Raw genomic sequence first — 57,261 nt, 5'->3', positions numbered from 1 at the left:
GCGTGAGGCGGGCGAGCAGGGCGGCCGGCAGGTCGCGGCCCAGTCCGAACGCGCGCAGCTCGAACACCAGCAGGCCGCCGAACAGCATCGCGATGCCGACGATGTGCACGACCTCCAGCGCCGGATAGGCCCAGGGGTGCGAGACGAGTCCGCTGAACATGGATGCTCCTTCCATCGTTTCCACGGCTTTCGCGGGGTGCGGGCGAGCTTAGCCCAGGCGTAGCGCCGGCACACGGCACAATTCACCAGGACTTTTTTCGCCGGAGCTGTAACCGGCCGGCCGGATGACACGAACCACAGTAGGCAGCAGGACGAACCCGGGCGACGCGGAAGCGGCGCTGCGCGGCTTGTTCCTTCGCGGCCTCGACGGCGACGCGAAGGCCTACCGCGACTTCCTGCAGCAGCTCAGCGCGCACCTGCGCGCCTTTCTGGGCAAGCGCCTCTTTGGCTGGCCCGATGAAGTGGAAGACCTTGTCCAGGAATGCCTGCTCGCCATGCACAACCAGCGCCACACCTACCAGAGCGACCAGCCGCTGACGGCCTGGGTGCATGCCATCGCGCGCTACAAGATGATCGACCTGCTGCGTGCCAAGTCGGCCCGCGAGGACCTGCATGACCCGCTGGACGACGAGCTGGCCGTGTTCGCAGAATCCGCCGAGGAGGCTAGCGACGCGAAGCGCGACCTCGGCGGCCTGCTCGAGACCCTGCCCGAGCGCCAGCGCCTGCCCATCGTGCACGTGAAGATCGAGGGCCGCTCGGTGGCCGAGACGGCGAGCCTGACGGGCATGTCGGAGTCGGCGGTGAAGGTGGGCATCCACCGCGGGCTCAAGGCGCTGGCCGCCCGTTTCGGCAACAACTGGGGAGCCGCGGCATGAAGACCGACGACCTGGTCGCGATGCTCGCCAACGGCGAAGTGGCCGTGCCGCGCCGCCGCGCCAGCTACCGCATCTGGCTGGCCGTGCTGCTGGGGTTGCCGTTCTCGTTCGCGATCCTGTTCGCCGCGTACGGCGTGCGGCACGACATCGTGCAGGCCATGTTCTGGCCGATGTTCTGGGTCAAGGTGCTGTTTCCGCTGTGCATCGCGGCCGCCGGCTTCGTGGCTGCCGAACGGCTCGGGCGGCCGGGCGTTAAGCCCCGGCATGCCTGGATGGGCGCCGCGCTGCCCGTGCTCGGGGTGTGGCTGCTGGCGGTGATCGCCTGGTATACCTTGCCGGCCGAGGAGCGCATGCCTTCGTTGATGGGGCAGTCGTGGCGCATCTGCGCGGCGAGCATCGGGCTGATGGCGTTGCCGGTGTTCGCCGCCGCGCTGGTGGCGCTCAGGAGCATGGCACCCACGCGGCCCGCGCTGGCGGGCGCCGCGGCGGGCGCGCTGGCCGGAGGCGTCGGAGCCTCGATCTACGCGCTTCACTGCATGGAGCTGACCGCGCCCTTCCTCGCCGTCTGGTACGTGAGCGGGATCGCGGTGCCCATCCTGGTGGGAGCCTTGCTGGGGCCGCGCCTGCTGCGCTGGTAGGCGGGCGGGCCCCTTTTTGGGGCTCAGCGCTTCTTGCTGCCGAAGATCCCGCCCAGCACGCCGCGCAGGATCTCCTTGCCCACCGAGGTGCCCATGGTGCGCACCGCCGACTTGGCCATGGTCTGCACCAGTCCGTCGTGCTTGGCGCCGCGCGGGCCGGTGGTGCCGAAGAGCATGTCGTTGAGCATGCTGCCCATGCCGGAGCCCGAGGATTCGGCCGTGCCCTTGGCGCCCGGAGCCGCTGCGGCAGGCGCGTCGGGCGCGCTTTCGGCGCGGCCCTTGAGCTTCTCGTAGGCCGATTCGCGGTCCACCGATTTCTCGTAGACGCCGGCGACGAGCGAGCCCGAGATCAGCGCCTTGCGCTGGTCGGGCGTGATCGGGCCGAGCTGGCTGCCCGGCGGCAGCACGAACACGCGCTCGGTCACGCTGGGGCGACCCTTCTCGTCGAGAAAGCTCACCAGCGCCTCGCCGACCGCGAGTTCGGTGATGGCAGTCTCGATGTCGAGGCCCGGCTTCTGGCGCATGGTGCTCGCGGCGGCCTTCACGGCCTTCTGGTCGCGCGGGGTGAAGGCGCGCAGTGCGTGCTGCACGCGGTTGCCCAGCTGGGCCAGCACGGTGTCGGGAATGTCCAGCGGGTTCTGGGTGACGAAGTACACGCCGACGCCCTTGGAGCGCACCAGCCGCACCACGAGTTCGATGCGCTCCACCAGCGCCTTGGGCGCCTCGTTGAACAGCAGGTGGGCCTCGTCGAAGAAGAAGGCCAGCTTGGGCTGCTCGGGGTCGCCGACTTCGGGCAGCTGTTCGAACAGCTCCGACAGCATCCACAGCAGGAAGGTAGCGTACAGGCGCGGCGAATTCATGAGCTTGTCGGCCGCGAGGATGTTGATCACCCCCTTGCCGCCCTCGGTCTGCATGAAGTCGGAGATGTTGAGCATCGGCTCGCCGAAGAACTTCTCGCCGCCCTGGGTCTCGATCTGCAGCAGTCCGCGCTGGATGGCGCCCACGCTGGCGGCGCTGATGTTGCCGTACTGCGTGGTGAACTGGCTCGAGTTGTCGCCCACGTACTGCAGCATGGCGCGCAGGTCTTTCAGGTCGAGCAGCAGCAGGCCGTTGTCGTCGGCGATCTTGAACACCAGGTTCAGCACGCCGGCCTGGGTTTCGTTCACGTCGAGCATGCGACCCAGCAGCAGGGGGCCCATGTCGGAAACGGTGGCACGAACCGGATGGCCCTGTTCGCCGAACACGTCCCACAGCGTGACGGGGCAGGCGGAGGGCTCGGGCACCTCGATGCCGCGTTCCTTGAGCGTGGCGGCCAGCTTTGCTCCGATGGCGCCTTTCTGGCTGATGCCCGTCAGGTCGCCCTTGACGTCGGCCATGAACACCGGAACGCCGATGGATGAGAGTTTTTCGGCGATGGTCTGCAGGGTGACTGTCTTGCCGGTGCCGGTGGCGCCCGTGATGAGGCCGTGGCGGTTGGCCAGGCCGGGTAGGAGGTTGCACTCGATGGTGTCGTGCCGTGCGATCAGAAGAGGGTCGGCCATGGGGCGCTCCGGGTCGTATCGAAGCGGGTAGTCTAGGGCCTGCAAGAGAGTGAAACAGGCCGAAAGAGTGCGCAATTCCGGCGTAATTCCGCTCCGTGCGGCTTCGCAACGGTCCCCTGGGCTGCACTCCTATAATCCACGGCCCGCACGGTGGTTCAGGAATAAGTTTTAGGAGGTTTTTTTGTCATCGACTGCCCAGCCCCCCATTCCCGCCAACGGCGATGCCTCCGAACAGTCGCCGATCGAAAAAGAGCTGGCCGTGCTGCTCGTGAACGCGCTCAATCTCGAAGTGGCTCCCGAGGACATCGTGCCGACCGAGCCGCTCTACGGCGAAGGACTCGGCCTCGACTCGATCGACATCCTCGAAGTCGCGCTCGAAGTCTCGCGCCGCTACGGTTTCCAGCTGCGTTCGGACGACGAACGCAACCAGCAGATCTTCCAGTCGCTGCGCACGCTCGCGGCCCACGTCGCGCAGCATCGCGTCGCTACCTGATCCCATGTCCCGATGGCGAATAGCGCTCCTGCTGGTGGTGGGTGTCGCATATGCCGGCCTCTCCCACTGGATGACGCTGTTCCATGCGACGCAGCCATGGGCGGTGGTCGTGCTGCTCGGTCCGCTCTGGCTCGCCGCCATGGGCCTGGCCGGCAGCTGGTTCGGCCGCTGGGGCGTTGCCATTGCCGCGGCTGCGGGCATCGGCGGCTTCTCGCTCGTCTTCCTGGGTGAGGCGGGCGATCCCAACCGGCTGTACGTGATGCAGCACGTGGCCATCAACGCCGCGTTGTGCGGCTGGTTCGGCTCCACGCTGCGCGGCAAGGGCCTGCCGCTGATCACGCAGTTCGCGCAGCGCGTGCATCCGCTGCGCGGCCACATGCTGTCCTACACCACGCAGCTCACGCGCATCTGGACAGGTTTCTTCGCGGTGATGGTGGTGGCCTCGATCATCATCTACCTGACTCGGCCGTTCTCCGACTGGTCGCTGTTCGCCAATGTGCTGTCGCCCGTGATGGTGACGCTGCTTTTCGTGGGCGAACACCTGGTGCGCTACCGGCTGCATCCCGAATTCGAACGTACGCGCCTCGTGGACGCGGTGCGCGCGTTCTATGGCACGTCGTCGGTTGACACCAGCCCCGGCGGCCAATGACACAGGCGCCGCCCGCGTGACGACAGACGACATCCGCTTCCTCCCGCTGCTCGCGAACCGCGACCTCGACGCCCCTCTCGCATGGCGCGCCGGCGAGCCGGTGAGCACGCGCCAGTTCCTGGCCGACGTGGCCCGCTTCGCTCCCACGCTGCCGGCCGAGGGCGCCGCCGTCAATCTCTGCGTCGACCGCTATGCCTTCGCGGTGAGCCTCGGCGCGGCGCTGGTGCGCGGCCACGCCAGCATGCTGCCGCCCGATGCGCGACCCGATACGCTCGCGCGCCTGCTCGAATCCAGCGGTTCGCCTCTCTTCGCGCTGACCGACGATCCGAAGCTGCAGACCCCCGGCATGCAGCGCATCGCGGTCGACGGCCTCGCAGGCCCGGCGGGCCCGACGGAAGATCCGGCTGCGGCCGTGCCCGCCGTCGACGGCGCCATGCACGCGGCCAGCCTGCTGACCTCCGGCTCCACCGGCGTGCCGCAGCCACACGCCAAGACCTGGCGCACGCTGGTGGGCGACGTGGAAGTGGCCGTCAAGCGCCTGTGCCGTGTGCTGGAGCGCCCCACGCTCGAAGGCCTGACGCTGGTTGCCACGGTACCGGTGCAGCACAGCTACGGGCTCGAATCGTCGGTGCTGCTCGCAATGCTGGGCGGTGCGGCCTTCGAGAGCGGCCGGCCGTTCTTCCCGGCGGATGTCGCGAAGACGCTGGCCTCGGTGCCGCGCCCGCGCGCGCTGGTGACCACGCCGTTCCACCTCAAGACGCTGCTGCTCTCGGGCATCGAGCTGCCGCCGGTCGACCTGATTCTTTCGGCCACCGCGCCGCTGTCGCCACAGCTCGCGCAGCAGGCCGAGCAGGCTATGGGCGGCGTGCTGCTCGAGATCTACGGCAGCACCGAGTCGGGCCAGGTCGCCACGCGCCGCACCACCGACAACGAGATCTGGGAAACCTTCGGCGAAGTCTGCGTGCATGCCGAGCCCTCGGCCGACGGCGGCCCCGAGCGCTTCATCTTCAGCGGCGATTTCATTCCCGAGCCCACGCCGATGGCCGACGTGCTCGAGCTCTTGGACGAGCGGCGTTTCCGCCTTTTCGGCCGCGCCAACGACCTGATCCACGTGGCGGGCCGGCGCAGTTCGCTGGCGCACCTGAACTTTCATCTCAACAGCATTCCCGGCGTGGACGACGGTGCCTTCTGGCTGCCCGATGAGGTGGCCGACGGCGTCGTGCGGCCGGTGGCCTTCGTGGTTGCGCCGACGCTCTCGGCCGGCGAGATCATCGCGGCCCTGCGGCAGCGGCTCGAGGCCGTGTTCGTGCCGCGTCGCGTGGTGCAGGTGAAGGCCTTTCCGCGCGAAGGCACGGGCAAGCTCACCGTGCGGGCGCTGCGCGAATTTGCGCTGGCGCAGCTGGCGGAAGACGACACGCCGGTGCAGATGGCGCACGAGGTGCCTGCCGACCACCCGGCGTTTGCCGGCCACTTCCCGGGCCAGCCCCTGCTGCCGGGCGCGCTGGTGCTGGCCGAGGTGATGGAGGCCATTCGCCGCGTGCCGGCGCTGGCGGCGCGGCTGGGCGACCACCCCACGCTCGCTGCCGCCAAGTTCCTGGCGCCCGTGCGGCCCGGCGCGGTGCTTTCCATCGAGCTGAATCCGGAAGCCGGAGCAGCCCGCGGCGTGCGGTTCGACGTTCGCTGCGACGGCGTCGTGGCTGTCACCGGCCGCTGGACGGGCATGCAAGAGTCGGCGTGATGAAGCACACCGAAGTGGAGACGCGCGCCGTGAACGAAGCGGACCGCACCGCACAGGCCGCGCCGAAGGGCGAGAGCGGCGCCTGGGCGCATGCGCCCGAGCGCAGCAACATGCTCGCGCTGCGCTTCATCGTCATGATGGCGCTGGTGTGCGGGCGCCACGTCACGCGCCTGCTGCTGCCGCCGATCGCGCTGTATTTCCTGCTGTTCGCGCCGGCGCAGCGCCGGCACATCAAGCGCTATCTGTTCCGCGCCATCGGACCGCGCGCCGGCTGGGTCGACGGTTTCCGGCTGCTGCATGCCTTCGCGTCGACCGTGCTCGACCGCGTGTATTTCCTGCGCGGACGCATGGATCTCTTCAAGGTGAAGATCGAGGGCAACGAGCCGCTCGACGTCGAGCTGGCGAACGGGCGGGGCGCCTTCCTGCTCGGCGCCCACGTTGGCAGCTTCGAGGCGCTGGGTGCCTGCAAGCAGCAGACGCACCAGCGCCACATGCGCCTCGCGATGCTGATGTATCCGGACAACGCACGGCGCATCACGGGCATCCTCAATGCCATCGCGGTGCCCGGGCTGCGGCCCCATGTCATCGCGTTGGGCCGGCCGCACTCGATGCTCGAGCTGCGCGACTGGCTCGACAGCGGCGGCATGGGCGGCATGCTGGCCGACCGCACGCTGCCGGGCAGCGAGGACCAGCCCGCGCATCAGCGCGGCAACAACATCGTGCTGCCGTTCCTCGGACAGCCCGCCGTCTTCAACGACGGCCCCTTCCGCCTGGCCGCGCTGCTGCGCCGCAAGGTGTTCTTCATGGCAGGTCTCTACGGCGGAGGCGCGCGCTACGATGTCCGGTTCGATCCGCTGGCCGACTTCGGCGAGCGGGCCGCCAGCTCCGAGGAGCGCGAGCAGCGCATCCGGGCGGCTGTCGAAGCCTACGTGGCGCGCCTGGAGGCGATGTGCCGCGCGTACCCCTACAACTGGTTCAATTTCCATGATTTCTGGCTCGAAGATGCGGCTTGACCGGCTTTGCAGGGCATTCGTGCTCGCGCTGGCCTTCTGCGCCGTGCCGGCCTGGGCGGCGTTCGACCTGCCCGAGCTGATGACGCTGCTGGCCAAGCAGAAGAGCGGCGAGGCCCGCTTCACCGAACAACGCTTCGTGCACGGCCTCGAAGGCCCGCTCGACGCCAGCGGCACGCTGAGCTTCGACGCGCCCGACAAGCTGGTGCGCCGCACGCTTTCGCCGCGCATCGAGACCATGGCGGTCGAGGGCAACACGCTGACGCTGTCGCGCGGCGGCCGCAACCGCACGCTGGCGCTCGACAGCATGCCCGAGCTGCTCGGCCTGGTCGAAGCCATGCGCGGCACGCTGACGGGCGACGGCGCCACGCTGCAGCGCTATTTCCGCAGCACCGTGTCGGGCTCCGCCGCCAAGTGGACGCTCGACCTCACGCCGCTGGACAGCCGCCTCGCCGCGCAGGTGCGCAGCATGCGCATCAGCGGCCGGGCGGGCGACGTGCTGGGGCTCGAGATGGAGTTCGTCGGCGGCGACCGCTCGGTCATGAACATCACGCCGGGTGCAGCCGCACCCGCACCCGCACCCGCGCCGGCCGGCACGCCCGGACGCACCACGCCGTGACGCAACTGCAGCAGGCGGGCGGCCCGCCGGGCTGGCGGCGCAGGGCGGTCGTGCTGCTGGCGTGGCTGCTGGTGCTGCTGTGCGGCGTGGTGGTCATCGCGCGCACGCAGATCGGCGCCGACCTCTCTGCCTTCCTGCCCAAGAGCCCCGACGTGCGCCAGCGCGTGCTGATCGAGCAGCTGCAAAGCGGCGTCGCCTCGCGCACGCTGATGCTGGGCATCGAAGGCGGCAGCACGGAGCAACGGGCCGCCGTGTCGCGCGCGGTGGCAAAGGAAATGCGCCAGAGCAAGCTCTTCGAGCTGGTGCAGAACGGCGACGTCAGCGACTGGAGCGACAGCGGAACCTGGGTGTTCGAGCACCGCTACCAGCTCTCGCCCGGGGTGAATCCGGGGCATTTCACCGTCGAGGGCCTGCGCGACGCCATCAACGAAACCCTGTCGATGCTGGGCACGCCGGCCGGCAACGTGATCAAGCCTTTCCTCGACCGCGACCCCACCGGCGAAACCCAGCGCATCGCCATGGAGCTGGTGCCTGCCAGCTCGCCGCGCAGCGAGGATGGCGTGTGGATGTCGCGCACCGCGCCGCGCGCGCTGATGATCGCCACCACGCGCGCCGCCGGCAGCGACCTCGACGCGCAGGCCGTTGCCATCGCGCGCGTGCATGCCGCCTACGAGGCCGCTGTGCGCGACATGGGGGCGGAAGCGCCCAAGCTTCTGCTGAGCGGCCCGCCGGTGTTCTCGGTGATGAGCCGCGACAAGATCAAGACCGAGGCGATCCACCTCGCGGTGGTGGGCGGCATCGTCATGGGCGGTTTGCTGCTGCTGGCTTTCGCCTCGCCGCGCGCGCTGGTCATCGCCTTCCTGCCGGTGGCTACGGGCGTGGTGATCGGCACCGCGAGCGTGAGCCTGGTGTTCGGCTCGGTGCACGGGCTCACGCTGGGCTTCGGCAGCACGCTGATCGGGGAGACGGTGGACTACGCCATCTACTACCTCATTCAAGCGCGGCAGGTGGGGGCGGGCGCGGTGGCCGGCACCGGCTGGCAGCGCTGGCGCGACCTGAACTGGCCCACGGTGCGGCTCGGGCTGCTGACCTCGGTATGCGGCTTCGCGGCGCTGGTGTTCTCGGGCTTCCCGGGACTGGCGCAGCTGGGCGTCTTTTCCATCGCCGGCCTGGTCTCGGCCGCGCTGGCCACGCGCTACGTGCTGCCGGTGCTGGCTCCCGATGGCGCCACTGGCATGGGCATGCGCCGGTACATGGCGCAACTGGCGGGCGCGCTGGTGCGCGGCCTGCCGCGTCTGCGCTGGCCGCTGGCGGCGCTGGGCGTGGCCGCACTGGCGCTGGTGCTGTGGCAGGGCGGCCACCTGTGGCGTGCCGACCTCGGCGCGATGAGCCCGGTGCCCAAGGCCTCCCAGCAACTCGACGAAATGCTGCGCAACGACATCGGCGCGAGCGATGGCGGCGTGCTGGTGGTCGCCTATGGTGACGACGAGCAGGCCGCGCTGCGCCACACCGAGGCGGCAGCGGCGCGGCTGGACGCGCTGGTCGACAGCGGCGAACTGGTCGGCTACGAGACCGTCACGCGCGTGCTGCCGAGCTTGGAAGTGCAGGCGGCGCGCATCGCAGGCCTGCCCGATGCAGAAACCCTGCGCGCCAACCTGGCCGAGGCGACCAAGGGCCTGCCGCTGCCAGCTTCGCGACTCGGCCCGTTCCTGGCTGACGTCGAGGCCGCGCGCAAGCTGCCGCCGGTGCAGCGTGCCGAACTGGCCGACGGGCCGCTCGGCCCCATCCTGAACACGCTGATGTACGAGCGTCCCGGTGGCGGCTGGGGCACGCTGGTGGTGCTGCACCCCGGCGCGAAGTTCGACCAGGGCCGCCTCGAGGCGGCGCTGGCGGGGTTGCCCGAGGTGCAGGTGGTCGACGTCGGGCGAGAGCTCGCGAGCCTTTATCAGCGCTATCTGCACGAAGCCTTCGTGCAGGTGCTGCTCGGCGCGCTGGCCGTCGTGGTGCTGCTCGGCATCTACCTGCGCTCGTGGCGCCGGCTGCTGGCCGTGTGCCAGCCGCTGCTGTTCGCGGTGGTGCTCACGCTGGGCGGCATGGCCGTGCTGCAGGCGGCGCTCGGCATCCTGCACCTGGTGGGGCTGCTGTTGATCGTGGCGGTTGGGTCGAACTACGCGCTCTTCTTCGACCAGTTGCGCACCACCGGCAGGGCCGACGAGGACACGCTGGCGTCGCTGATGCTGGCCAACCTGACGACCGTGGTGTCCTTCGGGCTGATCGCGATTTCGGACATTCCGGCGCTGTCTTCCATCGGCCGGGTGGTCGCTCCGGGGGCGCTGCTGGCGCTGCTGCTGTCGGCGGCATTCGCGCGCAGCGTGGGGCCTTCGCGGCCCGCGCGCGGCTGATCGGGGGAAAATCCGGCCTCATGTCTTCCGCTCCCGCGCCCACCGAATCCTGGCCATGGCCGCCGGCCATCCGCGCCAGCGCCGCATGGCACGTTGCCGCCATCGGCGCGGGCTTGCTGGTGCCGGGCGCGTTGCCGTGGGCCGTTGGCGCGATCGTGCTGAACCATGCGCTGATCACCGGTGCCGGTCTCACGCCGCGCAGCAGCCTGCTGGGGCCCAACGTCACGCGGCTGCCCGAGGCCGCTGCCGCGCGTCGCGAAGTGGCGATCACCATCGACGACGGCCCGGAGCCCGAAGTCACGCCGCGCGTGCTCGACCTGCTCGACGCGCACGGCCAGCGCGCCACTTTCTTCTGCATCGCCGAGCGCGTCTTGGCCCAGCCCGCGCTGGCGCGCGAGATCGTCGCGCGTGGCCACAGCATCCAGAACCACACGGCGCGGCACCGGCACAACTTCTCCTTTCTCGGGCCGCGCGGTTTCGCCGCCGAGATCGCGCGGGCGCAGGACATCCTGAGCGACGTCACCGGCCAGCGCCCGACCTGTTTTCGCGCTCCGGCGGGGCTGCGCAACCCGTTCCTCGAGCCCGTGCTGCACCGCCTGGGCCTCTCGCTCGTGAGCTGGACGCGGCGCGGATTCGACACCCGCGAAGGCGACGCCGCCAAGGTGATGGCGCGCCTGAGCCGCAACCTGCAGGCGCGCGACATCCTGTTGCTGCACGACGGCAACGCCGCGCGCACCGCCGCGGGTCAACCTGTTTTGCTGGAGGTATTGCCCTTGTTGCTCGAACGTCTGCGCGCCGATGGATTGCGCTCCGTGACCTTGCCGGAAGGAATGAAGCCATGAGCGCGGTGATGTCGCCCTCGTCGTCGACCGAGACCGCATGGCGCGAGCTGCACGAGGCAGCCACCATCCCCTACAAGAAGGGCGGCAGCTTCGCCTGGCACTTCGCGCGCGGCAAGCTCGGGCGCGATCCGGTGTTCCGGGGGCTGCTCGAACGCGGCCTGATCGGCGCGCAGCATCGCCGCGTGGTCGACATCGGCTGCGGCCAGGGCCTCTTCGCCAGCCTGCTGGCCTCGATGAGCGCGATGCAGAAGCAGGGCCGCTGGCCGTCGTCGTGGCTCGCCACGCCCGAAGGCGCCGACTACACCGGCATCGAGCTCATGCCCAAGGACGTGGCGCGCGCGGAGGCTTCCATCGGCCACCTGCAGCCGGCTCCCAGGCTGGTCTGCGCCGACATGTGCACGGCCGCGTTGCCTGACTGCGATCTCGTCGTGATCCTCGACGTGCTGCACTACGTCGACCTCGAGGCGCAGGAAGGCGTGCTGCGGCGTGTGCGCGACGCACTGCGCAACGGCGGCAACCCGCAGGCGCGGCTGCTGCTGCGCGTGGGCGATGCCTCGAGCCGGCGCGGCTTCGCGATCAGCCAGTGGGTCGACCGCACGGTCACGCGCATCCGCGGCCACAAGGTCTCGCCGACCTGGGGCCGGCCACTGGCCGAATGGACGGCGCTGTTGCAGCGACTCGGCTTCCGAGTGCAGAGCATCCCGATGAGCGAGGGCACCCCCTTCGCCAACGTGCTGCTGGTGGCCGACCTGGAGCCGGCCGCTTGACCGCGCCGCAGACGCTCGACCGCGCGGGCATCGCCCGGCGCATCCCGCACAGCGGCAGCATGTGCCTGCTGGAGCGGCTCGAAGGCTGGGACGCCGACACCATCCGCTGCACCACCACCACCCATGCGCAGGCCGACAACCCGCTGCGCACCGAAAGCGGCCTGCTGGCGCCGAATGCCATCGAATACGCCGCGCAGGCGATGGCGCTGCACGGCGGCCTGCTGGCGGAAGAGGGCAGCGCTCCTTCGGCCGGTTTCCTCGCGAGCGCGCGCAACGTGAAGCTGGCGGTGGCGCGCCTGGACGACGTGCCCGGCGACATGCAAGTCGCGGCCCGGCGCCTGTCGGGCGACGACCGGCAGATCCTCTATGAATTCACGGTGAAGGCCGACGACGGCCGCATGCTGGCCGAAGGCCGTGCCGTGGTGGTCCTGAACACCCCGCTGGCAACAGCAGCAGAAAGCACGGCAACGCCATGAGTCTCGAAGGAAAACGCGCACTGATCACCGGCGCCAGCGGCGCGCTCGGCGCCGCCATGGCCGAACGCCTGGCGCGCGACGGCGCGACGGTGCTGCTGCATGCCAATTCGCGTCCCGAGGCGGTCGAGCAGCTGGCGGCGTCGATCACGGCCGCGGGCGGCAAGGCCGAATGCCATGTGTTCGACCTGTGCAGCGACGAGGCCGCCGCGGCGGCATGCGCGCGCATCCTCGAAGGCGGGCCGGTGCAGATCCTCGTCAACAACGCGGGCGTGCACGACGACGCCGTGCTGCCCGGCATGCGTGCCGAGCAGTGGCACAAGGTGATCGACGTGTCGCTCAACGGCTTCTTTCGCGTCACGCAGCCTCTGCTGCTGCCGATGATGCGCACGCGGTGGGGACGCGTCCTGAACATCTCGTCGGTGGCCGCGATCGCAGGCAACCGGGGGCAGGTCAACTACGCCGCGGCCAAGGGCGCATTGAACAGCGCGACCAAGGCGCTGTCGCTCGAAGTGGCCTCGCGAGGCGTGACGGTGAATGCGATCGCGCCGGGGATCATCTCGTCGCCCATGGCGGATGCAGTGTTCGACCCCGCTGTCATCAACCAGATGGTGCCGGTGAAGCGGGCCGGTACGCCGCAGGAGGTGGCCGCGCTGGCTTCGTTCCTCGCGAGCGAGGAAGCCGGCTACATCACGGGGCAGGTGATCTCGATCAACGGCGGGATGATCTGATCGGTTTTCGGGCGCGGTGCCGGATGGCACCCGAAGCTGGCTACTGCGGCTTGATCTCTCCGGTCTGCTTCCACTTGGCGATCCGCGTCATGTGGTATTGGAGGTAGAGCATGCTGAAGAAGAAGGTCATGACCCCGGAGAGCTTCAGCCCGATCGATTCGACATTGTTGTAGTGGTCGATCATCGAGCGCCTCATCGAGTAGTACCCGCAAAAGAAGAGCACGTACGACAGGACCTGAAGCAGGAGATCAAGCCCCGGGGCGTTCGAAAGGACCGAGGCGGCTTCCAGCACGCTCCCGACGATAGCCAGAGCCACGGAGCCGATCAGGTACAGGGTGGCATTGGATTGAGGGTCGATGCTGCGGCGCACCCACATGGACTGGAAGAACTGCCAGACAACGGCAAAGATGCCGAAGGTCAGTACCGTGAACAATAGGACCAGCGCCCAATGCAGTTTGGGTGGCAGATCCTGCTGCGGCACCACGGTCTGCTGTCCGTAGGAGGACGGCGGCGCGGCGTAGCCCGGCACGGGGGATACCTGTTGCGGCGGCAAGGGAGGCGGCGAGACCACGGGGGGCGCACCAGGCTGCGTCGCCCGCTCGCCGAACATCTGCAGGGCCGTCTGCCATTCGGCCATTCCGTTGCGCCAGACCAGGTCCGTCACGGCGATGTTGCCTCGGGCGTAGAGTGCCCTGGCCTCGCTCTCTTCGTAGGGGCCGAAGGCTTGGCCGTTTCGGTTGACGTGGATGTCCAAGGCGAATCTCCCTCTTTCTGTTTCTTGGGGACGTCGGGCCAGGTCGAGTGCGCCCAGCCTCGACCGACCGGATGAAGGCTCAAAGGGGCAGCGTATCGAAGGCCGCGTAGGCCGTAGCCAGCCACGACTTCACGCGTTGGCGCTCCAGCAGGCCCAGCGCATGCGGCCCGTCGCGGTCGTTCACGGCCTTCCAGAAGCTGGTGTTCTGCGCGTCGATCTTGCGCATGCTCGCGTCGTGCAGGCGGGGCAGGGCGATAACGCGGGCGCCGTTGGCCGTGGCCTTCGCGAGCGACTGCGAACCCAGCAGCATGCCGAAGTCGCTGCCGCGTCCGTAGTTCTGCACCACGATGTAGTTGGGCCGGTTGCCGAAGGTGTCGATCAGCGTGCCGAGCAGGTCGGTCGAGTCCTTGCCGTCGTCCAGCACGTGCCAGAAGTTGACGGTGACGCCGATCTCGGCGAACACGTCGAACAGGTCGGATTCCTTGATCCAGCGCGCCAGCGGCGCCAGCGTCTGCGCCGCGAGGTCGACGATCACGCTCTGCTGCGGATTGGTCTCGAAGCCATTGACGACCGTGTCCAGCCCTTCGAAGCTGTCGACCACCACCGGCGAGGCGAAGCCTTCGTAGAAGCGGGTGAACGAACTGTGCGAGCGGTCGGTGTCGAAGCCCGTGAAGGGCCGGCTGTGGTCGATGAAGTACTGCGCCAGCACGCGCGCGGTGACCGACTTGCCTACACCGCCTTTTTCGCCGCCGATGAAATTGATGGAGCTCATGAGTTGCTGCAGCCTCGAATGGGTTGAGGAGAGGGGGAGGGCGGGATCATTCTAGGGGGCCGTCTTGCGCAGGCTCACTTGGGAACCAGCGTGAAAAGCGGCATGACCACGCCCATCACCCAGTTCTGCCCGAAGTCGAGCGCCGCCCGGCGGTATTTCTCGTCGGCCTGGGCGGCCAGCAGGTCGAGCCGTGCCACCACCTTCGAGAGTTCGCGGTCGGCCACGAGGTTGCGGCCGCGGTCGCTGATCTCGGTGGCCAGCAGCAGCGGCTGGCCGTCGGGGCCGGTCTTGGAGGTGATGAGCCACAGCGAGATCTCGAAGTTGCGCGCGGCACGGTAGCTGTTCTCGGCGTTGACGCCGTCGAGCATGGTCTGGTCCCAGGTATCGCCGTTGGCCTGCTTGAGCATGGTGGCCCAGCCGTACACCAGCGCCGCCACCCGGTCGCCCTGGTAGCCCTGCGGGGTGCTGTCGAAGGCCATGCGGATGGCGTCGATGCCGCTCGCGCCTTTCAGCTCGGGCAGGGGCGGGCCCTTGAGCACCGCGTCCCAGGAACGCTGGATGGCTTCGTCCATGCTGGCCGCAGACTTTCGCCACTCGCGCGGGTTGCGCTTGTAGAGCGTGCTCTGCACGCGGCGCACCGACTGCAGGTTGTCCCGCAGCGACAGGTTGGCGATGCGGTTGGCGCCGGACTGCAGCCATTCCTGGTTGGTGTAGGGCTCGGCGCGCTGGGTGTCGCGCATCGACGAACAGCCTGCGGTGACCAGCAGGGCGGCCATGCCCGCCAGGAGGCAGGCCCATCGTGCGGCGAGGGGTGAAACCAGGGAATCGTGCATGCCCTGACGTTATCATCCACGGCTGGGGCGGCGGCCTGCTGCAAGCTGCGGGCCCGTGCAATTTTCCTTACAAATCAATACCTTGGCGGTACAGCCAAGGCAGGCCGACAAGTCGTGCGTCTTAATTCCATCAAGCTATCGGGCTTCAAGTCGTTCGCCGAACCCACCAACTTCATGCTGCCGGGCCAACTGGTGGGCGTTGTCGGGCCCAACGGTTGCGGCAAGTCGAACATCATGGATGCCGTGCGCTGGGTGCTCGGCGAGTCGCGCGCCTCGGAGCTTCGCGGCGAATCGATGCAGGACGTGATCTTCAACGGCACGACCACCCGCAAGCAGGCCAGCCGTTCGAGCGTTGAACTGGTGTTCGACAACGCCGACCACCGGGCCGGCGGCCAATGGAACCAGTTCGGCGAAATCGCGGTGCGCCGCGTGCTCACCCGCGACGGCACCAGCAGCTACTACATCAACAACCAGCCTGTGCGTCGCCGCGACGTGCAGGACGTGTTCCTGGGCACCGGCCTCGGCCCTCGCGCTTACGCCATCATCGGCCAGGGCACGATCAGCCGGATCATCGAATCCAAGCCCGAGGAACTGCGCCTCTTCCTCGAGGAGGCCGCGGGTGTTTCCAAGTACAAGGAACGCCGCCGCGAGACCGAGAACCGCCTGGGCGACACGCGCGAGAACCTCACGCGGGTCGAGGACATCCTTCGCGAACTCAACGCCAACCTCGAAAAGCTCGAGAAGCAGGCCGAGGTGGCCGCGCGCTACAACGCCCTGCAGGGCGACGCCACGAAGAAGCAGCACCAGCTGTGGTTCCTGAAGCGCGGCGAGAGCAACGCCGACCAGGCGAAGATCAAGGCCGATTCGGAGCGCGCCATCAACGACCTCGAATCGCGCACGGCCGACCTGCGCCACATCGAGGCCGAGCTCGAAACCGTGCGCCAGGCGCACTACGGAGCGGGCGACCAGGTCAACCAGGCACAGGGCAAGCTCTACGAGGCCAGCGCCGAAGTCGGCCGGCTCGAGGGCGAGATCCGCTTCGTGGTCGAAGGCCGCCAGCGTGTCGAGCAGCGCCTCGTCCAACTGCGCGAGCAGATGGGCCAATGGGGCCGCCGCCGCGAAGAGGCCGAAGCCGAGATCGAGACCCTGGCCGGCGCGGGCGTGGATGCGGAAGAGCAGGCCATCATGCTGGCCGCCCAGCTCGAGGAGCACGACGCGCGCATGCCCGATCTCGAGGAGGCGGTGCAGCGTGCGCAGGACGAGGCCAATGCCCAGCGCACGACCGTGTCGCAGGTGCAGCAGCAGATCCAGGTGCTGGCCGCTGACCAGCGCAACATCGAGGAACAGAGCCGCCAGCTCACCATGCGCAGCGAACGCCTGCGCGCCGACCAGAACGCCCTGGCCGCGCCCGACGAAGCCCGCCTGCTCGAGATGCAGGAGCAGCACGCGATGGCGCAGGAGGCCGCGAGCGAATCCGACGCGCGCCTGCAGGAGCTGCAGGAGGCCGTGCCCCAGCTCGACGACGACCGCCGCGCGAAGCAGCTGGCCGTCAACACCGAGGGTGCGCGTCATGCCGAGTTCTCGGCCCGCCTCGAAGCGCTGCGCGCGCTGCAGGAAAAGGTCAAGACCGACGGCAAGTTGGCTCCCTGGCTCGCCAAGCACGGCCTCGACGGCCTGCAGGGCCTGTGGAGCCGCATCCACATCGAGCAGGGCTGGGAAAACGCCCTCGAGGCCGCGCTGCGCGAGCGCCTGGGCGCGCTCGAAGTCAGCCGGCTGGAGATGGTGCGCGCCTTCGGCAACGATGCGCCGCCCGCCAAGCTGGCCTTCTACAGCCCGCCGGCCGCCGGCGCGCCCGAAGGCTCGGCCGCGCTGCCGCGCCTGTCGAGCCTGCTGCGGCTGAACGACGCGGGGCAGCAGGCTCTGCTGAACGACTGGCTGCACGGCTGCTACACCGCCACGAGCTTCGAGGAGGCGCTGGCCCAGCGCGGCTCGCTGCAGCCCGGCGAGGTCATCTACGTGCAGAGCGGCCATGCCGTGTCCGCGCACAGCGTCAACTTCTACGCGCCCGATTCCGAGCAGGCCGGCCTGCTGGCCCGCCAGCAGGAAATGGAAAACCTGGAGCGCCAACTGCGCGCCCAGACGCTCATCACCGAAGAAGCGCGCACCGCGCTGGTTCGTGCCGAAGCTGCCTATGCGGATGCGGCTTCGCGCCTCGTCACCGCCCGGCGCGAAGCCGCCGAGACCCAGTCGCGCGCGCACGAACTGCAGGTCGAGACCCTGCGCATGACGCAGCTCGCCGAGCAGACCCGTGCCCGCAGCCAGCAGCTGGCCGCCGACCTCGGCGAAGTCGACGCCCAGCTCGAGGAACTGCAGGAGAGGCGCATCGCCGCCGAAGGCCGCTTCGAGGAACTCGACATGCAGCTGGCCGACAGCCAGGAGCGCCACGCCGAACTCGACGAGCGCGTGATCGAGGCCGGTCGCGCGCTGGCCGCGAGCCGCGAGCAGCACCGCAGCCTCGAACGCCAGGCGCAGGAAGCGACTTTCTCGCAGCGCACGCTCGAAGCGCGCCGCGCCGAACTCAACCGCTCCATCGAAACCTCGGCCCAGCAGACCGTGGCGCTGACCGACGAAGACGAGCGCGCGCGCGCCGAGCTGAGCCGCCTGTCCGACGCTGCCGCGCAGGCCGGCCTGCAGGACGCGCTGTCGCTCAAGCTCGAGCGCGAGGCTGCGCTGGGCTCGGCCCGCAGCCAGTACGACGACCTCACGCTCAAGCTGCGCGCCAGCGACGAGCGCCGCCTGCAGCTCGAGCGCGAGCTCGACCCGCTGCGCCAGCGCATCACCGAATTCCAGCTCAAGGAGCAGGCCGCGCGCCTGGGTGTCGAGCAATACCAGCAGCTGCTGGACGATGCCGGCGCCGACCTCGAGGCCGTCGAGCAGTCGATCGAGAACGACAAGGTGAAGCTCACCGGGCTGCAGAGCGAAATCGACCGCCTCAACCGCGAGGTGGTCGCCCTCGGCGCGGTGAACCTTGCCGCGCTGGACGAACTCGCCATCGCGAGCGAGCGCAAGACCTTCCTCGACGCCCAGTCGGCCGACCTGAACGAAGCCATCGGCACGCTGGAAGATGCCATCCGCAAGATCGACGCCGAGACGCGCGACCTGCTCGGCGGCACCTTCAAGATCGTCAACGAGCACTTCAGCCGGATGTTCCCGGAGCTGTTCGGCGGCGGCAATGCCAAGCTCATGATGACCGGCGACGAGATCCTCGACTCCGGCGTGCAGGTGATGGCGCAGCCCCCGGGCAAGAAGAACCAGACCATCCACCTGCTGTCGGGCGGCGAGAAGGCGCTCACGGCCATCGCGCTCGTGTTCGCCATCTTCCAGCTGAACCCGGCGCCTTTCTGTTTGCTCGACGAAGTTGACGCGCCGCTGGACGACGCCAACACCGAGCGCTATGCCAAACTCGTCTCCGCCATGAGCCGCGAAACCCAGTTCCTCTTCATCAGCCACAACAAGATCGCCATGGAAATGGCCGAACAGCTGATCGGCGTGACGATGCAGGAGCAGGGCGTGTCGCGCATCGTGGCGGTCGACATGGAGTCGGCGGTCTCGATGGTCGAAGCCGCATAAGCCGGGCGGCAACGATCCATGAGCAATCTCACACTCGCCCTGGCAATCTTCGGCGGTCTCGTTCTTGCGGCCGTCGTCGGCTACGAGGCCATGATGTCGCGCCGCAATGCACCGCGGCAACCCGACGCGGTCGACGTTGCGCTCGACGAAGCCGAACGCGCATTGGCCGCGGGCGGCGACGACGTGGAGCCGGTGCTCCATGCCGATCCGAACAAGGTGCAGGGCTCCGACCGGCACGAGCCGCTCTTCGACCCCGACCTCCCGGCGCCCAGCGGCGTGCCCGTGCCCACGGCCGAGCGCCGCGGCGGGCTGGATCCGCTGATCGACGTGATCGCGCCAATCTCGCTCGACGGCCTGGCCTCGGGCGACGCCGCCATCGCTGCCATGCCCTCGACGCGCCGTGCCGGCAGCAAGCCGGTGGCCATCGAGGGCCTGAACGAACACACGGGCCAGTGGGAGTCTCCCGTGCCGGGGCAGCGCTACAGCGCTTTCCAGGTCGGCGTGCAGCTGGCCAACCGCACGGGTGCGCTCAACGAGATCGAGTACTCCGAGTTCGTGGTCAAGGCCCAGGCCTTTGCCGACGCGGTCAACGGTGCTCCCGAATTCCCCGAGATGCTCGACGAAGTGGCCCGCGCCCGCGAACTCGACCAGTTCGCCAGCGCGCACGATGCGCAGCTGAGCTTCGTGCTGCGCGCGCTGCATGCGGCCTGGAGCCCGGGCTACGTGCAGCAGAACGCCGCGCGGCTCGGCTTCGTGGCCGGCATCATCCCGGGGCGCATGGTCCTGCCGACCAGCGAAGCCGGCCTGCCGCCGGTGCTCGGGCTGGCCTTCGACACGCAGGCCGCACTGGCCGACGATCCGGCCCAGTCGGCCATCCGCGAACTAAGCCTGAGCCTGGATGTGCCGCAGGTCGATCGCGCGGAGGAGCCCTTCCGCCGCATGCGCGAAGCCGCGGCCACGCTGGCGCGCGAGATGGACGGCGTGGTCACCGACAGCGACGGCCAGCTGCTGCGCGACGGGACGATGGACGCCATCGGCGCCGACCTCGAACAGCTCTACGACACGCTCGACGGGCGCGACCTTGCCGCGGGCTCCCCGCTGGCTCGGCGGCTCTTCAGCTGACAACTCCGATTCTTCTTCGGGAGACACCCATGACGACGCGCGACGAAGCCGCACGCGAAGCCGCCGCACTGAGCGAACAGCTCCACAGGCACGCCCATCTCTACTACGTGCTCGACACGCCCGAGCTGCCGGACGCCGAGTACGACAAGCTGTTCCAGCGCCTGCAGGCCATCGAGAACGAGTTTCCCGAGCTGCGCACTGCCGACTCGCCCACGCAGCGCGTGGGCGGCAAGGTGCTCGACGGCTTCGTCAAGGTGCGCCACAAGGTGCCGATGCTGTCGATCCGCACCGAGACCGACATCACGCCCGGCGGTGCGAGCGCCTTCGATGCGCGCGTGCGCCGGGAGCTCGGCCTGGCTGAGGACGGACCGCAGGTCAGCTACGTCTGCGAGCTGAAGTTCGACGGCCTGGCCATGAACCTGCGCTACGAGAACGGCGTGCTCGTGCAGGCTGCCACGCGCGGCGACGGCGAAGTGGGCGAGGAAGTCACACAGAACATCCGCACGGTGCGCGAGATTCCGTTGAGGCTCAACGGCAAGGCGCCGCCCGTGGTCGAGGTGCGCGGCGAGGTCTACATGAAGCGCGCCGATTTCGACGCGCTCAACGAGCGCCAGCGCCAGAAGATCGCGGACGGGCAGAAGAACGAGAAGGTGTTCGTCAATCCGCGCAACGCGGCGGCCGGCGCGGTGCGCCAGCTAGATCCGGCGATTGCAGCGGCGCGGCCGCTGAGCTTCTTTGCCTACGGGCTGGGCGAGGTCACGCCGATGGCCGAGGGCGGGCCCGACTGGCCCACGCAGTTCGACTGGCTGCAGCAGTTCCACGAATGGGGATTTCCGGTGGCCACGCAGACGGCCCGGGCGACCGGCGCTATCGAACTCATAGCATTTCACGAGAACATCGGCCGCCAGCGCGATGCCTTGCCCTACGACATCGACGGCGTGGTCTACAAGGTCGACAGCATCGAGCTGCAACGGCAGCTGGGCTTCGTCTCGCGCGAGCCGCGCTGGGCCGTGGCGCACAAGTACCCGGCGCAGGAGCAGCTGACCGAGGTGGTCGGCATCGAGATCCAGGTCGGCCGCACCGGCAAACTCACGCCCGTGGCCAAGCTGGCGCCGGTGTTTGTCGGCGGCGTGACGGTGACCAACGCCACGCTGCACAACGAGGATGAGGCGCGCCGCAAGGACGTTCGCGTTGGCGACACGGTGATCGTGCGCCGCGCGGGGGACGTGATTCCCGAGGTGGTCGGCGTGGCGCCGGACAGCCTGGCAAAGCCCGAGGACCAACGAGGCGAGATCTTCACCATGCCGCATAAGTGCCCCGTGTGCGGCTCTGAGGCCGTGCGGGAGGAAGGTGAAGTCGACTACCGCTGCACCGGCGGCCTGTTCTGCGCGGCGCAGCGCAAGGAGGCCATCCTCCACTTCGCGGCACGACGCGCCGTGGATGTCGACGGCCTTGGCGACAAGCTGGTCGAGCAGCTCGTCGACTCGAACCTGATCCGCACCTTGCCCGATCTGTACAAGCTGGGCTTCACCACGCTGGCGGGGCTGGATCGCATGGCGGAGAAGTCGGCGAAGAACCTCGTCGACGCGCTGGAAGCCTCGAAGAAGACCACGCTGCCGCGCTTCCTGTTCGGCCTGGGTATCCGTCACGTGGGCGAGAGCACCGCGAAAGACCTGGCCAAGCACTTCGGCAAGCTGGACTCGATCATGGACGCGACCGAGGAGCAGCTGCTCGAGGTGAACGACGTCGGCCCGGTGGTGGCTCAGAGCCTGCGCACCTTCTTCGACCAGCCGCACAACCGCGAGGTGGTCGAGCAACTGCGCGCCTGCGGCCTGACCTGGGAAGAGGGCGAGCCGGCGGCCAGGGCACCGAAGCCGCTGGCGGGCCTGACCTTCGTCATCACCGGTACCCTTCCTACGCTGAGCCGCGATGAAGCGAAGGATAAATTGGAGGCGGCCGGCGCGAAGGTATCCGGCTCGGTCAGCAAGAAGACCCATTACCTCGTGGCCGGCGAAGAGGCCGGGAGCAAGCTCGACAAGGCGCGGGAAAACGGCGTCGAGATCATCGACGAGGCGCGTATGCTGGAGATCCTCGCCAACGGCGTTCCGGCGGCCTGAACGGGGCGCAGTCGGCAAAAGCGGCAGCCGGGCCTCTTTACCGGCCGTTACGCGACTTCATCGGAGCGCAGTCAACAGGGTCTAAAACCTGGCGTTGAAAGCTAACTGAAGGCCACAAGGAGAGTCCCTCATGAAAAAAATTCGAGTTCTCGGTGCCTGTGCGGCAGTAGGCGGCGTCGTGCTGCTGAGCGGCTGCGTGGGCGTACCTGCCGATCCCTACTATGGCGGGGGCTATTCGTCGGGGCCTTACTACAGCGAGCCGGCGCCGGTGGTCGTGCCCGCGCCGGTCTACATCAACGGTGGCGGTTACTACGAGCGGCGTCCGCGCTACTACGACAGGCCCTACTACGACCGTCCGGCTTATCCAACCCGCCCGCCGGTCTGGGGTGGCGGTGGCCGGCCGGTAGCTCCGCCGGTGGTGGTGCCGTCCCGTCCGCCCATCGCGGGTGGCGGCCCTGGCTCCATCCCGGCACCGCCGCGGGGCAATGCCCGACTGTGGACTTCGCCCGACTCCAAGACGCAGACCCCTCCCTGATTCCCTTCGGGAGTGGAGCCTTGAGGCCATCGCGATAATCCCGCCATGGCCATCCGCGAAATCCTGAAAATGGGCGACCCACGGCTGCTGCGCATCGCGCAGCCGGTCGCCGCCTTCGACACCGACGAACTGCACCTGCTGGTGCGCGACATGTTCGAGACCATGCATGCGGTCAATGGCGCCGGCCTTGCCGCGCCGCAGATCGGCGTCGACCAGCAACTGGTGATCTTCGGCACCGATGTCGTGAACCCCCGCTATCCAGACGCGCCGCCGGTGCCGCGCACCGTGCTGCTGAACCCCGTCATCACGCCGCTGAACGACGAGGAAGAGGAGGGGTGGGAAGGCTGCCTGTCGGTGCCGGGCCTGCGTGGCGTGGTGCCGCGCTTCGCCAACATCCGCTATACCGGCTTCGATCCGTATGGCGACCCGATCGACCGGGTCGCCACCGGCTTCCATGCACGCGTGGTGCAGCATGAGGTCGACCATCTCCTGGGCAAGCTCTACCCGATGAGAGTGCGCGATTTCTCGCGCTTCGGCTACACCGAGGTCCTGTTCCCGGGCCTCGATGCGGCCGACGACGACTGAGCCCGGTCAGTTGTACTTGCTGCTGAGCGAGAAGCGGCCGCCGCCCATGAAGGCGAGGCCCAGCGCCGCGAACAGGAACATGCCCTGCAGTTCCAGCGCCCAGCCGCCTTGCTTGCCGAGAGCGCCCAGTTCCTTCGTGTGGACCAGGGCGATGGCCACCAGCATGTTGATGGCCACGATCCACGCGGCAGGGCGCGTGTACAGCCCGATGATCAGCAGCACGGGCGCCACCACTTCCCCGATGTAGACCAGGTAGGCCAGCGCTCCCGGCAGCCCATGCTGGGCCAGCATGCCCGAGATGAAGCCGACGCCGCCTTGCAGCTTGGCGATGCCATGCAGCAGGATCAGCACGCCAAGCGAAACGCGCAGGATGAACTTGCCGGTGTCGTCGGATTTGACCATTGTGTGGATTCCCATTGAGTGGTTATTGAGGGCCGTATGGTAGTGAACCCGGGGCGCATCGATCCAGCCTGTACGCGCATATCGCGGCGCATATGCATCCAACCCGGAGTTCTTTGGCAGAGTCAGGCGTCGGCCCGTACACTGCCTTTTGCTTACCGTTGTTGAGGAGAACACCAATGATGAACAAAACCTTCCGGCCGGCGTTGCTCGCGGGCGCCTGCCTCGCCGCCCTGGCCTTTGCCGCCCCAGCCTTCGCCGGCAAGACCCTCGATGCGGTCAAGCAGCGCGGCACCGTCAAGTGCGGCGTGACCAACGGCGTGGCCGGCTTTTCGGCACCCGATACGCAGGGCAACTGGTCCGGCCTCGACGTCGACACCTGCCGCGCCATCGCGGCGGCCGTGCTCGGCGACGGCAAGAAGGTCGACTTCGTTCCGCTCAATTCGCAGCAGCGCTTCTCGGCCCTGCAGGCCGGCGAGATCGACATCCTCGCGCGCAACACGACCTGGACGCTCACGCGCGATGCCTCGCTGGGCTTCAACTTCACCACCATCACCTACTACGACGGCCAGGGCTTCCTGGTGCCCAAGAAGCTCAAGGTGACGAGCGCCAAGCAGCTCAAGAACGCCACCATCTGCACGCAGTCGGGCACCACCAACGAGAAGAACGTGTCGGACTACTTCCGCGCCCAGGGCATTCCCGTGAAGACGGTGGTGTTCGAGAGCTTCGAGGCCTCGTTCAAGGCCTTCTTCTCGGGTCGCTGCCAGGCCTTCACGACCGACGCCTCGGCGCTGGCCGGCCTGCGCAACAAGGAAGCCTCGAACCCCGACGACTACATCATCCTGCCCGAGCTGATTTCCAAGGAGCCGCTGGCGCCCCTGGTGCGCCGCGGCGACGACGAGTGGTTCGCCATTGCCAAGTGGGTGCCCAACGCGCTCATCGAGGCCGAGGAGTTCGGTGTCACGCAGGCCAACGCCGACGAGCTCAAGGCCGGCAGCAGGGACCCGGCGCAGCAGCGCCTGCTCGGTACCGGTGAAGACCTCGGCAAGCTGCTGGGCCTCGACAAGGACTGGTCGTTCCGCGCCATCAAGGCCGTGGGCAACTACGGCGAGATCTTCGAGCGCAACGTCGGGCCGAAGTCGGTGCTCAAGCTGCCGCGCGGCTCCAACAACCTCTGGAGCAAGGGCGGCCTGATCTACGCACCCCCGGTTCGATGAACGGCAGGACCTCGCGCCGCGGGGTCTGGCTGGCATGGGCCGTCCAGGCCCTGCTGGTGCTGGCTGTCGTGGCCGGCGCGGTCTGGGTGGTGCACCACGCGCTCGAGGGGCTGCGCGCGCGCGGCGTCCGCTCGGGTTTCGACTTTCTCACCGAGCCCGCCGGCTTCTCGATCAGCGAAGGCTGGCTCGATTTCGACGCCAGCCAGCCGTTCTGGCGAGCCTTTCTCGCGGGGCTGATCAACACGGTGCGCGCGGCGGTGCCGGCTGCCATCTTCTCGGTGGTGCTGGGCACGCTGATCGGCATCGGCCGGCTCGCGCCGCACGTGCTGCTGCGCGGCATCTGCACCGCGTACGTCGAGCTGGTACGCAACGTGCCGCTGCTGGTGCAACTGCTGATGCTGGCCTTCGCGATGGCCAACCTGCTGCCCGACCCGACCGAGCCGGTGCGGCTGCTTCCGGGCGTGTGGCTCAGCAAGGGCGGGCTCAGCGTGCCGTGGCCCATGATGGGCGAGGGCGGCCTGCACTTCGAGCTTCCCGAGCGCGGTGACTTCGGCGTGAGCGGCGGCGCTTCGCTGAGCCCGGAGTACGTGGCCATCGTGGCGGGCCTGAGCCTCTACTCGGCCGCCTTCGTGGCGGAGATCGTGCGCGCGGGCATCCTGTCGGTGCCGCAGGGACAGGTGCTGGCGGGGCAGGCGCTGGGCCTGTCGCCGGTGCAGCAGTTGCGCATCGTCGTGCTGCCGCAGGCGCTGCGGGTGATCGTGCCGTCGCTCACCAACCAGCTGCTGAGCCTTACCAAGAATTCGTCGCTGGCGGTGGCCGTGGGCTATCCGGAGCTGGTGTCGGTGGCCAACACCACCATCGGGACGAACGGGCGCGCCTTCGAGTGCATCGCGATCATCATGGCGGTCTACCTGCTGCTGTCGCTGGTGATCTCCTTCGGCATGAACCACTACAACGCGCGCGTCGCATTGCGGGGCTGGCGATGAGGGGCGCGGTGCGAGGGCAGCCTGTTGAATGGCGCCGCGAACTTTGGGGCTCCCCGCTGCGTTCGCTGGCCACGGTGCTGCTGCTGGTGCTGTTCGTGTGGATCGGGTTCCACGTCGTCGAGTGGGGCATCGTGCACGCGGTGTTCCGACCCGATGCCGAGGCCTGCAGGGCCGTCCAGCATGGCGCGTGCTGGGGCGTGGTGGCGGAGAAATGGCGGCCGATGCTCTTCGGACGCTTCCCGTACGAGGAACAGTGGCGTCCGGCCGTCGCGGTCGTGGTGCTGTCCGCCGTCACGATGCTCAGCGCCTGGCCGCGCAGCTGGCGCTGGTGGCTGGTGCCGCTGTGGATCGTCGCTCTGCTGCTTTTCGTGCTGCTGATGCGTGGAGGCGTCCTGGGCCTGAGCCATGTGCCCACGGGGCGCTGGGGCGGCCTGCCGTTGACCATCGGGCTCGCTGTGGTGGGGCTGGCTCTGGCCTTTCCGCTGGCCCTGCTGCTGGCGCTGGGGCGCCGGTCGGACTGGCCCGTGGTGCGCACGCTGAGCGCGAGCTACATCGAGCTGGTGCGCGGCGTGCCGCTGATCTCGGTGCTGTTCATGGCCTCGTTCCTGCTGCCGCTGCTGTGGCCTGCCGGCTGGCAGCCCGACGTGCTGGTGCGGGTGCTCGCGGGCCTGGCGCTGTTCGTGGCGGCCTACCTTGCGGAAATCATCCGCGGTGGCCTGCAGGCCGTGCCGCGCGGCCAGACCGAAGTGGCCATGGCGCTGGGCTTCGGGCGCTGGCCGGTGCAGCGCGACATCGTGCTGCCGCAGGCGCTGCGCCTCGTCGTGCCCGCGCTCACGAACAACGTGGTGGGCACGCTGAAGGACACCTCGCTGGTCACGGTGGTCGGCCTGTTCGAGCTGACCGGCGCGCTGGGACTGGCTCTGGGCGGCGACCCGACGTGGCGGCCGTTCTACCTCGAGGGCTATCTCTTCGTGGCCGCGGTGTACTGGGTGCTGTGCTTCGGGCTCTCGCGCTACAGCGTGTGGCTCGAAAAACGGCTTTCGGCGGCGCCCTGAGCCGGTCGCTGCCCGGCTCCTGTACACTCCGGGCCTTCATGTCGCGCCACAACCTCCACCCCGCATCCAACGCAGCCCTGATGGCTCGCATGATGCCGCCTGCCTCCGCGCAGGCGATGGTTGTTGCTCGAATGATTACCACCATTACCACCGCGGCCACCTGAGCACGCGCAGGTGGCCGTTCCGGCAGCCACCTGGTGTATCGCTCTCTCCCCGAACGAATGAACCCAGCTCTGGCAGCTGGGTTTTGTTTTTTCGTCAGGAGATGTCCATGTACCGCGATCCCGTTGAATCCCTAGAGCCCTTGCACCACCGTCCGGCGGCCATTCGTACCTTGCGCGTGGGGATGATCGGCATCGGCACCGTGGGCTCGGGCACCTTCCGCGTGCTGGCGCGCAACCGGGCCGACATCGCGGCGCGGGCCGGCCGGTCGATCGAGCTCGTGATCGTCGCCGCGCGCAACCTGCAGCGGGCCGCCGGCATCGTGGGAGAGGGCGTCGCGCTCACGGCCGACGCGATGCAGGTCGCCACCCATCCCGACGTCGACGTGGTGGTCGAGGTGGCCGGCGGCACCGGCCCGGCGCGCGACTGGGTGCTGGCCGCCATCGCGCACGGCAAGCACGTGGTCACGGCCAACAAGGCCTTGCTGGCGGTGCATGGCGCCGAGATCTTCGCGGCCGCGCGCGAAAAGGGCGTGATCGTGGCCTACGAGGGCGCGGTGGCCGTGAGCATCCCCATCATCAAGGCGCTGCGCGAGGGCCTCGCGGCCAACCGCATCGAATGGGTGGCCGGCATCATCAACGGCACTACCAACTTCATCCTGAGCAAGATGCGCGACGAGGGCCTGGACTTCGCCGCCGCACTCGCGCAGGCGCAGGCGCTGGGCTATGCCGAGGCCGACCCGACCTTCGACATCGAGGGCATCGACGCCACCCACAAGCTGACCCTGCTCGCGGCTAACGCCTTCGGCATGCCGCTGCGTTTCGCCGACGCGCAGGTGGAAGGCATCACCGCGCTGCAGGGCGTGGACGTGGCCTGCGCCGAGCAGCTTGGCTATCGCATCAAGCTGCTTGGCGTGGCGCGCCGGCAGGCGGCGGGGGTCGAGCTGCGCGTGCAGCCCGTGCTAGTACCCGCCACGCACCTGATGGCCCAGGTTAACGGTTCGATGAACGCCGTCATGGTCAAGAGCGACGCGGCCGGACTCACGATGTACTACGGCGCGGGTGCCGGCTCGGAGCAGACAGCCTCCGCCGTGATCGCCGACCTGGTCGATGTGGCGCGGCTCGACGGCGTGCATGCCGCGCAGCACGTACCGCATCTCGGCGTCCATGCCCATGCGACGAATGCACTTGCCGTGGTGCCGCGCGCCGCCGTCCACACATCGCACTACCTGCGCGTGCCGGTGCAAGCGGTGGGGCAGATCCAGGCAGTTGCGGCTTGTCTCGCGGAGCGGAAAGTCCCTGTGCGCCAGGTCGCGTTGGCGGCCGAACGGCCCGGCGCGGGCCCGCAGGTGCTGGTGCTGACGGGGCCGGTGGAGCAGGGCGCGCTCGACCTCGCCGTGCACGCGCTGCAGGCGCGCGCCGAAGTGGCGGGCGCGGTCGCGACGCTGCGCGTGGAGTCGCTGGAAGGCTGAGCCGGGCGTCAGGACTTCCGGCGTGGGCTCAGTTCGGCATAGCCGGTGAGCGGGTCGTGCTCGCGCGCGAAGCGCCAGCCGGGAAGCTCTGCGACGAGTATCTCGGCGGTGGTGCGCACGACGCATCCCGGCGCCGCATGCCCGCCGAAGACCCGGCCCTCGGCGTCCGACACGCCGATGTGCAGGTGCGAGCCGTCCGGAGACAGGCTGCCCGCGAGCGTGAGGATTTCCAGGTCGCCCTCGATGCGTGCCGGTGTCTCGGCGCCCGCGAACCGGATGCTCGCCCCGCGCAGGCTGCCGATGCCGGAAACCACGAAGGCCGCCTCCACGCCGCCTTGCTTCAGCGCCGCATCGAGCGACGCGCGCAGGTCGTCGCCCGGATTCAGCCGCAGCACCAGCGTCCGCATTCGGCCTCAGTTCCCCGAAAGCGCCCCGTCGACCACGTGCTGCGCCTCCTCGAGGATGCGCGCGAGGTGGTCCTTGCCCTTGAAGCTCTCGCCGTAGATCTTGTAGATGTTCTCCGTGCCCGAGGGCCGCGCGGCGAACCAGCCGTTCGCGGTCACGACCTTCACGCCGCCGATGGCCGCGCCGTTGCCCGGCGCATGGCTCAGCACCTCGACGATCCTGTCGCCCGCCAGCTCGGTTGAGCGGATCTGCTGCGGCGAGAGGCTCGACAGCCGCTTCTTCTGCTCGACCGTGGCCGGCGCGTCCACCCGGTCGGACACCGGCTTGCCCAGCGCCTGCGTCAGCTCGGCGTAGCGCTCGCCCGGGTCTCGTCCGGTGCGCGCGGCGATCTCGGCCGAGAGCAGGGCGGGCACCATGCCGTCCTTGTCGGTGGTCCAGACCGAGCCGTCCTTGCGCAGGAAGGTCGCGCCCGCGCTTTCCTCGCCGCCGAAGGCCAGCGAGGCATCGACCAGCCCGTCGACGAACCACTTGAAGCCCACCGGCACCTCGTGCAGCCTGCGCCCGAGCCGGTTGGCGACGCGGTCGATCATCTGGCTGCTGACCACCGTCTTGCCGATGGCCGCCTGGGCGGGCCACTGCGGGCGGTGCGTGTAGAGGTAGTCGATCATCACCGCAAGGTAGCTGTTGGGCTGCATCAGCCCGGTGCTGCCGGAGACGATGCCGTGGCGGTCGTGGTCGGTGTCGCAGGCGAAGGCGATGCCGAAGCGGTTCTTCAGCTCGATCAGCTTGTGCATGGCGTCGGGCGACGACGGGTCCATGCGGATGCGGCCGTCCCAGTCGAGCGACATGAAGCGGAAGGTCGGGTCGACCTCGCGGCTCAGCACGTTCAGGCGCTTGAGCTTGTAGCGCTCGGCGATCGCGGGCCAATAGCGCACGCCGGCGCCGCCCAGCGGATCGACGCCGAGGTCGAGGTTCACGTCGCGGATCGCGTCCATGTCGAGGACCTGGGCCAGGTCTTCTACATAGGTGTTCAGGTAGTCGTGCCGGTGCGTGGTCGATGCGCGCAGCGCCTGTGCGAGCGGCATGCGCTTCACGCCTTCGAGGCCGTTCGCCAGCATCGTGTTGGCCGCGGCCTCGACGGCCGAGGTGATGTCGGTGCCCGCAGGTCCGCCGTTGGGCGGGTTGTACTTGAAGCCGCCGCTCTCGGGCGGGTTGTGCGAGGGCGTGATGACGATGCCGTCGGCAAGGCCCGTCGTGCGGCCGCGGTTGTAGACCAGGATGGCGTGCGACACGGCCGGCGTCGGCGTGTACTCGTCGTCCTTCGAGATCATCAGCTCGACGCCGTTGGCGGCGAGCACCTCGACCGCGCTGCCGAAGGCCGGCGTCGACAGCGCGTGCGTGTCGATGCCCAGGAAGAGCGGCCCGTCGATGCCTTTCTGCCTGCGGTAGTCGCAGATGGCCTGGCTGATCGCCAGCACGTGCCATTCGTTGAAGGCGTCGTCGAAGGAGGAGCCGCGGTGCCCCGAGGTGCCGAAGGCCACGCGCTGCGATGGCATCGACGGGTCGGGCCGCCCGGTGTAGTAGGCCGAGACGAGGCGCGGCACGTCGACCAGCAGTTCGATGGGGGCGGGTTGGCCCGCGAGAGGATTGGTTGCCTGGCTCATGTCGATGGGAAGTCGAAGTTGATGAGATCTGCGATGCGCTCGACGGTGATGTCGGCGGGGGCGTAGTCCGCAATGGCCTGCGCGTCGAGCGCATAGTGCCCTTGCCGCACGAAGACCGTTGTAAGACGCGGTCCCCAGATGACCTTCATGGCCGACAGGATGCGCAGCTTGTCGTCGACCATCACGTAGTGCCGGGCCGGGTGGAGCTGCTCGACGACGTCGAGCATCTGCTCCTTGTGCACGTAGATCAGCACGCGGCCTTCGGTGGCGTCCCCGAGGCCCGAGCGCTGCACCTTGCGCGGCTGGAAGACCGCGTCGCCGTCCGAAAGGATCACCGTGGGCCCCTGCCGGCGCAGGTGCTTCAGCGCTTCGAGCGCGCCGGGGTAGAGCCTGTCGGCGAACGGATAGTCGAGAAGAAAGTTCGACATCTGCAGCAGCCGCGGGTCGCTCATGCCCAGGCGGCTTTCCCCGGCGCGGAAGCGCTGCAGGGCGCCGAGGTAGTCGACGTAGCCGAGCTGGTCGCGCAGTTGCTCGAAGGCAACCCAGTAGCGACTGGCGCTTTCCGCGCCGAAGGACTCCTCGAGGCGGGCGCGAAGGTCGGCGATGACGCGGTCGTTATCGAGCAGCGTGTTGTCGACGTCGATCAGGAAAACGGTGGCAGGAGGTTGTGTCATGGTTTCGGGGCCCACGGGCCTGGACTGCACGCCGCGTCCAGCATACGCCCCGGATGCGACGCCAATCGGAGCCCGCGTGAATTAGTTGATGCTTCGAGCCTCGCTGGCTTAATCTGTGCCACAGGACCGTCCCCGGAGTTGAATAAGCTTCCGCCCAGCTTGGATCAGCTTGAAGAAGGAGCAAGAAAGATGCGCATCACGAACGGTCGATACCGGCCTGGCCTGTCGGCAGTGGCTTCGAGCCTGTGCTTGAGCCTGGTGCTGGCCGGCTGCCAGACACCCCCGGCCGACCGGCCTCTGTCACCGGAAGTCCCCGAGCCCCCGAGCTTCGTCACGCCTCCCGAGGCCTGCCAGGCGGCATCCGTGCGCTTCGCCCTGGGCTTGCGCATCAGCCAGCAATTGCTCGAGGAAATGCGGCAGCGCGCCGGTGCCCGGATGGCCCGCACCGTGCTGGCCACCGAGACTGCCGACCCGGCGCAGGACATGATGCGGCTGAATGTGCAGGTCGAGCCCACCGGCCGCGTGGTCGGTGCGTATTGCGGCTAGGACCGCCCGATGCCGCCCGGTGTTGCCCTTCTTGCCGAGAGTGTTGTGATGTTCACACATCGGCTGTAACAAATTTTCGCAACAACACGCGGAACAGTTCGAATTGGGAGAACAATAGTCCGCGACTTCCGGAGCCCCAGTCTTTTGTCGAACCAGCAACCTCCAGTCTCGTTGCCGTCGTACTACGACGGATCGGCCCGTCTCCCGCCGGACGAGGTGCTGCGCCCGTTGATGGCCGACTGGGCACGCGCGGGCAAGCGCCTGGCTGCCATCTGCTACATCGACGTCGACCACTTCGCCGAGTTGAACGAGCGTCTGGGCATGGTCGCGGGCAATGCCGCCCTCGAGGAGGTTGCCCAGCGCATCAAGGCCGAGTTGCCGCGGGAGAGCGTGATGGCCCGGGTGGGCGGCGACGAGTTCGCGGCCCTGTTCGCCGGCCTTGGCGCCTCGCAGTGCGCCCAGGTGCTCGAACGCATCCAGACCTCGCTGGCCGACCCCTGGATCTGGCGCGACCAGACCGCCAGCATCGACGCCAGCATCGGCGCCATGCTGCTCGACAGCAACGGCCCGCCCCCCGAGACCGCGCTGCGCCAGGCGCAGCACGCGGCTTTCTTCGCCAAGCGCGCAGCCGACGGCAAGGTGCACTATTTCGACGCTCCCAGGGCTCGCGCCGACGAGCAGGTGGTCCGCGAACGCCAGCGCATCCAGGAAGGCCTGCTGCAGGGCGAGTTCTTCCTGGTCTACCAGCCCAAGGTCGACATGCGGCGCGGCGTGGTGGTGGGCGTCGAGGCTCTCATCCGCTGGCAGCATCCCGAGCGCGGCCTGCTGCCGCCCGCGCAGTTCGTGCCGCTGATCGAGGACGACCAGCTGGTGGAGCAGGTCGGCGACTGGGCCATCGCCACGGCGCTGTGGCAGGCGCACCAGTGGCGCCTTGCGGGCCTGCACATCTCGGTGAGTGTGAACGTGGCGCCGCGCCACATGATGCGCTGGGACTTCGTCGAGCGGCTCGCCAGGCACCTGGCGCAGTTTCCGAAGCAGGGCGAGGGGATGCTGGAGCTCGAGATCCTCGAGACCACGGCGATCAGCCAGTTCGCAAACGTCGCGCTCTTCGTGGAGGCCTGCAAGATGCTGGGCGTGGGCGTCACCATCGACGACTTCGGCACCGGGTATTCGTCGCTCACCTACCTGCGTCAGCTGCCGGTGTCGACCGTGAAGATCGACCAGTCCTTCGTGCGCGGCATGCTCGACAACAGCCAGGACCGGGCCATCGTGCAGGGCATCATCGCGCTGCTCCATGCGCTGGGGCTCACGGCGGTGGCCGAGGGCGTCGAAACCACGAAGCAGGGCGAGGCGCTGCTCGCCCTGGGCTGCACGCTGGCGCAGGGCTTCGGCATCGCGAGGCCGATGGCGGCCAAGGATGTCGCGCAGTGGGTGGCGCAGTACGAGCAGGCGCCGCTGTGGGGGCGCGACGCGGCTGCGCTGCCCGCCGGCTGAAGGCGCCGGCCAGGTTCAGCCTGACAGGGTTCAGCCCGACAGGAGCGCGCCGGTGTCGTGGATCATGTTTCGACGGTTGTGCTTGACCGCGTACATGGCGGTATCCGCCTGCCGCAGGGCCTCCTCGGCCGAGGTGGTGCGAGGGTCGACGGCCACCACGCCGACGCTGGCGCCCTTGTAGTCGATCGTCATGTTCTTGAGCCGCAGCTCGCCTTTGGTGTTTTCCGCCAGCCGGTCGGCCAAAGCCATGGCGCCGGTGCGCGGCGATTCACCGAGGCCGGGGCCCAGGCCGATCACGACGAACTCGTCGGAGCCGAAGCGCGCCAGCATGTCGCTCGCGCGTACGCAAGCCGCCAGCTGCTTCGCCATGGCCGCCAGGAATTCGTCGCCGACTCCGTGGCCGTACGCGTCGTTGATCTTCTTGAAGTCGTCCATGTCGATGAAGCCGACCAGCACGCTCTGGGCGCTGCGCGCGCCCTGGGCGAGCATGCGCTGCAGCGCGTCGACGAGGGCGCGGCGGTTCGGCAGGCCGGTGAGGACGTCGGTCGCTGCATTGGTCGAGAGTTCGATGCCGGCCTTGTCGAGCTTGGCGATCATCTGCTCCCGCTCGACCTGCTGGCCGATCAGCCTGGCGAACAGGCGCAGTACCGGCTCGGCGATGGCCGGCAGCGGAACCTGCCGCGCGCTGGCGACGCACAGCGCGCCATGGAGGCCGCCGTCGTCGAGCCTGACCGGCGCGCTCGCGCAGGACTGGATGCCCAGCTCGCGGGCGGCATCGGCGTCGCCCCAGCAGCCGCCGGCATCGTCGGCGTAGATGCGGTTTTCTTCCAGCGCGTGGCGGCACAGCGTGTCGGCCCAGGGCACATAGGCCCCTTCGGGAATGGCGAGCTCGCCCGTGTTGTGGGCGAAGAGGATGTGCTGGCGGGCCTTGTCGGGCTCGATGATCGTGAGGTAGGCCGATTCGAGGCCGGTTGCCGCCTCGAGCATTTCGAGCATCGGGCGGGCGAGGTCTTCCAGCGTCTTGGCAGAGGAGACCGATTCGGATAGCTGTTCGATCAGGAATTCCATGGCCGACATTCTGAGGGCTCCCGGGGTTTCAGGATGCCAGTGCTTCCATCAATTCCGTTTCGATGGCCAGCTGCGTCTTCTGGCCCTGGAGCTCGGGGCCGCTGATCAGGAAGGTGTCTTCCACCCGCTCGCCCAGCGTCGTGACCTTGGCGAGCTGCAGGTTCAGGTGATGACGTGCCAGCACCCGGGCCACCGAATACAGCAGGCCGGCGCGGTCGCTGGCCGAGATGTTGAGCAGCCAGCGCTGCGCCTTGTCGTCGGGCAGCAGGCTGATGCGCGGCTTGATCGGGAAGCTGCGCACCCGGCGCGACACCCGCCCCATGCTGGGCGGGGGCAGGGCGCCGGCCTCGGTGAGCGTCTGTGCCAGGCCCGACTCGACCATGCTGATCAGGTCGCGGTAGTGGTCCGGCAGGAAGGTAGTGACGACCTGGAAGGTGTCGAGCGCATAGCCGTTGCTCGTGGTGTGAACCTTGGCGTCCAGGATGCTGAAGGAGGCCTGGTCGAAGTAGCCGCAGATGCGCGCGAACAGGTCGGGCTGGTCGGGCGTGTAGACCACCACCTGCAGGCCTTCGCCCACCGGCGACAGGTGCGCGCGCACGATGGGCGGCGCCTTCGGGTCGACGGGCACGTTGGGCGGCGGCACGAAGCGCGCGAGCTGCTTGGCGTGCCAGGCGATCTCGGAGGCGTCGTGGCGCATGAAGTAGCCCACGTCGAGCGTGTCCCACAGGGCCTTGTGCGCCTCGAAGCGCTGGGCGTGCAGGGCGAGCTGAACCAGCGCTTCGCGCTTGCGCGACTCGACCTCGGCGTCCGGGTCGGGCATGCGGCCGCCCAGCGCGCGCAGGGTGTAGCGGTACAGGTCCTCGAGCAGCTTGCCTTTCCAGGCGTTCCACACGCGCGGGGAGGTGCCGCGGATGTCGGCCACGGTCAGCAGGTAGAGCGCGGTCAGGTAGCGCTCGTTGCCCACGCGCTTGGCGAAGGCGCCGATGACTTCGGGATCGCTCAGGTCCTGCTTCTGGGCGACCTGGCTCATCACCAGGTGCTCGGCCACGAGGAACTCGATCAGCTTCGCGTCTTCGCGGGCGATGCCGTGCTGCTTGCAGAAGCGCTGCACGTCGCGCGCGCCCAGCGTGGAGTGGTCGCCGCCGCGGCCCTTGGCGATGTCGTGGAAGAGGGCCGCCACGTACAGGATCCAGGGCTTGTCCCAGCCGGCCGCCAGCTGCGAGCAGAACGGGTACTCGTGCGCATGCTCGGCGATGAAGAAGCGCCGCACGTTGCGCAGCACCATCAGGATGTGCTGGTCCACCGTGTAGACGTGGAACAGGTCGTGCTGCATCTGCCCCACGATGCTGCGGAACACGCGCAGGTAGCGCCCCAGCACCGAGGTCTGGTTCATCAGCCGGAAGGCATGCGTGATGCCGTAGGGCTGCTGGACGATCCGCATGAAGGTCTGGTGGTTGACCGGGTCGTTGCGGAACTTGCTGTCCATCACGTGGCGCGCGTTGTAGAGCGCGCGCAGCGTGCGTGCCGACAGGCCCTTCACGCCGATGGTCTTCTGGTACAGCAGGAAGGTCTCGAGCACCGCGTGCGGCTCGCGCTCGTAGAGGTCGTCGCTGGCGATCTCGATCAGGCCGGCGCGCTCGTAGAAGCGCTCGTTGATGGGCGTGTGCTGTTCGTCGCTGGGCTGCAGGCGCTCGGAAATGTTGAGCAGCAGGATCTGGTTGAGCTGCGACACCGCCTTGGCGGCCCAGTAGTAGCGCCGCATCAGCGCTTCGCTCGACTTGCGCTGCGACTCGCTCTCGTAGCCGAAGCTGGCCGCCACGGCGGTCTGCAGGTCGAACACCAGGCGGTCCTCGCGCCGGTTGGCGATCACGTGCAGCCGGGCGCGAATGAGCGAGAGCAACGCCTCGTTGCGCTTGATCTGCTGCGCCTCGAAGGAGGTGGCCAGGCCGTTCTTGGCGAGATCGTCCCAGCGGCTGCCGTAGCCGGCGGCCTTGGTCATCCAGAGGATGGTCTGCAGGTCGCGCAGGCCGCCGGGCGATTCCTTGCAGTTGGGCTCGAGCGCGTAGGGAGTGTTGTCGAACTTCTGGTGGCGGTGCCGCATTTCCTGCGACTTGGCCACGAAAAAGGCCTGCGGATCGATGGCCCGCGAGAAGCGGCGGCGGAAGGCGGTGAAGAGCTTCTTGTCGCCAGCGATCAGGCGCGCCTCGAGCAGCGAGGTCTGGACGGTGACGTCCTTCTCGGCCTCGGCCAGGCATTCGTCCACCGTGCGCACGCTGGATCCGATCTCGAGGCCGGCGTCCCAGCAGTGGCCGATGAAGGCCTCGATGCGGGCCGGCTCGATGCCACCGGCCTCGCCCTCGGGCGGCAGCAGCAGCAGCACGTCGACGTCGGAATACGGGAACAGCTCGCCGCGCCCGAAGCCGCCCACGGCTGCCAGCGTGAGCGAGTCGCCGAAGCCGGCTTCGCGCCACAGGGTGCACAGCGTTTCGTCGGCCAGCGCCGAGAGCTGGCGCAGCACCGTGTGCACGCTGCGGGTGGGAGCGCGCGCGAAGCGCAGGGTGTCGAACAGGGCGAGCTTCTTCGCGCGATAGGCTTCGCGCAGCGTCGCCACGTCGATGTTGGCTGCTTCGATCACGGGCGGGGAACGCGTTGCCGCGTCAGGTCTTGGTGGCGGTGACGAAGGAAGGCAGCGGAGGGCTGCCTGCCGACAGGGTCAGCACCTCGTAGCCGGTCTCGGTGACGAGCACCGTGTGCTCCCACTGGGCCGACAGCGAGTGGTCGCGCGTGACGATGGTCCAGCCGTCGTACTGGCCGCCCTTGAAGTCTTCCTTCACGTCGCGCTTGCCGGCGTTGATCATCGGCTCGATGGTGAAGATCATGCCGGGCTTGAGTTCTTCCATGGTGCCCGGGCGGCCGTAGTGCAGCACCTGGGGCTCTTCGTGGAAGCGCTGGCCCACGCCGTGGCCGCAGAACTCGCGCACCACCGAGAAGCCCTGGCCCTCGGCGAACTTCTGGATCGCGTGGCCCACGTCGCCCAGGTGGGCACCGGGTCGCACCTGGAGGATGCCGTGCCACATGGCCTCGAAGGTGATGTTGCACAGGCGCTTGGCGGCGATGGACGCGTCGCCGATCACGTACATGCGGCTGTTGTCGCCGAACCAGCCGTCCTTGATGACGGTGACGTCGACGTTCATGATGTCGCCCTTCTTCAGGGGCTTGTCGTTCGGGATGCCGTGGCACACCACGTGGTTCACCGAGGTGCACAGCGACTTCGGGAACGGGACGCTGCTCGCGCCCATGTAGCCCACCGTGGCGGAGGTGGTGCCCTGCTTGACCATGTACTCGGCTGCGAGCCGGTCGACGTCGTTGGTCGTGATGCCGGGCTTGATCAGGGGCGTGAGGTAGTCCAGCACCTCGGAGGCCAGGCGGCAGGCGACCCGCATGGCTTCGATGCCTGCAGCGTCTTTGTAGTTAATGCTCATCCCGGAATTATCCCATCGGCAGGATGAACCTGCCCCCAACGCGGAACACTTCGTGCCCCGCTGCCCCTCAAGGGGGACGACCGCCTCGGGGCGTCCCGGCGATGGCCTAAAATCACGGGCTAACGCGGATGATCCCAGTCAGCGGTCATCAGCCTCAATTTCTTGATTCCCAACGCGGCCCCCGAGGCCCCACCGACCGTGACGCAGCCCGCACATCAAGCCCTTCCTGTCGTAACCATGTTCGAGGGCGGCAGCGCGCTCAGCGACTTCCGCGCACGGCAGCTTCTGCCGAAACTGCAGGCCATCGAGCCGCGCATCGAGGGCATTTCGGCCCGTTTCGTGCATCTGGTGGTGACCGACTCGGCGCTCGACCAGGCGGGCCATGAGCGCTTCGCCGCACTCCTGACCTACGGCGAGCCCTTCGAGGCGCCGGCCAAGGCGGGCACCACCGTGGTGGTCACGCCGCGCCTGGGCACCGTTTCGCCCTGGGCCTCCAAGGCCACCGACATTGCCCACAACTGCGGCCTGGCGCTGCGCCGCGTCGAGCGCGTTACCCAGTACCACCTGAAGCTCAAGGCGCCGCTGATCGGCAAGGCTCCCGTGCTCGAGGGCGACGCCCTGGCCGCCGCGGCCGGCCCGCTGCACGACCGCATGACCGAATCGGTGCTGGCCACCGTCGAGCAGGCGGCCAGCCTGTTCAGCGAGCTGCCGGCCCAGCCGATGGCGCAGGTCGACGTGCAGGGCGGCGGTCGCGCCGCGCTGGTGGCGGCCAACACCGGCTTCGGCCTGGCGCTGGCCGAGGACGAGATCGACTACCTGGTCGACGCCTTCACCCGCCTGGGCCGCAACCCCAGCGACGTCGAACTCATGATGTTCGCGCAGGCCAACAGCGAGCACTGCCGCCACAAGATCTTCAACGCCGACTTCACCATCGACGGCGAGGCCCAGCCGCAGAGCCTGTTCTCGATGATCCGCAACACCGAGAAGCAGAACCCGCAGCACACGGTCATCGCGTATGCCGACAACGCCTCGGTGATGGAGGGCACGACCATCGAGCGCTTCATTCCGGTCAACGGCTCGCAGAGCTATCAAAAAGATAGCGCCCTGAGTCACGTGCTGATGAAGGTCGAGACGCACAACCACCCGACCGCCATCTCGCCTTTCCCCGGCGCCTCGACGGGCGCGGGCGGCGAGATCCGCGACGAAGGCGCCACGGGCCGCGGCTCGAAGCCCAAGGCCGGCCTGACCGGTTTCACCGTCTCGAAGCTGTGGCCGGAAGAGGGCAGCTACGGCAAGCCCGAGCACATCGCCAGCCCGCTGCAGATCATGACCGAGGGCCCGCTGGGCGGCGCCGCGTTCAACAACGAATTCGGCCGTCCCAACCTGCTGGGCTACTTCCGCGAGTACGAGCAGACGGTGGCGAGCGATGTCGACACCGTGCAGCGCGGCTACCACAAGCCCATCATGATCGCGGGCGGCCTCGGCAGCATCGACGCGGCGCAGACCAAGAAGATCCGCTTTCCCACCGGCTCCCTGCTGATCCAGCTCGGCGGCCCCGGCATGCGCATCGGCATGGGCGGCAGCGCAGCCAGCTCCATGGCCACCGGCGCCAACGCCGCCGAGCTCGACTTCGACTCCGTCCAGCGCGGCAACCCCGAGATCGAGCGCCGCGCGCAGGAGGTCATCAACCACTGCTGGCAGCAGGGCGACGCCAACCCGATCCTCGCGATCCACGACGTGGGCGCGGGCGGCCTGAGCAACGCATTCCCCGAGCTGACCAACGACGCCGGCCGCGGCGCGCGTTTCGACCTGCGCTCGGTGCCGCTCGAAGAGTCGGGCATGGCGCCGAAGGAAATCTGGTGCAACGAGAGCCAGGAGCGCTACGTGCTGGCCATCGCGCCCGAATCGCTCGAGCAGTTCAAGGCCTTCTGCGAACGCGAGCGCTGCCCGTTCTCGGTGGTCGGCGTAGCCACCGAAGAGCGCCAGCTGCTGGTGGCCGATGAAGGCGCCGAAGTGCAGCCCGTCGACATGCCGATGGACGTGCTCCTCGGCAAGCCGCCGAAGATGCACCGCGACGTGAAGACCGTGGCGCGCAGCTTCAAGCCGCTCGACCTCACCGGCGTCGACCTGCAGAAGGCCGCCATCGACGTGCTCGCGAACCCCACCGTGGCTTCCAAGCGCTTCCTCGTCACCATCGGCGACCGCACCGTGGGCGGACTGAGCCACCGCGACCAGATGGTCGGCCCCTGGCAGGTGCCCGTGGCCGATTGCGCCGTGACGCTGGCCGACTTCAAGGGCTTCGCCGGCGAGGCCATGAGCATGGGCGAGCGCACGCCGCTGGCCGCGCTCGACGCGCCGGCCTCGGGCCGCATGGCGGTGGCCGAGGCCATCACCAACCTGCTGGCCGCGCCCATCGAACTCTCTCGCGTCAAGCTGTCGGCCAACTGGATGGCGGCCTGTGGCGAGGCCGGCGAAGACGCCGCGCTGTACGAGACCGTCAAGGCCGTGGGCCTGGAGCTTTGCCCGGCGCTGGGCGTGTCGATCCCGGTCGGCAAGGATTCCCTGTCGATGCGCACCCAGTGGAAGGACGGTGCCGAGGCGAAGAAAGTCACCTCGCCCGTGAGCCTGATCGTCAGCGCCTTCGCCACGCTGCCCGACGTGCGCGGCACGCTCACGCCGCAGCTCGACGCCGAAGAGGCCGACACCACGCTGGTGCTGATCGACCTGGGCCAGGGCAAGCACCGCATGGCCGGCAGCATCCTGGCGCAGACGCTCAACCAGAGCGGCGACACCGTACCCGACCTCGACGACCCGGCGCAGCTCGTCGCGTTGGTCAATGCCGTGAACGCCCTGCGCGCTGACGGCAAGATCCTCGCGATGCATGACCGCAGCGACGGCGGCCTGTTCGCCACCGCCTGCGAGATGGCCTTCGCGGGCCACGTCGGCGTGGCGCTGAACGTCGACATGCTCGTCACCGAAGGCGACGGCATCTCCGACAGCCGAATGGAAACCGGTGACGCCAAGAACTGGGCGCAGCAGGTCAGCGCGCGCCGCGAAGAACTCACGCTCAAGGCGCTCTTCAACGAAGAGCTGGGCATGGTGCTGCAGGTGCGCACCGCCGAGCGCAACGACGTCATGCAGGTGCTGCGCGCCCACGGCCTCAGCACGCACAGCCACTTCGTCGGAAAGACGCGTCCCGCCAGCTCGCAGATGGATGCGGGCAAGGGCAAGATCGAAGTCTGGCGCGATGCCAAGGCCGTGTTCAGCGCGAGCCTGCACGACCTGCAGCAGGTGTGGGACTCGGTCAGCTGGAAGATCGCCCGCGAGCGCGACAACCCGGCCTGCGCCGATGCCGAACACGCGGCAGCCGGCGATCCGGCCGATCCGGGCATGCACGTGTTCCTGCCGAATCCCCAGCCGGCCGCACCGGCCATCCTGCAGTCGCGCCCCAAGGTCGCGATCCTGCGCGAGCAGGGCGTCAACTCGCACGTCGAGATGGCCTATGCCTTCACCGATGCCGGCTTCGAGGCCTTCGACGTTCACATGACCGACCTGCAGTCGGGCAGGGCGGACCTCGCCAGCTTCAAGGGCGTGGTTGCCTGCGGCGGCTTCAGCTATGGCGACACGCTGGGCGCCGGCATCGGATGGGCGCGCAGCATCACCTTCAACCCGAAGCTGGCAGAGCAGTTCAAGACCTTCTTCGGCCGCGCCGACACCTTCGGCCTGGGCGTGTGCAACGGCTGCCAGATGTTCGCCGAGCTGGCCGAAATCATTCCGGGCGCCGAAGCCTGGCCGCGCTTCACCACCAACCAGAGCGAGCGCTTCGAGGCGCGCCTGTCGATGGTCGAGGTGCTCGAATCGCCCAGCATCTTCTTCGCGGGCATGGCGGGCAGCCGCCTGCCGATCGCGGTGGCGCACGGCGAGGGCTACGCCAACTTCAAGCACCGCGGCGACGCGGCCAAGGCCATCGGCGCGATGCGCTTCGTGGACAACCACGGCAAGCCGACCGAGCAGTACCCGTTCAACCCCAACGGCAGCGCGGGCGGCCTGACTTCGGTGACCACGCCCGACGGCCGCTTCACGGCGGTGATGCCGCACCCCGAGCGCGTGTTCCGCAACATCCAGATGAGCTGGACCTCGGGCGACCGCAGCGAGCTGAGCCCCTGGATGCAGATCTGGCGCAACGCCCGTCGCTGGGTGGGCTGAAGGACGCCCCGCTTCGATCGTCCGCGAAGCCGGCAAGGCCTGGCGGACACGAACGGACGGCAATAAAAAAAGCGGCCTCGAGGGCCGCTTTCTTTTTGCTCGGATCGATTACTCGACCTTGGCCTTCGCGCGCAGGTCTTCCTGGTACTTCTGCAGGCGCTGCTGCTGCAGCTGTTGCGTGATCTGCGGCTTCACTTCTTCCAGCTTCGGCAGTTGAGCCTGGCGGATGTCGTCGACGCGGATGATGTGCCAGCCGAACTGGCTCTTCACCGGAGCGGGGGTGGTCTCGCCCTTCTTGAGCTTGATCATGGCTTCCGAGAACTCGGGCACGAAGCTCGCGGGGTTGGCCCAGTCGAGGTCGCCGCCGTTGGCGCCCGAACCCGGGTCCTTGCTCTGCTTCTTGGCGATGTCCTCGAACTTGGCGCCCTTCTTCAGGTCGGCCATGATCTTCTTGGCCTGGTCTTCGGTTTCGACCAGGATGTGGCGGGCCTTGTATTCCTTGCCGCCGTTGGCCGCGACGAACTTGTCGTATTCGGCCTTCACGTCGGCGTCCGCGACCGGGTTGGTCTTGCGGTAGTTCTCGAACAGCGCGCGGATCAGGATGGCCTGGCGGGCGAGTTCGAGCTGGTTCTTGTAGTCGTCGGTGGCGTCCAGGCCCTGCTTCTGGGCTTCCTGCATGAACACTTCGCGCGCCACGATTTCCTCGCGCAACTGGCCTTGCATTTCAGGCGTCACCGGACGGCCCGCGGCAGCCAGTTGCTGGGCCAGAACGTCCATGCGGGCCTTGGGCACCGGCTTGCCGTTCACGATGGCTGCGTTCTGCGCCAGGGCCGCCATGGGGATGGCACCGAGCAGCGCTGCGGCCGCGACGGCCTGCAAGATTTGTTTTTTCATGGAATGAATGGTCGAGCTGGGAAGTGAATGCGCGTGTAGGAGTTGCGCGGTAATGAAAGCAGGGGATTGGGGAAGAAGGGGCAACGGCCGACGCGGGCGTGGCGTGCGAGCAATGCGTTGGACGACTGACTCAGAGCACCTCGATGGCGATGGCGTGCAGACCCTGTGCGATGAAAACGTGGAGGGCATCATACACAAGCCGATGCCGCGCCACGCGGGGCTTCCCCTCGAACAGCGGGGAGGCGATGCGGACGCGGAAATGGGTGCCGCGGCCTTCCGCGTTGGCGCCCGCATGGCCCGCGTGGGCCGCGCTTTCGTCGATGACTTCGAGCGCCGTCGGCGCGAGCGCCTTGCGCAGCGCGGCCTCCAGGGCTGCCGTGGTGGGGAGCTGTGCGGTGTCCGTGGTCATGCGGTCGGCTTGTCCTCGTTCTTCAGGTGCGGCGCGATGTACAGGCCCTGCGCCACCAGGAAGACGATGGGGAACACGTAGCCCCAGAGCTTGAAGTTGACCCAGGCCTCGGTCGTGAAGTACGCCGCCACGTAGGCGTTGATGGCGGCCATGAACAGGCAGTAGCCGATCCACGCCACGTTGAGCCTGCCCCAGATGCGGTCGGGCAGCTCGAGCTGCGAACCCAGCAGCATCTTCAGGAAGTTCTTCTTCAGCGCCCAGAGCGCCACGGCCAGCGCGACCGCCATTGCGCCGTAAAGCACCGTCGGCTTCCACTTGATGAAGCGATCATCGTGCAGCGCCAGCGTGAGCGTGCCGAACAGCAGGATCAGCACCAGCGTGGCCTTCTGCATGGCCTGCAGCTTGCGCTCGGTGGCGTAGATGACGGCCATCTGCACCACCGTGGCGGCCATCAGCACGCCCGTGGCGGTGTAGATGTCGCCCAGCTTGTAGGCAATGAAGAAAAGCAGGATCGGGAAGAAGTCGAGGAGCAGTTTCATTGAGCTCTTAGTTTGCTGGCTGGCTTGCTTATTTCTTCTGGAAGTCGAGCGACGCCGAGTTCATGCAGTAGCGCAGGCCGGTTTCGGTGGGGCCGTCGGGGAACACGTGGCCCAGGTGGGCGCCGCAGTTCGCGCAGACGTTCTCGGTGCGCACCATGCCGTGCGAGCGGTCGATGATGTTGCGGATCGCGCCCGGCACCGCTTCCTGCGAGAAGCTGGGCCAGCCGCAGCCGGCGTCGAACTTGGTCGCCGACTCGAACAGCTTGGCGCCGCAGCAGATGCAATGGTAGGTGCCGTCATCCCAGTGCGCCTCGTACTTGCCGGTGAAGGGGCGCTCGGTGGCCGCGTGGCGAGTCACCTCGAAGGCCGCGGGCTCGGCGCCTTTTTCGGCGAGCAGGGCTTTCCATTCGGCGTCGGTTTTCTGTACGGGAGTGGTCATGATGAGCAGCTGATTTCGATCGTGGAAGCCCAGTCGGGCGGGAAGCCGGCGTATGCGTCGGCACCGGGATGTTCTTCAAATGGGGTCTGGAGCACTGCCAGCAAGGTTGCCACACCCGAGTGGTCCTTTTGCTGACTCGCTTCGATGGCTTGCTGTCCCAGGTGGTTCCGCAGCACGAACTTCGGGTTGGTGCGGCGCATCAGTTCGGCGGCCAGGGCCCGGTCGGTGGAGGCATGGCGCTCCGAAAAAGATAGCATCCAGGCGTCGAAGCCTTCGCGGTCGAGGAACAGGTCGCGCACCGGCTCCACGTTGCCGTCGGCCACGAAGCCGGAGAGCCGGCGCCAGAAGATCGTGTAGTCGACCTTGCCCGCGGCCAGCAGCTTGAGCACGCCCTCGATCAGCGGCCGGTCGCCTTCGGCTGCCTCGGCCAGCCCCAGCTTGGCGCGCATGCGGCCCTCGAACTCGTTCGGGAACACCGTCTTGTACGACTCCAGCGCGGCCACCGCGACCTCCTGGTCGCCGATCAGCGGCAGCAGCGCCTGCGCGAGGCAGAACAGGTTCCAGTAGGCCACGTTGGGCTGCTGGTTGAAGGCGTAGCGCCCGTTGGTATCGCTGTGGTTGCAGATGTGGCGCGGGTCGAAGCCGTCGAGGAACTGGAACGGGCCGTAGTCGATGGTGAGCCCGAGGATGCTCATGTTGTCGGTGTTCATCACGCCGTGGCAGAAGCCCACGGCCTGCCACTGGGCGAGCAGGGCGGCGGTGCGCTCGCTCACGGCTTCCAGGAAGGCGGCGTAGGCATTGCCGCCGAAGCGCTCCGTGGTACGGCAGGCCGGGTAGTAGCGGTCGATGACGTAGTCGGCCAGCGCACGAAGCTCGTCTTCGCGCTGGTTGGCTGCGAAGTGCTCGAAATGGCCGAAGCGCACGAAGCTGGGCGCCACGCGGGTGACGACGGCGGCGCTTTCCACCTCCTCGCGGTAGATCTGAGCGTCGGAGCCGGTCACGCACAGAGCGCGCGTGGTCGGGATGCCAAGGCCGTGCATGGCTTCGCTGCACAGGAATTCGCGAATGCTGGAGCGCAGCACCGCGCGGCCGTCGCCGCCGCGCGAGTAGGGCGTGCGCCCCGCGCCCTTCAGCTGCACCTCGAGCCCGCCTTCGGTCTCGCCGAGCATGATGGCGCGCCCGTCACCGAGCTGGCCAGCCCACACGCCGAACTGGTGGCCGCTGTAGACCGTGGCGAAGGGGCTGGTGCCGGCAATGGGCAGGCTGCCGGTCAGGGCCGCCAGCGTGGCCTGCGACGAATGCCAATCGGACGGCAGGCCCAGATCTCGGGCGACAGCTTCGCTGCGGCCCACCCAGTACGGATCGGGCAGCGGCGTCGGCCGCAAGTCGGTGAGAAAGGCCGGTCCCAGGGCGTGGAAACCAGGCTTCCAGCGCAGTCCCAGGTCCGCGACCCCGGTGTCTTCAGCAAGCAAGCTCATGCCCGGATTGTCCGGCACGGCGCGTAACCCCTGGCCGGGCGGGCCATCGGGGCCCCGGAGGGGTCAGGCCGCGAGGGCGGCGGGCGCGTCCCAGATGCGCGCCCGGTACTGCGCCGGCGGTACGCCGAACCAGCGCTTGCAGGCACGGAAGAAGTTGCTCGTGTCCACGAAGCCCAGCATGTCGGCCACATCGGTCAACGTGTGGCGGTCTTCGGCCAGGTATTGCTTCGCCAGCTCGCGGCGGGTGCGGTCGAGCAGCGACTGGAACGACACCGACTCTTCCTGCAGCCGCCGCTGCAGCGTGCGCTCGGCCAGTCCGAGGCCCGAGGCGACGTCCTGCCGGCGCGGCTCGCCGTACTGGAGCCGGCGCGCGATCTCGGCGCACACCAGCGTGCTGGTGGTGGTCTGGCCCAGCAGGTTCAGCTGGTCGTCCAGCAGGTGCTCCTGCATCTCGCCGAGCACTTCGTGGAAGGTGGGCAGCGGCGTCGCCATGTCGGCGGCCGACAGCAGCAGGCGGTTGGCTTCGGCGTTGAATCGCACATCGCAGCCGAATGCCTCGCGATGCAGCCGGTCGTCGGCCGGCGCAGGGTAGATGAACTCCATGGCCAGCGGCTGCAGGTCGCGGCGCGTGAGCCACTGGCATTGCATGAGCACGGTCAGCAGGGCGTATTCGACGCGCTGGCGGGGAATGGGCAGGCTGCCGCCGGTGTGCCGCATCACCATCCAGCAGCCGCGTGGATCGGGCTGCAGCGAAAAGGCCGTCGCGTCCGAGATCACGGCCATGTAGCGGGTCAGCCGCACGAGCGCCGATTCGAGGCTGGAGCTGCACGACATCGCATGTCCCACCGTGCCCAGCTTGCTGTGGGTGGAGGCCAGGTCGCGGTGCAGGCCCAGCGTGGGCCGGCCGGCACGGGCCACGGCGAGCTGCCAGAGCACCGTGATCTCGTCGACGGGGATGCGCGTGTTCTGCCGGTGCAACGAATCCGGGTCGAAGCCGGCGTCCCGCAGCAGCGAGGGCACGTCCAGCCCCTCGGCCTCGAACATCGACAGGACGCCTTCGAGCCATGCGGCCGAACTGGTGCGCAGCTCCGGCTGCGGCATGCAGCCCGCCCGGCGCTGGGTGCCGCGCTGGCGCAGCGGCATGGAGGCTCCTGAAGTCATTCGTTTGGCTTTGTTGCGATAGCGATGAAAACGGTGCCGGTTTCTAGAATTTTTTTGCGTGTTCGGCGGCCCGGAGTATGGGTGCCGCGCGCCAGGCCAGGAATTCCGATTAACCCGGTGTGGAGACAAAAAACATGAAGACTGAGACAACCGCGCGCAACCAGGCTGCGGCAGCAGTAAAGAAGACCGCAACGGCCAGGGCCGTGGCCCTGGTGATGGCCACGGCCGCCCTGGCGGCACTTTCGGCCTGCGGGGGCGGCTCGTCCGGTTCGTCCGGCTTCGCCTTCCTGCCTAGCGCGCCGCCGCCCGCACCGGCTCCCTCGCCGACACCGCCCGCCGCCGACGGCCCGATGGTCCGCCAGACCACTGCCGGCAAGGTCGAGGGCGTGGACGACAGCGCCAAGTCGGGCACCTGGTTCTGGAAGGGGATTCCGTTCGCCAAGCCGCCGGTCGGCGAGCTGCGCTGGCGCGCGCCGGCGACGCCCGAGCCCTGGAGCGGCATCCGCCAGGCCACGAAGTTCGGCAACGCCTGCCTGCAGATCGGCCGGATCTTCAGCCCCGGCGCCAACAACACCTATGACGAGACCATCGGCACCATGCTGGGCAAGCCGAGCGGCAGCGAGGACTGCCTGTTCGTCAACATCTGGCGCCCGGCCACGGCGGACAAGAACCTGCCGGTGCTGCTCTTCATCCATGGCGGCAGCAACATCTCGGGCTACACCGCCGATCCGCTGTACGACGGCGCCGCGCTGGCCAAGGCCGCCAACGCGGTGGTCATCACCGCCAGCTACCGCCTGGGCATCCTGGGCTTCCTGAACGTGCCGCAGCTGCGCTCGGGCGGCACCGAGGGCGACGACTCGGGCAACTTCGCGCTCCTCGACAACATGGCGGCGCTGCGCTTCATCCGCGACAACGTGGCCAACTTCGGCGGCGACCCGGGCAACGTCACGCTCTCGGGCGAGTCGGCCGGCGCCACCAACCTGTTGTCGGTGATGACCTCGCCGATGGCCAAGGGCCTGTTCCACAAGGCCTTCGAGATGAGCGGCGGCATCTCGCTCGCGAGCAACCTGCCGCCGGGCACGCTGCCTTCGCTGTCGCCGGCCTCGGCCTCGCTGGCGCAAGGCGAGGGCATCCTCGAGAAGCTGCTCGTCGCCGACGGCACCGCCGCCGACGCGACGGCGGCCAAGGCCTATATCGCCGGCCGTACGCCGGCGCAGATTGCCGAATACCTGCGCGCGCAGGACGGCGGCAAGATGCTGACCACGGTGGTCGCCGCCGGCCTCGGCTCGGTCGGGCCCATTCCCGACGGCACGGTGATCCCGACCGACCCCATCGGCGCCATCGCTGCCGACCAGTACGTGAAGGTGCCGATGCTCTCCGGCAACACGCGCGACGAGGGCAAGCTCTTCGCGTCGCTGCTGGGCACCATCGGCTTTCCGAAGCCGGGCTGGATCGTCACCGACGCCCAGCGCTTCTCGATGATGTTCAACTTCGACCCCGATGCAGCGCCCACGCTCACGGTGAACGACATCATCGACCCGTTCTACCTTCCGGTAGACAAGCCCGGCACCGGCTACAACGCGGCCACTGCGCTCATCACGAAGGGCCTGTTCGAGGCCAACCGCGACAACCTGCTCAACACGATGAAGACGCGCCAGTCGAACGTCTGGCACTACCGCCTCGACTGGGCCCAGGAAGCCTCGCCGTGGAACGACGTGTACGGCGCGGCGCACGCCTTCGACCTGCCTTTCGTGTTCGGCAATTTCGGCCCGTCGGTGCTGTCGAACGCGATGCGCGGCAAGGCCAACGAGAAGGGGCGGCTGGCGCTGTCGAACGCAGTCATGGCCAGCGTGGGTGCATTCATGCGCACGGGCGACCCGAACACCGCCGAGCTGGGCGCGACCTGGGCGCCGTGGCCTTCGCAACTGCTGCTCGACGCCACGCCCACGGCCACCAAGATCACCGTGGCGCCCTGACGTTCGCGTACCGCTTTGCCCCGAAGCGCGCGTGGGCAGCGCATGACATCAATCAAAACGATAACGGAGACGGATCAATGAGGACTTTCAGAGATTTCCCACGATGGCGTATTGCCGCGTCGCTGCTTGCCACGGCAGCGGGCATCGCCGCGTGCGGCGGCGGCTCGTCGGGCGGCGGCTTCACCTTTTTCCCGCCGGCCGCCGAAACGCCGCCGGCACAGCCGCCGGCCACGCCCGAGACGGGCGTGGTCCGCAAGTGGGGCTACATCACGCTGCCCGACGGCAACAGGATGCGCTACTCGCTGCTGCTGCCCGACGGCGGCAAGGGCACCTATCCGCTGCTGGTCGAGTACGACGGCTACAGCTCGGGCTCGGCCCCGAACATCGGCCAGCTCTGGGTGACGGAGGGCTATGCAGTCATGGGGCTGAACGTGCCGGGCACGGGTTGCTCCAGCGGCGAAGACCAGGTCTTCGATGCCAGCACCGGCGCGGCTGGCGCCTTCGCCATCGAATGGGCCGGCAAGCAGCCGTGGTCGAACGGCAGGATCGGCATGGTCGGCTACTCGTACTCGGGCTACAACCAGCTCTGGGTGGCCGCGCACCGGCCCAAGGGCCTGCTGGCGATCACGCCCAGCAAGAACGTGACCGACCCGTACCGCGACGTGGGCTACCCGGGCGGCATCAAGAACATCGGCTTTCCCTCGCAGTGGTGGGGTGGCTTTCCGGCCACCTGGAACCGCGCGGCGGCGCTGGCCGCCAGGCTCGACGGCGATACCGAGTGCGCGAAGACCGTGGCCGACAACATCGAGAAGATCAAGCGGCCCGATCTCGACCTGACCAAGTGGCTCGAGAACCCCTATGCCGACGGCCTCTACGTGAAGCGCAGCGCGTTCTACGAGACCGGCAAGATCGACATTCCCGCGCTGGGCACCCAGTCGTGGCAGGACGAGCAGATCGGCCCGCGCTCGGGCTACTACGAGGACACCATGTCGCCCGACAGGATGTGGCTCGTCAGCTCCAACGGCGACCACCACACCAACGTCACCTCCGACTACATCGACGGCACCCTGAAGCGCTTCCTCGCCCATTTCGTGAAGGGCGAGGACAACGGCTTCGAGAAGGAGCCGCGCGTGCGCCTGCTGCAGGAGATGCAGCAGACCGACCAGAAGGCGGTGAACGGCGCCGCGAAGCTGAAGCAGACGGCCGTGGCCGAGTTCGACCGCCTGCCGGTCAAGGTCAAGCCGATGCGCCTGTGGATGCAGCCAGGCGGCGTGCTCGGCGACGCGAAGCCAAGCTCCGGCGCGGCCTCGTCCGACTACAGGTATCCGGCAAAGAGCCCGGTGGTGAACAACCCGGCCGCCGAAGGCTGGCAGGCAGTGGCCGATGCCGAGAAGGACGGCCAGCTAACCTTCACGACCGCTGCATTGCCCGAGGACCTGAGCTTCTATGGAGAAGGCTCGGCCGACCTGTACCTGAGCGCCACCGCCGACAACACCGACTTGCAGGTCACGGTGTCCGAAGTGCGGCCCGACGGCAAGGAGATGTTCGTGCAGCGCGGATGGCTGCGTGCCTCCAAGCGCGCGCTCGACGACAGCCGCTCCACCGAACTGCGTCCCTTCGGCGACTTCACGCAACCGAAGGAGGCGGCGCTGCTGCCGGGGCAACCCAACCTGGTGCGCATCGAGATCCAGAAGTTCGCCCACGTCTTTCGCGCCGGCTCCAGCATCCGCGTGACGGTGGACTCGCCCTCGCAGACCGGCTTCTGGCTGTTCGGCAACGACAAGACGCCTTCGACCAACACGCTGTGGCATGAGGCCGCCAATGCTTCGAGCATCGTGCTGGGCTATGTGCCGTACCCGCATGCAGCCGCGCTGCCGGACTGCGGCAAGACGCTGCGTCAGCCGTGCCGCACCAACGTGGTGACGGTGCCGGCGGGCACCGGTCCGAGGGCTCCCACTTGAGCCGCTTCGTTCAATCGTGCAGTGCGGGTTTGTGTCATTGTGGAAGTGGCCGAAGCTTGCGTGAATCCGTTGTCCGCAAGTTTTCATGAAGTCATTTCACATAGGAGTCCGTAGATGCTGGGTTTGATGCAAGACCAACCGCTTCTGATCTCGTCGCTGATCGAGTTCGCCGAGCGCCACAACGGCGACGGCGAGATCGTCTCGCGTCGTGTCGAAGGCGATATCCACCGCTGCACCTGGCGCGACATCGCATCGCGCGCCAAGCAGGTGGCCAACGCGCTGGACGGCGAGCAATTGCTGTTCAGCGACCGCATCGCCACCCTGGCCTGGAACGGCTATCGCCACCTCGAGCTCTACTACGGCGTGAGCGGCAGCGGCCGCGTGCTGCACACCATCAACCCGCGCCTGCACCCCGACCAGATCGCGTGGATCGCCAACCACGCCGAAGACCAGATCCTGTGCTTCGACCTCACGTTCCTGCCGCTGGTGCAGGCCGTGCATGCGCGTTGTCCCACGATCCGGAAATGGGTTGCACTGTGTGACGCCGACAAGCTCCCCGCCGACAGCGGCGTGCCCAACCTCGTGAGCTACGAGAGCTGGATGGGTTCGCAGCCCGCCGAGTACGAATGGCCCAGCTTCGACGAGAACTCGGCCTCGAGCATGTGCTACACGAGCGGCACCACGGGCAACCCCAAGGCCGCGCTCTACAGCCACCGCTCGACGCTGCTGCACGCGTACGCAGCAGCGCTGCCCGACGTGATGCACCTGTCGGCGCGCGACTCGGTGCTGCCGGTGGTGCCGATGTTCCACGTCAACGCGTGGGGCATTCCGTATTCGGCCGCGCTGGTGGGCTGCAAGCTGGTGTTCCCCGGCCCGGCGCTCGACGGCAAGTCGGTGTACGACCTGATCGAGGCCGAGGGCGTGACCTTCGCCGCAGGCGTGCCCACAGTGTGGCAGATGCTGCTGGGCCACATGCAGGCGGGCGGCCTGAAGTTCAGCAAGCTCAACCGCACGGTGATCGGCGGCTCGGCCTGCCCGCCGGCCATGATCAAGGCGTTCCAGGACCTCTACAACGTCGAGGTGCTGCACGCCTGGGGCATGACCGAGATGAGCCCGCTGGGCACGCTGTGCACGCTCAAGAACAAGCACCTGTCGCTGCCGGCCGACGCGCAGCTGCAGATCCGCATGAAGCAGGGCCGGGCCATCTTCGGCGTCGACATGAAGATCATCGACGGCGACGGCAAGGAGCTGCCGTGGGACGGCAAGGCCTACGGCGACCTGCTGGTCAAGGGGCCGTGGATCGTCAAGGAATACTTCAAGGGCGAGGGCGGCGACCCGCTCATTCCCGACGAGCGCAACCGCGGCTGGTTCCCCACCGGCGACGTGGCCACCATCGACGCCGAGGGCTACCTGCAGATCACCGACCGCAGCAAGGACGTGATCAAGTCCGGCGGCGAGTGGATCAGCTCCATCGACATCGAGAACATCGCCGTCGCGCATCCGGCCGTGGCCATGGCCGCGTGCATCGGCGTGTTCCATCCGAAGTGGGACGAGCGGCCGATCATCGCGGTCGTGAAGAAGCCCAATGCCGAGGTCACGCGCGAGGAGCTGCTGAAGTTCTACGAGGGCAAGACCGCCAAGTGGCAGATCCCGGACGACGTGGTGTTCGTCGAGGCCATCCCGATCGGCGCCACCGGAAAGATCCTCAAGACCAAGCTGCGAGAGCTACTTAAAGACTACAAGCTGCCCGGCCTCTGAAACAACGAGCAAAGCCCACCCGCACTGTCGCGCACGCGATAGGAAAGCCGCCCCGGCGGCCTTCCTTCCGGGCAATCCCTGTGCGGCGAAGAAAAGGGCGCTTGTACGCTGGCAGTCCGCCTTTCACACTGGAGACTCTTCATGCAATTTGCTATCAAGTCAGTAGCTGCCTGTGCAATGTTGGTGGGCGCCACCGCCGCATTCGCCCAAAAGGGCGAGACCGTCAAGATCGCCTGGCTCGACCCGCTGTCGGGCCTGATGGCTGCGGTGGGCACCAACCAGCTGAAGACCACGCAATTCCTTGCTGAAGAGTTCAACAAGAAGAACCAGTCGGGCGTGAAGTTCGAGATCATCGCGCTCGACAACAAGCTCAGCCCGCAGGAGACCACGGCGGCCCTGCGTTCCGCGCAGGACCAGGGCGCGCGCTACATCATGCAGGGCAACGGCTCCGGCCCAGCGCTCGCGATCATCGACGCCGTCGAGAAGAACAACGCGCGCAATCCGGGCAAGGAGCTGCTGTACATGAACTACGCGGCGGTCGACCCCGACCTGACCAACAGCAAGTGCAGCTACTGGCACTTCCGGGTCGACGCCGACACCTCCATGAAGATGGAGGCGCTGACCACCTGGATGAAGGACCAGCCCGACATCAAGAAGGTCTACATCCTCGGCCAGAACTACGCCCACGGCGTGCAGGTGTCGAAGTTCGCGAAGGAAGACCTGAAGGTCAAGCGCCCCGATATCCAGATCGTGGGCGACGACCTGCATCCGCTCGCGCAGGTGCGCGATTTCTCTCCCTACATCGCCAAGATCAAGGCCTCGGGCGCCGACACCGTGATCACCGGCAACTGGGGCTCCGACCTGTCGCTGCTCATCAAGGCCGCCAACGACTCGGGCCTGAACGTCAAGTTCCTCACCTACTACGCGCCTGGCGCCGGCACGCCGACGGCCATGGGCGCCACCTCGGAGGGCAAGGTCTACACCGTGGCCTATGCCCACTACAACATGGGTGGCGAGATCCAGCAGCTGCTCGCGGGCTACAAGAAGCGCATGAACGACGACCTCACGCAGTCGTCGATCTATCACGTGTTCGCGCTGCTCGACGCGGCCTTCGCCAAGACCAAGTCGACCGACCCTGTGAAGGTGGCCGCCGCGCTGGAGGGCATGAAGATCAAGAGCTTCAACGGCGAGGTCGAGGTGCGCAAGGCCGACCACCAGTTGCAGCAGGGTCTCTACATCTCGCGCTGGGAGAAGGCCAGCGCCAAGTACCCGTATGACGCGGAGAACACCGGCTACACGAACGTTCCCGTGAAGTACTTCGAATCGTACGTGGCGAGCACGCCCACGTCGTGCCGGATGAAGCGCCCCTAGGCGTCTTTGTGAACGCGTTTCCTACCCGGTGGTAGCAGCAGCCTACCGACGGGTAGCAAATTGGAGAAACGCGGTGTCGCATGCGCGATAGAAACGGGCCTTTGCGGCACCCCTCTTACGGGCATTCCCTGAGGGGAGGGGCTGCAAACGCTTGTACTCTCGTGCGGCGTTTTTGATTCGGTTTGACCAGGAGATATAGATTGAAGTTCGCTCTGAAAATCGCCGCAGCAGCCGTCATCGCTGCCACCGCCACCGGTGCCTTTGCCCAGAAGGGTGAAACCGTCAAGATCGCCTGGCTCGACCCGCTGTCGGGCCTCATGGCCGCGGTCGGGACGAACCAGCTCAAGACCTTCCAGTTCTTCGCAGAAGAGTTCAACAAGAAGAACGCGGCGGGCGTGAAGTTCGAGATCATCGGCATCGACAACAAGTTGAGCCCGCAGGAGACCACCAGCGCGCTGCGCTCGGCCCTCGACCAGGGCGCGCGCTACATCGTGCAGGGCAACGGCTCCGGCCCCGCGCTCGCCATCATCGACGCGCTCGAGAAGAACAACGCGCGCAATCCGGGCAAGGAAGCGCTGTACCTGAACTACGCCGCCGTCGACCCCGACCTGACCAACAGCAAGTGCAGCTACTGGCAGTACCGCTTCGACGCCGACACGTCGATGAAGATGGAAGCGCTGACCACCTACATGAAGGACCAGCCGGACATCAAGAAGGTCTACCTGCTCAACCAGAACTACGCGCACGGCCAGCAGGTCTCGAAGTTCGCCAAGGAGAACCTCAAGACCAAGCGCCCCGACGTGCAGATCGTCGGCGACGACCTGCATCCGCTGGCCCAGGTGCGCGACTTCGCGCCGTACGTGGCCAAGATCAAGGCATCGGGCGCGGACACCGTCATCACCGGCAACTGGGGCTCCGACCTCGCGCTGCTCATCAAGTCGGCCAACGACTCGGGCCTGAACGTCAAGTTCTACACCTACTACGCTGTGACCACCGGCACGCCGACCGCCATGGGCGCGGCGTCCGACGGCAAGGTCTACCAGGTCGGCTATGCCCACTACAACATGGGCGGCGACATGCAGAAGTACGCCGAGGACTTCAAGAAGAAGTTCAACGACGACCTCTACACCACCGACGTCTACACCGTGTTCCAGGCGCTGACCGAAGCCTTCGTGAAGACCAAGTCGACCGACCCCGTCAAGGTGGCGGCTGCCATGGAAGGCATGAAGTTCAAGAGCTTCAACGGCGAGATCGAACTGCGCAAGACCGACCACCAGGCACAGCAGGGCCTGTACATCGCCAAGTGGGAGAAGGCCAGCGCCAAGTACCCGTACAGCCCGGAGAACACCGGCTACACGCTGGCCCCGGTGAAGTACTACGACGCCTACGTGGCGAGCACGCCCACCTCCTGCCAGATGAAGCGGCCTGGCGGCGCCTCCTGATCGCAGCCTGATCGCCATCCGACAGGTCGAGGCCCGACTTCAACACTCGGGCCTTTTTCTTTTTCCACCTGACACGAAAGACCGATGAACGTCGAATTCTTCGTCATCTCGCTGCTCAACGGCGTGAGCTACGGCTTGCTGTTGTTCATGCTGAGTTCCGGCCTCACGCTGATCTTCAGCATGATGGGCGTGCTCAACTTCGCGCATGCCAGCTTCTACATGCTGGGCGCCTATTTCGCCTACACGCTGTCCGGCATCGTGGGCTTCTGGCCGGCGCTGTTCATCGCGCCGGTGCTGGTGTTCGCACTGGGCGCCGCCTTCGAGCGCTACTGCCTGCGCCGGGTCCACAAGTTCGGCCATGTGCCCGAGCTGCTGGTGACCTTCGGTCTCTCGTACCTGATCCTCGAAGTCGTGCAGCTGGTGTGGGGCCGCTCCACGGTGCCGTACGGCCTTCCGTCGGCGCTGCAGGGGCCGCTCTTCTCGCTCTACGGCACGCAGTTCCCGAAGTCGCGCTCCTTCATCATGCTGGTGGCGGTGCTGATGCTGCTGTCGGTGTGGCTGCTGCTCACGCGCACGCGCATCGGCCTGGTCATCCAGGCGGCGCTGAAGCACCCCGAGATGGTCGAGGCGCTGGGCCACAACGTGCCGCGCGTCTTCATGCTGGTGTTCGGCGGCGGTGCCGCGCTGGCGGGTCTCGCCGGCGTGGTCGGCGGCAACACCTATGTCACCGAACCGGCGATGGCGGCCTCCGTCGGCTCCATCATCTTCGTGGTGGTGGTGGTCGGCGGCATGGGCTCGCTGGCCGGCGCCTTCCTGGCCTCGCTGATCATCGGCATCGTGCAGACCTTCGCGGTGGCCATGGACCAGTCGCTGGCCACCGGCCTGCAGGCTTTCGGCGTGGCGGTGACCGACCAGACCTTCGGCTACGAGCTGCTCAAGCTGACCATCTCGCAGGTCGCCCCGATCCTTCCGTACCTCTTCCTGGTGCTGATCCTCATCTTCAGGCCCAAGGGTCTTCTCGGAACGCGGGAGGACTGATGCCATGAACACCGCAACGACAACCGCTTCGACGACCTCCACGCCCGTTCGCTACTACCGGTTCAAGCCGCTGAACATCGGCCGCATCCTGATCTGGTCCTTCTTCGCGCTGCTGCTGATCGTGGCGCCGATGATCTTCACCAGCAGCCTGGCGCTGACCATGCTGTCGCAGATCGGCTACCTCATCATCATCTGCCTGAGCTACAACATGTTGCTGGGGCAGGGCGGCATGCTCAGCTTCGGGCACGCGGTGTACGTGGGCCTGGGCTCGTTCATCGCCATCCATGCGATGAACCTGGCCAGCGCCGGCAAGCTGCCGGTTCCGCTGGTGCTGATTCCGCTCGTGGGCGGCCTGGGCGGCATGTTCTTCGCCTTCGTGTTCGGCTACGTGTCGACCAAGAAGTCGGGCACCACCTTCGCGATGATCACGCTGGGCCTGGGCGAGCTGGTGGCCGCGATGTCGCTGATGTTCCCGAGCTTCTTCGGCGGCGAGGGCGGCATCACCACCAACCGCGTGTACGGCGCCTCTTTCTTCGGGCTCAACTTCGGTCCGCAGAACCAGGTGTATTACCTGATCGCCGTCTACTGCTTCATCTGCACCGGCCTGATGTTCGCCTTCACCGGCACGCCGCTCGGGCGCATGCTCAATGCGGTGCGCGACAACCCGGAGCGCGTGGAGTTCATCGGCTACAACACGCAGCGCGTGCGCTACTACGCCTTCATCATCGCGGGCTTCTTCGCGGGCATCGGCGGCGGCCTGGCGGCCATCAACTTCGAGATCGTGAATGCGGCCGACAGCCTCAACGGGCTGCGCTCGGGCAGCTACCTGCTGTTCACCTT

At 67.9% G+C, this 57,261-nt stretch carries 49 protein-coding genes (2 of these 49 only partly in view); 31 read left to right on the top strand and 18 right to left on the bottom strand.

From position 1 onward, the window contains the following. Positions 1-160 carry the start of a hypothetical protein gene (locus tag ABL840_RS22350; protein WP_093194976.1) on the bottom strand. 263 nt of this gene lie to the left of the window's left edge, so only the first 160 of its 423 coding nucleotides appear in the window; the start codon lies at positions 158-160; the stop codon falls past the left edge of the window. Between the two features lie 124 nt (positions 161-284). Between ABL840_RS22350 and ABL840_RS22345 the strand changes: the two genes are divergently transcribed. Further along, a complete protein-coding gene (locus ABL840_RS22345; protein ID WP_093194977.1) occupies positions 285-875 on the top strand; it encodes a sigma-70 family RNA polymerase sigma factor in 591 nt (196 codons plus the stop codon). Continuing rightward, the gene (locus tag ABL840_RS22340; protein ID WP_093306867.1) at positions 872-1,513 is read left to right on the top strand and encodes an NrsF family protein; all 642 of its coding nucleotides are present in this window, start codon (positions 872-874) and stop codon (positions 1,511-1,513) included. Before ABL840_RS22345 ends, ABL840_RS22340 begins: the two co-directional genes overlap by 4 nt. A gap of 23 nt (positions 1,514-1,536) precedes the next feature. Here the strand turns inward: ABL840_RS22340 and ABL840_RS22335 are convergent, their stop codons facing one another. Next, a complete protein-coding gene (locus ABL840_RS22335) occupies positions 1,537-3,054 on the bottom strand; it encodes a helicase HerA-like domain-containing protein (RefSeq protein WP_093194979.1) in 1,518 nt (505 codons plus the stop codon). A 181-nt stretch (positions 3,055-3,235) separates the two neighbouring features. Between ABL840_RS22335 and ABL840_RS22330 the strand changes: the two genes are divergently transcribed. The 10 genes from ABL840_RS22330 to fabG are packed head-to-tail and all read left to right on the top strand — an operon-like array spanning position 3,236 to position 12,778. Next, a complete protein-coding gene (locus ABL840_RS22330) occupies positions 3,236-3,547 on the top strand; it encodes a phosphopantetheine-binding protein (RefSeq protein WP_093194980.1) in 312 nt (103 codons plus the stop codon). Between the two features lie 4 nt (positions 3,548-3,551). Continuing rightward, positions 3,552-4,196 carry a hypothetical protein gene (locus tag ABL840_RS22325; RefSeq protein WP_093194981.1) on the top strand — a complete coding sequence of 215 codons (645 nt, stop codon included), beginning with the start codon at positions 3,552-3,554 and terminating at the stop codon, positions 4,194-4,196. Positions 4,197-4,212: 16 nt separating this feature from the next. Further along, a complete protein-coding gene (locus tag ABL840_RS22320) occupies positions 4,213-5,934 on the top strand; it encodes an AMP-binding protein (RefSeq protein ID WP_093306866.1) in 1,722 nt (573 codons plus the stop codon). Then, positions 5,934-6,947: an acyl-CoA synthetase gene (locus tag ABL840_RS22315; RefSeq protein WP_093306865.1), complete on the top strand. Its 1,014-nt coding sequence runs from the start codon at positions 5,934-5,936 to the stop codon at positions 6,945-6,947. Before ABL840_RS22320 ends, ABL840_RS22315 begins: the two co-directional genes overlap by 1 nt. After that, positions 6,919-7,563, top strand: coding sequence for a LolA-related protein (locus tag ABL840_RS22310; RefSeq protein ID WP_418115981.1), 645 nt, complete (start codon positions 6,919-6,921; stop codon positions 7,561-7,563). Before ABL840_RS22315 ends, ABL840_RS22310 begins: the two co-directional genes overlap by 29 nt. Then, positions 7,560-9,965, top strand: a complete 2,406-nt coding sequence (locus ABL840_RS22305) for an MMPL family transporter (protein ID WP_093194985.1) — start codon at positions 7,560-7,562, stop codon at positions 9,963-9,965. The genes ABL840_RS22310 and ABL840_RS22305 overlap by 4 nt, the downstream gene beginning before the upstream one ends. Positions 9,966-9,985: 20 nt before the next feature. Further along, a complete protein-coding gene (locus ABL840_RS22300) occupies positions 9,986-10,807 on the top strand; it encodes a polysaccharide deacetylase family protein (RefSeq protein ID WP_093306863.1) in 822 nt (273 codons plus the stop codon). Next, positions 10,804-11,574: a class I SAM-dependent methyltransferase gene (locus tag ABL840_RS22295; protein WP_093306862.1), complete on the top strand. Its 771-nt coding sequence runs from the start codon at positions 10,804-10,806 to the stop codon at positions 11,572-11,574. The genes ABL840_RS22300 and ABL840_RS22295 overlap by 4 nt, the downstream gene beginning before the upstream one ends. Further along, positions 11,571-12,050, top strand: coding sequence for a hydroxymyristoyl-ACP dehydratase (locus ABL840_RS22290; RefSeq protein WP_093306861.1), 480 nt, complete (start codon positions 11,571-11,573; stop codon positions 12,048-12,050). The genes ABL840_RS22295 and ABL840_RS22290 overlap by 4 nt, the downstream gene beginning before the upstream one ends. Then, the gene (gene fabG, locus ABL840_RS22285; RefSeq protein WP_093306860.1) at positions 12,047-12,778 is read left to right on the top strand and encodes a 3-oxoacyl-ACP reductase FabG; all 732 of its coding nucleotides are present in this window, start codon (positions 12,047-12,049) and stop codon (positions 12,776-12,778) included. Before ABL840_RS22290 ends, fabG begins: the two co-directional genes overlap by 4 nt. Before the next feature lie 40 nt (positions 12,779-12,818). Here the strand turns inward: fabG and ABL840_RS22280 are convergent, their stop codons facing one another. The 3 genes from ABL840_RS22280 to ABL840_RS22270 form a co-directional block, all read right to left on the bottom strand. Further along, entirely contained in the window at positions 12,819-13,532 is a 714-nt protein-coding gene (locus ABL840_RS22280; protein ID WP_176947611.1) for a DUF4339 domain-containing protein, read from the bottom strand. Positions 13,533-13,611: 79 nt separating this feature from the next. Then, the gene (locus tag ABL840_RS22275; RefSeq protein ID WP_093306858.1) at positions 13,612-14,304 is read right to left on the bottom strand and encodes a mobilization protein; all 693 of its coding nucleotides are present in this window, start codon (positions 14,302-14,304) and stop codon (positions 13,612-13,614) included. 74 nt (positions 14,305-14,378) lie between these two features. Next, positions 14,379-15,137: a hypothetical protein gene (locus tag ABL840_RS22270; protein ID WP_093306857.1), complete on the bottom strand. Its 759-nt coding sequence runs from the start codon at positions 15,135-15,137 to the stop codon at positions 14,379-14,381. Positions 15,138-15,251: 114 nt separating this feature from the next. Here ABL840_RS22270 and smc point away from each other — a divergent pair, with 114 nt between their 5' ends. From smc to def, 5 genes are all read left to right on the top strand, one after another. Then, complete coding sequence (smc, locus tag ABL840_RS22265) at positions 15,252-18,767, top strand: chromosome segregation protein SMC (protein WP_093306856.1); 3,516 nt, start codon at positions 15,252-15,254, stop codon at positions 18,765-18,767. Positions 18,768-18,785: 18 nt separating this feature from the next. Then, positions 18,786-19,889 (top strand): cell division protein ZipA C-terminal FtsZ-binding domain-containing protein, encoded by a 1,104-nt coding sequence (locus tag ABL840_RS22260; RefSeq protein ID WP_093194994.1) that lies wholly within the window; start codon positions 18,786-18,788, stop codon positions 19,887-19,889. A 29-nt stretch (positions 19,890-19,918) separates the two neighbouring features. Next, complete coding sequence (gene ligA / locus ABL840_RS22255) at positions 19,919-22,006, top strand: NAD-dependent DNA ligase LigA (RefSeq protein ID WP_093306855.1); 2,088 nt, start codon at positions 19,919-19,921, stop codon at positions 22,004-22,006. A gap of 130 nt (positions 22,007-22,136) precedes the next feature. After that, the gene (locus ABL840_RS22250; RefSeq protein WP_093306854.1) at positions 22,137-22,541 is read left to right on the top strand and encodes a hypothetical protein; all 405 of its coding nucleotides are present in this window, start codon (positions 22,137-22,139) and stop codon (positions 22,539-22,541) included. 45 nt (positions 22,542-22,586) lie between these two features. Beyond that, positions 22,587-23,126, top strand: coding sequence for a peptide deformylase (def, locus tag ABL840_RS22245; protein ID WP_093056931.1), 540 nt, complete (start codon positions 22,587-22,589; stop codon positions 23,124-23,126). 6 nt (positions 23,127-23,132) lie between these two features. Here the strand turns inward: def and ABL840_RS22240 are convergent, their stop codons facing one another. Next, positions 23,133-23,528, bottom strand: coding sequence for a DoxX family protein (locus ABL840_RS22240; RefSeq protein WP_093194997.1), 396 nt, complete (start codon positions 23,526-23,528; stop codon positions 23,133-23,135). Between the two features lie 179 nt (positions 23,529-23,707). Here ABL840_RS22240 and ABL840_RS22235 point away from each other — a divergent pair, with 179 nt between their 5' ends. From ABL840_RS22235 to ABL840_RS22220, 4 genes are all read left to right on the top strand, one after another. After that, on the top strand, positions 23,708-24,742 hold the full coding sequence (locus ABL840_RS22235; RefSeq protein WP_093306890.1) for an amino acid ABC transporter substrate-binding protein: 1,035 nt from the start codon (positions 23,708-23,710) through the stop codon (positions 24,740-24,742). Continuing rightward, entirely contained in the window at positions 24,739-25,728 is a 990-nt protein-coding gene (locus ABL840_RS22230; RefSeq protein ID WP_093306853.1) for an amino acid ABC transporter permease, read from the top strand. Before ABL840_RS22235 ends, ABL840_RS22230 begins: the two co-directional genes overlap by 4 nt. Next, entirely contained in the window at positions 25,725-26,783 is a 1,059-nt protein-coding gene (locus ABL840_RS22225) for an amino acid ABC transporter permease (RefSeq protein WP_093194999.1), read from the top strand. The genes ABL840_RS22230 and ABL840_RS22225 overlap by 4 nt, the downstream gene beginning before the upstream one ends. Positions 26,784-27,054: 271 nt before the next feature. Beyond that, positions 27,055-28,416, top strand: coding sequence for a homoserine dehydrogenase (locus tag ABL840_RS22220; protein WP_093306852.1), 1,362 nt, complete (start codon positions 27,055-27,057; stop codon positions 28,414-28,416). An 8-nt stretch (positions 28,417-28,424) separates the two neighbouring features. Here the strand turns inward: ABL840_RS22220 and ABL840_RS22215 are convergent, their stop codons facing one another. Genes ABL840_RS22215 through ABL840_RS22205 form a run of 3 tightly spaced genes read right to left on the bottom strand, consistent with a single transcriptional unit; the run spans position 28,425 to position 31,159 of the window. After that, positions 28,425-28,823 carry a PPC domain-containing DNA-binding protein gene (locus ABL840_RS22215; protein WP_093306851.1) on the bottom strand — a complete coding sequence of 133 codons (399 nt, stop codon included), beginning with the start codon at positions 28,821-28,823 and terminating at the stop codon, positions 28,425-28,427. A gap of 6 nt (positions 28,824-28,829) precedes the next feature. Further along, positions 28,830-30,485, bottom strand: a complete 1,656-nt coding sequence (pgm, locus tag ABL840_RS22210) for a phosphoglucomutase (alpha-D-glucose-1,6-bisphosphate-dependent) (protein ID WP_093306850.1) — start codon at positions 30,483-30,485, stop codon at positions 28,830-28,832. Then, positions 30,482-31,159, bottom strand: a complete 678-nt coding sequence (locus tag ABL840_RS22205; RefSeq protein ID WP_093306849.1) for an HAD family hydrolase — start codon at positions 31,157-31,159, stop codon at positions 30,482-30,484. The genes pgm and ABL840_RS22205 overlap by 4 nt, the downstream gene beginning before the upstream one ends. 189 nt (positions 31,160-31,348) lie before the next feature. Here ABL840_RS22205 and ABL840_RS22200 point away from each other — a divergent pair, with 189 nt between their 5' ends. Beyond that, complete coding sequence (locus tag ABL840_RS22200; RefSeq protein ID WP_093195004.1) at positions 31,349-31,705, top strand: hypothetical protein; 357 nt, start codon at positions 31,349-31,351, stop codon at positions 31,703-31,705. Between the two features lie 144 nt (positions 31,706-31,849). Next, on the top strand, positions 31,850-33,199 hold the full coding sequence (locus tag ABL840_RS22195; RefSeq protein ID WP_093195005.1) for a putative bifunctional diguanylate cyclase/phosphodiesterase: 1,350 nt from the start codon (positions 31,850-31,852) through the stop codon (positions 33,197-33,199). A gap of 30 nt (positions 33,200-33,229) precedes the next feature. Here the strand turns inward: ABL840_RS22195 and ABL840_RS22190 are convergent, their stop codons facing one another. Genes ABL840_RS22190 through map form a run of 3 tightly spaced genes read right to left on the bottom strand, consistent with a single transcriptional unit; the run spans position 33,230 to position 37,749 of the window. Further along, positions 33,230-34,267, bottom strand: a complete 1,038-nt coding sequence (locus tag ABL840_RS22190; protein ID WP_093306889.1) for a sensor domain-containing diguanylate cyclase — start codon at positions 34,265-34,267, stop codon at positions 33,230-33,232. Positions 34,268-34,295: 28 nt separating this feature from the next. Beyond that, the gene (locus ABL840_RS22185) at positions 34,296-36,902 is read right to left on the bottom strand and encodes a [protein-PII] uridylyltransferase (RefSeq protein ID WP_093306848.1); all 2,607 of its coding nucleotides are present in this window, start codon (positions 36,900-36,902) and stop codon (positions 34,296-34,298) included. Positions 36,903-36,924: 22 nt separating this feature from the next. Continuing rightward, complete coding sequence (gene map, locus ABL840_RS22180; protein ID WP_093195007.1) at positions 36,925-37,749, bottom strand: type I methionyl aminopeptidase; 825 nt, start codon at positions 37,747-37,749, stop codon at positions 36,925-36,927. A 237-nt stretch (positions 37,750-37,986) separates the two neighbouring features. On the opposite strand from map, the gene purL reads away from it, so the two are divergent. Continuing rightward, complete coding sequence (gene purL, locus ABL840_RS22175; protein WP_093306847.1) at positions 37,987-41,955, top strand: phosphoribosylformylglycinamidine synthase; 3,969 nt, start codon at positions 37,987-37,989, stop codon at positions 41,953-41,955. Between the two features lie 108 nt (positions 41,956-42,063). On the opposite strand, the gene ABL840_RS22170 is transcribed toward purL, so the two are convergent. From ABL840_RS22170 to ABL840_RS22145, 6 genes are all read right to left on the bottom strand, one after another. After that, on the bottom strand, positions 42,064-42,849 hold the full coding sequence (locus ABL840_RS22170; RefSeq protein WP_093195009.1) for a peptidylprolyl isomerase: 786 nt from the start codon (positions 42,847-42,849) through the stop codon (positions 42,064-42,066). A gap of 130 nt (positions 42,850-42,979) precedes the next feature. After that, complete coding sequence (locus ABL840_RS22165; RefSeq protein WP_093306846.1) at positions 42,980-43,258, bottom strand: BolA family protein; 279 nt, start codon at positions 43,256-43,258, stop codon at positions 42,980-42,982. After that, complete coding sequence (locus tag ABL840_RS22160; RefSeq protein ID WP_093195011.1) at positions 43,255-43,797, bottom strand: septation protein A; 543 nt, start codon at positions 43,795-43,797, stop codon at positions 43,255-43,257. Before ABL840_RS22160 ends, ABL840_RS22165 begins: the two co-directional genes overlap by 4 nt. Before the next feature lie 28 nt (positions 43,798-43,825). Next, positions 43,826-44,236 (bottom strand): peptide-methionine (R)-S-oxide reductase MsrB, encoded by a 411-nt coding sequence (gene msrB / locus ABL840_RS22155; RefSeq protein WP_093195012.1) that lies wholly within the window; start codon positions 44,234-44,236, stop codon positions 43,826-43,828. After that, positions 44,233-45,714, bottom strand: coding sequence for a protein adenylyltransferase SelO (locus ABL840_RS22150; protein ID WP_093306845.1), 1,482 nt, complete (start codon positions 45,712-45,714; stop codon positions 44,233-44,235). The genes msrB and ABL840_RS22150 overlap by 4 nt, the downstream gene beginning before the upstream one ends. 63 nt (positions 45,715-45,777) lie before the next feature. Beyond that, a complete protein-coding gene (locus tag ABL840_RS22145) occupies positions 45,778-46,857 on the bottom strand; it encodes an AraC family transcriptional regulator (protein ID WP_093306844.1) in 1,080 nt (359 codons plus the stop codon). Between the two features lie 233 nt (positions 46,858-47,090). On the opposite strand from ABL840_RS22145, the gene ABL840_RS22140 reads away from it, so the two are divergent. The 7 genes from ABL840_RS22140 to ABL840_RS22110 form a co-directional block, all read left to right on the top strand. Further along, positions 47,091-48,851: a carboxylesterase family protein gene (locus ABL840_RS22140; RefSeq protein WP_093306888.1), complete on the top strand. Its 1,761-nt coding sequence runs from the start codon at positions 47,091-47,093 to the stop codon at positions 48,849-48,851. A gap of 77 nt (positions 48,852-48,928) precedes the next feature. Beyond that, a complete protein-coding gene (locus ABL840_RS22135; RefSeq protein WP_093306843.1) occupies positions 48,929-50,812 on the top strand; it encodes a CocE/NonD family hydrolase in 1,884 nt (627 codons plus the stop codon). Between the two features lie 114 nt (positions 50,813-50,926). After that, complete coding sequence (locus ABL840_RS22130) at positions 50,927-52,570, top strand: 3-(methylthio)propionyl-CoA ligase (protein WP_093306842.1); 1,644 nt, start codon at positions 50,927-50,929, stop codon at positions 52,568-52,570. 141 nt (positions 52,571-52,711) lie between these two features. Next, positions 52,712-53,941: a branched-chain amino acid ABC transporter substrate-binding protein gene (locus tag ABL840_RS22125; protein WP_093306841.1), complete on the top strand. Its 1,230-nt coding sequence runs from the start codon at positions 52,712-52,714 to the stop codon at positions 53,939-53,941. Positions 53,942-54,141: 200 nt separating this feature from the next. Further along, positions 54,142-55,383 (top strand): branched-chain amino acid ABC transporter substrate-binding protein, encoded by a 1,242-nt coding sequence (locus ABL840_RS22120; RefSeq protein ID WP_093195018.1) that lies wholly within the window; start codon positions 54,142-54,144, stop codon positions 55,381-55,383. 84 nt (positions 55,384-55,467) lie between these two features. After that, complete coding sequence (locus ABL840_RS22115; RefSeq protein WP_093195019.1) at positions 55,468-56,421, top strand: branched-chain amino acid ABC transporter permease; 954 nt, start codon at positions 55,468-55,470, stop codon at positions 56,419-56,421. Positions 56,422-56,425: 4 nt separating this feature from the next. Beyond that, on the top strand, positions 56,426-57,261 hold the 5' portion of the coding sequence (locus tag ABL840_RS22110) for a branched-chain amino acid ABC transporter permease (protein WP_093195020.1). It continues 496 nt past the right edge of the window; 836 of the gene's 1,332 nt are visible here — the first part of the coding sequence; the start codon lies at positions 56,426-56,428; its stop codon lies off the right edge, out of view.

The organism is Variovorax sp. NFACC27 (assembly GCF_048301545.1).
Classification (GTDB): Bacteria; Pseudomonadota; Gammaproteobacteria; order Burkholderiales; family Burkholderiaceae_C; genus Variovorax; species Variovorax gossypii.
This window is presented reverse-complemented; position numbering and strand designations above follow the sequence as displayed.

Bases quoted from the DNA above. Each gene is read 5' to 3' on its own strand.
- ABL840_RS22160 (WP_093195011.1), bottom strand. From the start codon at position 43,797: ATGAAACTGCTCCTCGACTTCTTCCCGATCCTGCTTTTCTTCATTGCC.
- ABL840_RS22315 (WP_093306865.1), top strand. From the start codon at position 5,934: ATGAAGCACACCGAAGTGGAGACGCGCGCCGTGAACGAAGCGGACCGC.
- ABL840_RS22205 (WP_093306849.1), bottom strand. From the start codon at position 31,159: ATGACACAACCTCCTGCCACCGTTTTCCTGATCGACGTCGACAACACG.
- ABL840_RS22170 (WP_093195009.1), bottom strand. From the start codon at position 42,849: ATGAAAAAACAAATCTTGCAGGCCGTCGCGGCCGCAGCGCTGCTCGGT.
- ABL840_RS22225 (WP_093194999.1), top strand. From the start codon at position 25,725: ATGAGGGGCGCGGTGCGAGGGCAGCCTGTTGAATGGCGCCGCGAACTT.
- ABL840_RS22220 (WP_093306852.1), top strand. From the start codon at position 27,055: ATGTACCGCGATCCCGTTGAATCCCTAGAGCCCTTGCACCACCGTCCG.
- ABL840_RS22235 (WP_093306890.1), top strand. From the start codon at position 23,708: ATGAACAAAACCTTCCGGCCGGCGTTGCTCGCGGGCGCCTGCCTCGCC.
- ABL840_RS22240 (WP_093194997.1), bottom strand. From the start codon at position 23,528: ATGGTCAAATCCGACGACACCGGCAAGTTCATCCTGCGCGTTTCGCTT.
- ABL840_RS22135 (WP_093306843.1), top strand. From the start codon at position 48,929: ATGAGGACTTTCAGAGATTTCCCACGATGGCGTATTGCCGCGTCGCTG.
- msrB (WP_093195012.1), bottom strand. From the start codon at position 44,236: ATGACCACTCCCGTACAGAAAACCGACGCCGAATGGAAAGCCCTGCTC.
- ligA (WP_093306855.1), top strand. From the start codon at position 19,919: ATGACGACGCGCGACGAAGCCGCACGCGAAGCCGCCGCACTGAGCGAA.
- map (WP_093195007.1), bottom strand. From the start codon at position 37,749: ATGAGCATTAACTACAAAGACGCTGCAGGCATCGAAGCCATGCGGGTC.
- ABL840_RS22270 (WP_093306857.1), bottom strand. From the start codon at position 15,137: ATGCACGATTCCCTGGTTTCACCCCTCGCCGCACGATGGGCCTGCCTC.
- ABL840_RS22340 (WP_093306867.1), top strand. From the start codon at position 872: ATGAAGACCGACGACCTGGTCGCGATGCTCGCCAACGGCGAAGTGGCC.
- ABL840_RS22345 (WP_093194977.1), top strand. From the start codon at position 285: ATGACACGAACCACAGTAGGCAGCAGGACGAACCCGGGCGACGCGGAA.
- ABL840_RS22130 (WP_093306842.1), top strand. From the start codon at position 50,927: ATGCTGGGTTTGATGCAAGACCAACCGCTTCTGATCTCGTCGCTGATC.
- ABL840_RS22215 (WP_093306851.1), bottom strand. From the start codon at position 28,823: ATGCGGACGCTGGTGCTGCGGCTGAATCCGGGCGACGACCTGCGCGCG.
- ABL840_RS22335 (WP_093194979.1), bottom strand. From the start codon at position 3,054: ATGGCCGACCCTCTTCTGATCGCACGGCACGACACCATCGAGTGCAAC.
- ABL840_RS22145 (WP_093306844.1), bottom strand. From the start codon at position 46,857: ATGCCGCTGCGCCAGCGCGGCACCCAGCGCCGGGCGGGCTGCATGCCG.
- def (WP_093056931.1), top strand. From the start codon at position 22,587: ATGGCCATCCGCGAAATCCTGAAAATGGGCGACCCACGGCTGCTGCGC.
- ABL840_RS22165 (WP_093306846.1), bottom strand. From the start codon at position 43,258: ATGACCACGGACACCGCACAGCTCCCCACCACGGCAGCCCTGGAGGCC.
- fabG (WP_093306860.1), top strand. From the start codon at position 12,047: ATGAGTCTCGAAGGAAAACGCGCACTGATCACCGGCGCCAGCGGCGCG.
- ABL840_RS22275 (WP_093306858.1), bottom strand. From the start codon at position 14,304: ATGAGCTCCATCAATTTCATCGGCGGCGAAAAAGGCGGTGTAGGCAAG.
- ABL840_RS22325 (WP_093194981.1), top strand. From the start codon at position 3,552: ATGTCCCGATGGCGAATAGCGCTCCTGCTGGTGGTGGGTGTCGCATAT.
- ABL840_RS22260 (WP_093194994.1), top strand. From the start codon at position 18,786: ATGAGCAATCTCACACTCGCCCTGGCAATCTTCGGCGGTCTCGTTCTT.
- ABL840_RS22300 (WP_093306863.1), top strand. From the start codon at position 9,986: ATGTCTTCCGCTCCCGCGCCCACCGAATCCTGGCCATGGCCGCCGGCC.
- ABL840_RS22200 (WP_093195004.1), top strand. From the start codon at position 31,349: ATGCGCATCACGAACGGTCGATACCGGCCTGGCCTGTCGGCAGTGGCT.
- purL (WP_093306847.1), top strand. From the start codon at position 37,987: ATGTTCGAGGGCGGCAGCGCGCTCAGCGACTTCCGCGCACGGCAGCTT.
- ABL840_RS22150 (WP_093306845.1), bottom strand. From the start codon at position 45,714: ATGAGCTTGCTTGCTGAAGACACCGGGGTCGCGGACCTGGGACTGCGC.
- ABL840_RS22125 (WP_093306841.1), top strand. From the start codon at position 52,712: ATGCAATTTGCTATCAAGTCAGTAGCTGCCTGTGCAATGTTGGTGGGC.
- ABL840_RS22190 (WP_093306889.1), bottom strand. From the start codon at position 34,267: ATGGAATTCCTGATCGAACAGCTATCCGAATCGGTCTCCTCTGCCAAG.
- ABL840_RS22230 (WP_093306853.1), top strand. From the start codon at position 24,739: ATGAACGGCAGGACCTCGCGCCGCGGGGTCTGGCTGGCATGGGCCGTC.
- pgm (WP_093306850.1), bottom strand. From the start codon at position 30,485: ATGAGCCAGGCAACCAATCCTCTCGCGGGCCAACCCGCCCCCATCGAA.
- ABL840_RS22295 (WP_093306862.1), top strand. From the start codon at position 10,804: ATGAGCGCGGTGATGTCGCCCTCGTCGTCGACCGAGACCGCATGGCGC.
- ABL840_RS22310 (WP_418115981.1), top strand. From the start codon at position 6,919: ATGATTTCTGGCTCGAAGATGCGGCTTGACCGGCTTTGCAGGGCATTC.
- ABL840_RS22115 (WP_093195019.1), top strand. From the start codon at position 55,468: ATGAACGTCGAATTCTTCGTCATCTCGCTGCTCAACGGCGTGAGCTAC.
- ABL840_RS22250 (WP_093306854.1), top strand. From the start codon at position 22,137: ATGAAAAAAATTCGAGTTCTCGGTGCCTGTGCGGCAGTAGGCGGCGTC.
- ABL840_RS22140 (WP_093306888.1), top strand. From the start codon at position 47,091: ATGGCCACGGCCGCCCTGGCGGCACTTTCGGCCTGCGGGGGCGGCTCG.